Source organism: Leisingera sp. ABD4_442 (assembly GCF_056160905.1).
Window position 1 is genome coordinate 110055 of sequence record NZ_JBSWYB010000006.1, and the last position, 55108, is coordinate 165162.

The 55108-nt window shown below is 59.1% G+C and carries 59 protein-coding genes and 1 tRNA gene (2 of these 60 only partly in view); 27 read left to right on the forward strand and 33 right to left on the reverse strand.

The genetic code is table 11. The features are described 5' to 3' along the window. The 5 genes from galE to ACXAHG_RS07330 all read left to right on the forward strand — a co-directional run. Positions 1-788, forward strand: partial view of a UDP-glucose 4-epimerase GalE gene (gene galE / locus ACXAHG_RS07310; RefSeq protein ID WP_475040187.1) — the 3' portion only. Its footprint begins 196 nt before the window's first position; 788 of the gene's 984 nt are visible here — the last part of the coding sequence; the start codon falls outside the window, past its left edge; its stop codon occupies positions 786-788. Between the two features lie 2 nt (positions 789-790). Further along, complete coding sequence (locus ACXAHG_RS07315) at positions 791-1831, forward strand: glycosyltransferase family 2 protein (RefSeq protein ID WP_475056588.1); 1041 nt, start codon at positions 791-793, stop codon at positions 1829-1831. A 206-nt stretch (positions 1832-2037) separates the two neighbouring features. Continuing rightward, entirely contained in the window at positions 2038-3024 is a 987-nt protein-coding gene (locus tag ACXAHG_RS07320; protein ID WP_475056647.1) for a glycosyltransferase family 2 protein, read from the forward strand. Continuing rightward, complete coding sequence (locus ACXAHG_RS07325; protein WP_475040189.1) at positions 3021-4721, forward strand: DUF5927 domain-containing protein; 1701 nt, start codon at positions 3021-3023, stop codon at positions 4719-4721. Before ACXAHG_RS07320 ends, ACXAHG_RS07325 begins: the two co-directional genes overlap by 4 nt. 6 nt (positions 4722-4727) lie before the next feature. After that, the gene (locus tag ACXAHG_RS07330; protein ID WP_475056589.1) at positions 4728-6164 is read left to right on the forward strand and encodes a sulfotransferase family 2 domain-containing protein; all 1437 of its coding nucleotides are present in this window, start codon (positions 4728-4730) and stop codon (positions 6162-6164) included. A gap of 92 nt (positions 6165-6256) precedes the next feature. On the opposite strand, the gene ACXAHG_RS07335 is transcribed toward ACXAHG_RS07330, so the two are convergent. From ACXAHG_RS07335 to ACXAHG_RS07370, 8 genes are all read right to left on the reverse strand, one after another. Further along, on the reverse strand, positions 6257-6721 hold the full coding sequence (locus tag ACXAHG_RS07335) for a PTS sugar transporter subunit IIA (RefSeq protein WP_475040191.1): 465 nt from the start codon (positions 6719-6721) through the stop codon (positions 6257-6259). A gap of 52 nt (positions 6722-6773) precedes the next feature. Next, positions 6774-7331, reverse strand: coding sequence for a ribosome hibernation-promoting factor, HPF/YfiA family (gene hpf, locus ACXAHG_RS07340; RefSeq protein WP_475040192.1), 558 nt, complete (start codon positions 7329-7331; stop codon positions 6774-6776). A gap of 272 nt (positions 7332-7603) precedes the next feature. After that, complete coding sequence (gene lptB, locus ACXAHG_RS07345; RefSeq protein WP_475040193.1) at positions 7604-8362, reverse strand: LPS export ABC transporter ATP-binding protein; 759 nt, start codon at positions 8360-8362, stop codon at positions 7604-7606. Further along, positions 8362-8874: a lipopolysaccharide transport periplasmic protein LptA gene (gene lptA / locus ACXAHG_RS07350; RefSeq protein ID WP_475040194.1), complete on the reverse strand. Its 513-nt coding sequence runs from the start codon at positions 8872-8874 to the stop codon at positions 8362-8364. Before lptA ends, lptB begins: the two co-directional genes overlap by 1 nt. 3 nt (positions 8875-8877) lie before the next feature. After that, positions 8878-9477 carry an LPS export ABC transporter periplasmic protein LptC gene (lptC, locus tag ACXAHG_RS07355; protein WP_475040195.1) on the reverse strand — a complete coding sequence of 200 codons (600 nt, stop codon included), beginning with the start codon at positions 9475-9477 and terminating at the stop codon, positions 8878-8880. Between the two features lie 23 nt (positions 9478-9500). Continuing rightward, positions 9501-10469 (reverse strand): KpsF/GutQ family sugar-phosphate isomerase, encoded by a 969-nt coding sequence (locus ACXAHG_RS07360; protein WP_475056590.1) that lies wholly within the window; start codon positions 10467-10469, stop codon positions 9501-9503. Continuing rightward, the gene (locus tag ACXAHG_RS07365; protein WP_475056591.1) at positions 10466-11080 is read right to left on the reverse strand and encodes a ribonuclease D; all 615 of its coding nucleotides are present in this window, start codon (positions 11078-11080) and stop codon (positions 10466-10468) included. Before ACXAHG_RS07365 ends, ACXAHG_RS07360 begins: the two co-directional genes overlap by 4 nt. A gap of 160 nt (positions 11081-11240) precedes the next feature. Further along, positions 11241-11327, reverse strand: a tRNA-Leu gene (locus tag ACXAHG_RS07370). Positions 11328-11544: 217 nt separating this feature from the next. Between ACXAHG_RS07370 and hemN the strand changes: the two genes are divergently transcribed. Then, entirely contained in the window at positions 11545-12900 is a 1356-nt protein-coding gene (gene hemN, locus ACXAHG_RS07375; protein ID WP_475040198.1) for an oxygen-independent coproporphyrinogen III oxidase, read from the forward strand. 336 nt (positions 12901-13236) lie between these two features. Here the strand turns inward: hemN and ACXAHG_RS07380 are convergent, their stop codons facing one another. Together ACXAHG_RS07380 and nirK are read right to left on the reverse strand one after the other, a co-directional pair. Then, on the reverse strand, positions 13237-14031 hold the full coding sequence (locus tag ACXAHG_RS07380) for an SUMF1/EgtB/PvdO family nonheme iron enzyme (RefSeq protein ID WP_475056593.1): 795 nt from the start codon (positions 14029-14031) through the stop codon (positions 13237-13239). A gap of 75 nt (positions 14032-14106) precedes the next feature. After that, complete coding sequence (gene nirK / locus ACXAHG_RS07385; RefSeq protein WP_475040200.1) at positions 14107-15231, reverse strand: copper-containing nitrite reductase; 1125 nt, start codon at positions 15229-15231, stop codon at positions 14107-14109. 279 nt (positions 15232-15510) lie between these two features. Between nirK and ACXAHG_RS07390 the strand changes: the two genes are divergently transcribed. The 5 genes from ACXAHG_RS07390 to ACXAHG_RS07410 all read left to right on the forward strand — a co-directional run bounded on the left by ACXAHG_RS07390 (position 15511) and on the right by ACXAHG_RS07410 (position 21384). Next, on the forward strand, positions 15511-16347 hold the full coding sequence (locus ACXAHG_RS07390; protein ID WP_475056594.1) for a flagellar motor protein MotB: 837 nt from the start codon (positions 15511-15513) through the stop codon (positions 16345-16347). A gap of 123 nt (positions 16348-16470) precedes the next feature. Then, complete coding sequence (locus ACXAHG_RS07395; RefSeq protein ID WP_475056596.1) at positions 16471-17775, forward strand: flagellar hook protein FlgE; 1305 nt, start codon at positions 16471-16473, stop codon at positions 17773-17775. 46 nt (positions 17776-17821) lie between these two features. Further along, a complete protein-coding gene (gene flgK / locus ACXAHG_RS07400) occupies positions 17822-19270 on the forward strand; it encodes a flagellar hook-associated protein FlgK (protein ID WP_475056597.1) in 1449 nt (482 codons plus the stop codon). Between the two features lie 3 nt (positions 19271-19273). Continuing rightward, the gene (locus ACXAHG_RS07405) at positions 19274-20278 is read left to right on the forward strand and encodes a flagellin (RefSeq protein WP_475056599.1); all 1005 of its coding nucleotides are present in this window, start codon (positions 19274-19276) and stop codon (positions 20276-20278) included. Continuing rightward, entirely contained in the window at positions 20278-21384 is a 1107-nt protein-coding gene (locus tag ACXAHG_RS07410) for a flagellar basal body P-ring protein FlgI (protein ID WP_475056600.1), read from the forward strand. Before ACXAHG_RS07405 ends, ACXAHG_RS07410 begins: the two co-directional genes overlap by 1 nt. 428 nt (positions 21385-21812) lie before the next feature. Here the strand turns inward: ACXAHG_RS07410 and fliP are convergent, their stop codons facing one another. Genes fliP through fliF form a run of 4 tightly spaced genes read right to left on the reverse strand, consistent with a single transcriptional unit; the run spans position 21813 to position 25111 of the window. Further along, positions 21813-22556: a flagellar type III secretion system pore protein FliP gene (gene fliP, locus ACXAHG_RS07415; protein WP_475040204.1), complete on the reverse strand. Its 744-nt coding sequence runs from the start codon at positions 22554-22556 to the stop codon at positions 21813-21815. Continuing rightward, positions 22553-22849, reverse strand: a complete 297-nt coding sequence (locus tag ACXAHG_RS07420) for a FliM/FliN family flagellar motor switch protein (protein WP_475040205.1) — start codon at positions 22847-22849, stop codon at positions 22553-22555. Before ACXAHG_RS07420 ends, fliP begins: the two co-directional genes overlap by 4 nt. Beyond that, positions 22842-23441: a FliH/SctL family protein gene (locus ACXAHG_RS07425; protein WP_475056601.1), complete on the reverse strand. Its 600-nt coding sequence runs from the start codon at positions 23439-23441 to the stop codon at positions 22842-22844. Before ACXAHG_RS07425 ends, ACXAHG_RS07420 begins: the two co-directional genes overlap by 8 nt. Next, on the reverse strand, positions 23441-25111 hold the full coding sequence (gene fliF, locus ACXAHG_RS07430; RefSeq protein WP_475056602.1) for a flagellar basal-body MS-ring/collar protein FliF: 1671 nt from the start codon (positions 25109-25111) through the stop codon (positions 23441-23443). Before fliF ends, ACXAHG_RS07425 begins: the two co-directional genes overlap by 1 nt. 118 nt (positions 25112-25229) lie before the next feature. Here fliF and ACXAHG_RS07435 point away from each other — a divergent pair, with 118 nt between their 5' ends. From ACXAHG_RS07435 to ACXAHG_RS07475, 9 genes are all read left to right on the forward strand, one after another. Then, on the forward strand, positions 25230-25754 hold the full coding sequence (locus ACXAHG_RS07435) for a flagellar basal body-associated FliL family protein (RefSeq protein WP_475040208.1): 525 nt from the start codon (positions 25230-25232) through the stop codon (positions 25752-25754). Positions 25755-25763: 9 nt separating this feature from the next. Beyond that, on the forward strand, positions 25764-26201 hold the full coding sequence (locus tag ACXAHG_RS07440; protein WP_475040209.1) for a hypothetical protein: 438 nt from the start codon (positions 25764-25766) through the stop codon (positions 26199-26201). Then, entirely contained in the window at positions 26201-26815 is a 615-nt protein-coding gene (locus tag ACXAHG_RS07445) for a MotE family protein (protein ID WP_475040210.1), read from the forward strand. Before ACXAHG_RS07440 ends, ACXAHG_RS07445 begins: the two co-directional genes overlap by 1 nt. A 78-nt stretch (positions 26816-26893) precedes the next feature. After that, positions 26894-27763 carry a flagellar motor stator protein MotA gene (gene motA, locus ACXAHG_RS07450; protein WP_475040211.1) on the forward strand — a complete coding sequence of 290 codons (870 nt, stop codon included), beginning with the start codon at positions 26894-26896 and terminating at the stop codon, positions 27761-27763. Then, positions 27760-30210: a hypothetical protein gene (locus tag ACXAHG_RS07455; RefSeq protein ID WP_475056604.1), complete on the forward strand. Its 2451-nt coding sequence runs from the start codon at positions 27760-27762 to the stop codon at positions 30208-30210. Before motA ends, ACXAHG_RS07455 begins: the two co-directional genes overlap by 4 nt. A gap of 352 nt (positions 30211-30562) precedes the next feature. After that, positions 30563-32656 carry a flagellar biosynthesis protein FlhA gene (gene flhA, locus ACXAHG_RS07460; protein WP_475040213.1) on the forward strand — a complete coding sequence of 698 codons (2094 nt, stop codon included), beginning with the start codon at positions 30563-30565 and terminating at the stop codon, positions 32654-32656. Beyond that, positions 32653-33432: a flagellar biosynthetic protein FliR gene (locus ACXAHG_RS07465; protein ID WP_475056606.1), complete on the forward strand. Its 780-nt coding sequence runs from the start codon at positions 32653-32655 to the stop codon at positions 33430-33432. Before flhA ends, ACXAHG_RS07465 begins: the two co-directional genes overlap by 4 nt. Then, on the forward strand, positions 33429-34517 hold the full coding sequence (gene flhB / locus ACXAHG_RS07470) for a flagellar type III secretion system protein FlhB (RefSeq protein ID WP_475056607.1): 1089 nt from the start codon (positions 33429-33431) through the stop codon (positions 34515-34517). Before ACXAHG_RS07465 ends, flhB begins: the two co-directional genes overlap by 4 nt. Further along, positions 34514-34912 carry a hypothetical protein gene (locus ACXAHG_RS07475; protein WP_475040216.1) on the forward strand — a complete coding sequence of 133 codons (399 nt, stop codon included), beginning with the start codon at positions 34514-34516 and terminating at the stop codon, positions 34910-34912. The genes flhB and ACXAHG_RS07475 overlap by 4 nt, the downstream gene beginning before the upstream one ends. A gap of 82 nt (positions 34913-34994) precedes the next feature. Here ACXAHG_RS07475 and ACXAHG_RS07480 read toward each other — a convergent pair whose 3' ends face one another. From ACXAHG_RS07480 to ACXAHG_RS07520, 9 genes are read right to left on the reverse strand one after another with little or no spacing between them, the layout of a single operon-like run. Continuing rightward, positions 34995-35489 carry a flagellar basal body-associated FliL family protein gene (locus ACXAHG_RS07480; RefSeq protein ID WP_475040217.1) on the reverse strand — a complete coding sequence of 165 codons (495 nt, stop codon included), beginning with the start codon at positions 35487-35489 and terminating at the stop codon, positions 34995-34997. A gap of 8 nt (positions 35490-35497) precedes the next feature. Beyond that, positions 35498-36238, reverse strand: a complete 741-nt coding sequence (gene flgH, locus ACXAHG_RS07485) for a flagellar basal body L-ring protein FlgH (protein WP_475040218.1) — start codon at positions 36236-36238, stop codon at positions 35498-35500. After that, positions 36238-36660 carry a flagellar basal body P-ring formation chaperone FlgA gene (flgA, locus tag ACXAHG_RS07490; protein ID WP_475040219.1) on the reverse strand — a complete coding sequence of 141 codons (423 nt, stop codon included), beginning with the start codon at positions 36658-36660 and terminating at the stop codon, positions 36238-36240. The genes flgH and flgA overlap by 1 nt, the downstream gene beginning before the upstream one ends. Then, positions 36660-37445 carry a flagellar basal-body rod protein FlgG gene (flgG, locus tag ACXAHG_RS07495; protein WP_475040220.1) on the reverse strand — a complete coding sequence of 262 codons (786 nt, stop codon included), beginning with the start codon at positions 37443-37445 and terminating at the stop codon, positions 36660-36662. Before flgG ends, flgA begins: the two co-directional genes overlap by 1 nt. Before the next feature lie 10 nt (positions 37446-37455). Beyond that, positions 37456-38172 carry a flagellar hook-basal body complex protein gene (locus ACXAHG_RS07500; RefSeq protein ID WP_475056608.1) on the reverse strand — a complete coding sequence of 239 codons (717 nt, stop codon included), beginning with the start codon at positions 38170-38172 and terminating at the stop codon, positions 37456-37458. Next, a complete protein-coding gene (locus ACXAHG_RS07505) occupies positions 38172-38444 on the reverse strand; it encodes a flagellar biosynthetic protein FliQ (protein WP_475040222.1) in 273 nt (90 codons plus the stop codon). The genes ACXAHG_RS07500 and ACXAHG_RS07505 overlap by 1 nt, the downstream gene beginning before the upstream one ends. A 3-nt stretch (positions 38445-38447) precedes the next feature. Continuing rightward, a complete protein-coding gene (fliE, locus tag ACXAHG_RS07510) occupies positions 38448-38744 on the reverse strand; it encodes a flagellar hook-basal body complex protein FliE (protein WP_475040223.1) in 297 nt (98 codons plus the stop codon). Positions 38745-38766: 22 nt separating this feature from the next. Further along, positions 38767-39159 carry a flagellar basal body rod protein FlgC gene (gene flgC, locus ACXAHG_RS07515; protein WP_475040224.1) on the reverse strand — a complete coding sequence of 131 codons (393 nt, stop codon included), beginning with the start codon at positions 39157-39159 and terminating at the stop codon, positions 38767-38769. Between the two features lie 11 nt (positions 39160-39170). Continuing rightward, positions 39171-39560 carry a FlgB family protein gene (locus ACXAHG_RS07520; RefSeq protein ID WP_475045190.1) on the reverse strand — a complete coding sequence of 130 codons (390 nt, stop codon included), beginning with the start codon at positions 39558-39560 and terminating at the stop codon, positions 39171-39173. 88 nt (positions 39561-39648) lie between these two features. Here ACXAHG_RS07520 and ACXAHG_RS07525 point away from each other — a divergent pair, with 88 nt between their 5' ends. Beyond that, positions 39649-40977: a FliI/YscN family ATPase gene (locus ACXAHG_RS07525; protein ID WP_475045192.1), complete on the forward strand. Its 1329-nt coding sequence runs from the start codon at positions 39649-39651 to the stop codon at positions 40975-40977. Between the two features lie 449 nt (positions 40978-41426). Beyond that, the gene (locus ACXAHG_RS07530; RefSeq protein WP_475040225.1) at positions 41427-41669 is read left to right on the forward strand and encodes a hypothetical protein; all 243 of its coding nucleotides are present in this window, start codon (positions 41427-41429) and stop codon (positions 41667-41669) included. Positions 41670-41831: 162 nt separating this feature from the next. Here ACXAHG_RS07530 and flbT read toward each other — a convergent pair whose 3' ends face one another. From flbT to ACXAHG_RS07555, 5 genes are all read right to left on the reverse strand, one after another. Further along, a complete protein-coding gene (flbT, locus tag ACXAHG_RS07535) occupies positions 41832-42236 on the reverse strand; it encodes a flagellar biosynthesis repressor FlbT (RefSeq protein WP_475056610.1) in 405 nt (134 codons plus the stop codon). 2 nt (positions 42237-42238) lie between these two features. After that, positions 42239-42610, reverse strand: a complete 372-nt coding sequence (gene flaF / locus ACXAHG_RS07540; RefSeq protein WP_475056611.1) for a flagellar biosynthesis regulator FlaF — start codon at positions 42608-42610, stop codon at positions 42239-42241. 78 nt (positions 42611-42688) lie between these two features. Further along, positions 42689-43513, reverse strand: coding sequence for a flagellin (locus tag ACXAHG_RS07545; RefSeq protein WP_475040228.1), 825 nt, complete (start codon positions 43511-43513; stop codon positions 42689-42691). Between the two features lie 202 nt (positions 43514-43715). Beyond that, on the reverse strand, positions 43716-44075 hold the full coding sequence (locus ACXAHG_RS07550) for a flagellar biosynthesis protein FlgN (protein WP_475040229.1): 360 nt from the start codon (positions 44073-44075) through the stop codon (positions 43716-43718). Then, positions 44068-44361, reverse strand: a complete 294-nt coding sequence (locus tag ACXAHG_RS07555; RefSeq protein ID WP_475040230.1) for a rod-binding protein — start codon at positions 44359-44361, stop codon at positions 44068-44070. The genes ACXAHG_RS07550 and ACXAHG_RS07555 overlap by 8 nt, the downstream gene beginning before the upstream one ends. A 128-nt stretch (positions 44362-44489) precedes the next feature. On the opposite strand from ACXAHG_RS07555, the gene fliK reads away from it, so the two are divergent. From fliK to ACXAHG_RS07570, 3 genes are read left to right on the forward strand one after another with little or no spacing between them, the layout of a single operon-like run. Then, positions 44490-46451 carry a flagellar hook-length control protein FliK gene (gene fliK / locus ACXAHG_RS07560; RefSeq protein ID WP_475056612.1) on the forward strand — a complete coding sequence of 654 codons (1962 nt, stop codon included), beginning with the start codon at positions 44490-44492 and terminating at the stop codon, positions 46449-46451. Positions 46452-46455: 4 nt separating this feature from the next. Beyond that, positions 46456-47133: a FlgD immunoglobulin-like domain containing protein gene (locus ACXAHG_RS07565; RefSeq protein ID WP_475040232.1), complete on the forward strand. Its 678-nt coding sequence runs from the start codon at positions 46456-46458 to the stop codon at positions 47131-47133. Positions 47134-47185: 52 nt separating this feature from the next. Then, positions 47186-48058 carry a phosphotransferase family protein gene (locus tag ACXAHG_RS07570; protein WP_475056614.1) on the forward strand — a complete coding sequence of 291 codons (873 nt, stop codon included), beginning with the start codon at positions 47186-47188 and terminating at the stop codon, positions 48056-48058. On the opposite strand, the gene ACXAHG_RS07575 is transcribed toward ACXAHG_RS07570, so the two are convergent. The 5 genes from ACXAHG_RS07575 to ACXAHG_RS07595 all read right to left on the reverse strand — a co-directional run bounded on the left by ACXAHG_RS07575 (position 48031) and on the right by ACXAHG_RS07595 (position 53376). Then, positions 48031-49350: an NAD(P)/FAD-dependent oxidoreductase gene (locus tag ACXAHG_RS07575; RefSeq protein ID WP_475040234.1), complete on the reverse strand. Its 1320-nt coding sequence runs from the start codon at positions 49348-49350 to the stop codon at positions 48031-48033. The two genes, ACXAHG_RS07570 and ACXAHG_RS07575, sit on opposite strands and share 28 nt — an antisense overlap. Further along, on the reverse strand, positions 49350-50165 hold the full coding sequence (locus ACXAHG_RS07580) for an ABC transporter permease (protein ID WP_475056615.1): 816 nt from the start codon (positions 50163-50165) through the stop codon (positions 49350-49352). The genes ACXAHG_RS07575 and ACXAHG_RS07580 overlap by 1 nt, the downstream gene beginning before the upstream one ends. Next, positions 50162-51043: an ABC transporter permease subunit gene (locus tag ACXAHG_RS07585; RefSeq protein ID WP_475056616.1), complete on the reverse strand. Its 882-nt coding sequence runs from the start codon at positions 51041-51043 to the stop codon at positions 50162-50164. Before ACXAHG_RS07585 ends, ACXAHG_RS07580 begins: the two co-directional genes overlap by 4 nt. Continuing rightward, positions 51043-52170 (reverse strand): ABC transporter ATP-binding protein, encoded by a 1128-nt coding sequence (locus tag ACXAHG_RS07590; RefSeq protein ID WP_475056618.1) that lies wholly within the window; start codon positions 52168-52170, stop codon positions 51043-51045. The genes ACXAHG_RS07585 and ACXAHG_RS07590 overlap by 1 nt, the downstream gene beginning before the upstream one ends. A gap of 117 nt (positions 52171-52287) precedes the next feature. Continuing rightward, a complete protein-coding gene (locus ACXAHG_RS07595; protein ID WP_475056619.1) occupies positions 52288-53376 on the reverse strand; it encodes a polyamine ABC transporter substrate-binding protein in 1089 nt (362 codons plus the stop codon). 142 nt (positions 53377-53518) lie between these two features. Here ACXAHG_RS07595 and ACXAHG_RS07600 point away from each other — a divergent pair, with 142 nt between their 5' ends. After that, positions 53519-54205 (forward strand): GntR family transcriptional regulator, encoded by a 687-nt coding sequence (locus ACXAHG_RS07600; RefSeq protein WP_475056621.1) that lies wholly within the window; start codon positions 53519-53521, stop codon positions 54203-54205. A 66-nt stretch (positions 54206-54271) separates the two neighbouring features. Further along, positions 54272-55108, forward strand: partial view of an aspartate aminotransferase family protein gene (locus tag ACXAHG_RS07605; protein WP_475056622.1) — the 5' portion only. It continues 558 nt past the right edge of the window; only the first 837 of its 1395 coding nucleotides appear in the window; the start codon lies at positions 54272-54274; its stop codon lies off the right edge, out of view.

Genomic DNA, 55108 nt, shown 5'->3' on the forward strand with positions numbered 1-55108 from the left:
AGCCGGCCGCGGTGATGCATTTTGCAGCAATCAGCCAGGTTGGCGAGGCGATGACAATGCCCGGGCGCTACTGGGCCAATAACACTGGCGGGTCGCTGAACCTGATTGAGGCTGCAGTGGCGGCGGGCTGCCTGGACTTTGTGTTCTCCTCGACCTGCGCCACCTACGGCGAGCATGACAATGTGGTTCTGGATGAAAATACGCCGCAGCAGCCGCTGAACGCCTATGGCGCCTCCAAACGCGCGGTTGAGGATATCCTGAAGGATTTCGGCGCTGCGCATGGGCTGCGGTCGGTGATCTTCCGCTATTTCAACGTCGCGGGTGCCGATCCCGAGGCCGAGGTGGGCGAGTTCCACCGTCCCGAGACCCATCTGGTGCCGCTTGTGCTGGATGCGATTGCAGGCAAGCGCGATGCGCTGACCATCTTCGGGACGGATTATGACACGCCGGATGGCACCTGCATCCGCGACTATGTGCATGTCTGCGACCTGGTGGATGCACATGTGCTGGGGCTGAAATGGTTGCAGGACGGCAAAGGCAGCCAGGTTTTCAATCTGGGCACGGGGTCCGGGTTTTCGGTGCGCGAGGTAATGGACAAGGCCGAGGCCGTGACCGGGCAAAAAGTGCCCTGCAACACCGGTGAACGGCGGGAAGGGGATTGTACCAAACTGGTCTCAGGCTCGACGCGTGCCATTACTGATCTTGGCTGGAAGCCGCAGCGATCCACACTCGAAGTTATGATTGCTGATGCTTGGAAATGGCATAAGACCGGCCACTACGAGGCCTGATCATGTCCCGCGCCGCCGTTCCTGATCTGCCGCCGCCGGGTTTGACCGGTGCCTACAGGATGCGGTGGAAACGGCGGCGGATACTGTGGCGCGCCCTGCGGGCCAGGCGGCAGATGGCCAAGCTGGCAGACCGGACAGCGCATATTCCGGGGCAGGGTGTGCTGGTGTTCCTTGTTCTGCGCAACGAAGCCAGCCGTTTGCCCTATTTCCTGGACCATTACCGCCGCCTGGGTGCGGTGCATTTTCTGGCCGTGGACAACACGAGCGATGATGGCAGCGCCGAGCTGCTGGCGGAACAGCCCGATGTGTCGCTGTGGCAGACCGGTGGCAGCTACCGAGAGGCCCGGTTCGGCCTGGATTGGCTGGGCTGGCTCCTGATCCGCTATGGCCATGGGCGGTGGTGTCTGACCGTGGATGCGGATGAGCTGCTTGTTTACTCGGGCATGGATGAGCACGGCCTCGATCAGCTGACGCACAAGCTGGAGCAGCGCGGGCAGGACGGCCTTGGCACCCTGATGCTGGAACTCTTTCCCAAGGGGCCGCTGGGCACGCAAAGCTATTTTCCGGGGCAAGACCCCCGTGAGGTGCTGCCATGGTTTGATGCCGGCCCTTACAGAGCGCAGAGACAGCAGCCGGCGGGCAATCTGTGGGTGCAGGGGGGGGTCAGGGAAAGGGTCTTTTTCGCCAGCGCGCCAGAGCGGTCGCCGACCCTCAACAAGATCCCGCTGATCAGGTGGAACCGCCGTTTCGCCTATTTAAATTCGACGCACTCCCTGCTTCCGCCGCGGCTGAATGCGCTGTACAGCGGTCCGGGTGGCAGCGAGCTTTCCGGGGTGCTGCTTCATACGAAGTTCCTGCCGGAAATTGTTTCCAAGTCGGAAACGGAAAAGAGCAGGCGGCAGCACTTCCATACGCCGGAACAGTTTGACGGCTACTATGACCGGATTTCTGAAACCCCGGACTTGTGGCGCCCGGAAGCGGTCCGGTACCGTGATCATGAGCAATTGGCTGAGCTGGGGCTGATGCAGCCTATCGTTTGGTAATAGGGTCCTGACCCTAGGCGCCGAACGCGAGGAAATTGTTGCAGCCAGGCCGCCAGGCCGCGTAACTGTTTCTAAATTCATTGTTAATAGAATTGCGCCGTGACATATTGCGCGGAAGCTTGAGGCAGGCATTAAAACCTGGGCAGGTGAGCGCGCTCCCTGGAAAATGATTTGGAGTGAACGTGGGGCTTTGGGATTCTTACCGGATGCGGTTGCGGCGCAAGCGGCGCCTGATCCGTGCAGTGCGAAAATCCGGAGAGCTTACCCCCGTTCAGGATAACACGGCGGCGATTCGCCCAGGGGATATCCTGCTTGTGTGCACCATGCGCAATGAGCAGATCCGGCTGCCTTATTTTCTGCAATACTACCGCGGCCTGGGGGTCAATCATTTCCTGTTCGTTGACAATGGCTCAACGGATGGCAGTGCGGACTACCTGCGCGGGATGCAGGATGTTTCCCTGTGGCATACCACGGCCAGCTACAAGCGGGCAGGCTTTGGGATCGACTGGATGAACTACCTCAAGCGCAAATATGCGCATGACCATTGGGTGCTGGTGGTCGATCCGGATGAGTTCTTTATCTACCCGTTCTGCGACACGCGGCCGATCCGGGCGTTGACCGACTGGCTGGACAATTCGGCAATCCGAAGCTTCTCGGCGATGCTGATCGACGTTTACCCCAAGGGCCGCATTGGCGAGGTGCCGTATCAGGCCGGGCAAAACCCGCTGGACATTGCCCATTGGTTCGACAGCGGCAACTACACGATTACCCGCAATCAGGAATATGGAAACCTGTGGATCCAAGGGGGGCCGCGGGCCCGTGTGTTCTTTGCCGATCAGCCCAATAAGGCCCCGGCACTGAACAAGATCCCGCTGGTGAAATGGCACCGCCGCTATGCTTATGCCAGTTCAACCCATGCGCTGCTGCCGCGCGGTCTCAACCAGGTTTACGAAAGCGATGGCGGCGAAAAGGCAAGCGGCGCGCTGCTGCATACCAAGTTTCTGGATACGTTTGGCGCAAAGGCGCAAGAGGAGCTGGTGCGCGGCCAGCACTATGCCAGGTCCGCCGAGTACAAGGCCTATGCCGGCAAGCTGGCGGAGCAGCCGGAGCTGTGGTGCAAATGGAGCGAAAAATACATCAACTGGCGCCAGCTTGAAATTCTCGGCCTGATGTCCAAGGGAAACTGGGCATGAGCACGGTCGGGGTTGTCATGCTGGTGCATACGGCGCTGGAGCGCGCGGCGCAGGTGGTGCGCCATTGGACCGCCAGCGGCTGCCCGGTGGTGCTGCATGTGGACCGCAATGTCGGCAGCGAGGTTTTCAAGCGGTTCCAGGAGGCGCTGGCAGATGATCCGCTGGTGAGGTTTTCGGCACGCCACCGCTGCGAATGGGGCACCTGGGGCATTGTGGCGGCGTCGCAATCAGCGACCGAGGTAATGCTGGCGGAGTTCCCGGAGGTGCGCCATGTCTACCTTGCCTCCGGGTCCTGTTTGCCGCTGCGGCCTGTTCAGGAGCTGATTGACTATCTGGCGGCGCGCCCGCGCACCGATTTCATCGAAAGCGCGACAACGGCGGATGTGCCCTGGATCGTCGGCGGGTTGAGCCATGAGCGGTTCACGCTGCGGTTCCCGTTTTCGTGGAAACGGCGCCGCTATCTGTTTGACCGTTATGTGGATCTGCAGCGCAAGCTGCGTTTCAAGCGCCGGATTCCGCCTGGTCTGGTGCCGCATATGGGCAGCCAATGGTGGTGCCTGACCCGGCAGACCCTGTCGGCCATTCTGCAGGATCCGGAGCGGCCGGTTTATGACGCGTATTTCCGCAAGGTCTGGATTCCCGATGAAAGCTATTTCCAGACCTTGGTGCGGCAATATTCCAGCAGCATCGAAAGCCGCTCCTTGACGCTGAGCAAGTTCGATTTTCAGGGCAAGCCGCATATCTTCTACGACGACCACCTGCAGCTTTTGCGCCGGTCAGACTGTTTCGTGGCGCGCAAGATCTGGCCCCATGCGGAGCGGCTGTATCAAGCCTTTCTGACGGATCAGGCCGGGGCGATGAAGAAGACAGAGCCAAACCCCGGCAAGATCGACCGGATCTTTGCCAAGGCGGTTGAACGGCGCACCCGCGGCCGCCCCGGCCTTTATATGCAGAGCCGGTTTCCCGGGCACGGATCAGAGAACGGGATCACCTCCAGCCCCTATTCGGTGTTTCAGGGGTTTTCCGAACTGTTTGACGACTTTGAAACCTGGCTGGCCAAAACAACGGGGTCCCGGGTGCACGGGCATATCTTTGCACCGGAAGGCGCCGAGTTTTCGGAAGGCCAAAGCTTGATCAACGGCTGCTTGAACGGCAATGCCAAAGCCCGCGACTACAATCCGGAAAGTTTCCTCACCAGCCTGATTTGGAACACTCGCGGCGAACGCCAGTGCTTTCAATTCGGCCCGCGCGACAATCAGGCAGTGAACTGGCTGGTTGCCCGGGATTCCAATGCGCAGATTTCTGTCATCAGCGGCGCCTGGGCGGTGCCGCTGTTCAAGTCCAACCGCAACTTTGCAGAGCTGAGGCAGGAAGCTGCCAAGCTCCAGCAGGTCGAGGCTGAACAGTTGCAGGTCCTGCGCTCCCAGTGGACCAAGGCGAGGGTGCGGATCTGGACCATGGCGGAATTTGTTGAGGCCCCGATGGAGCCGATGCAGACCATCGTTGACGAGATTGGCCCGCTGGCAGCCAGGCATCTGAGCGAAGCGCCGAAAATGACGGACCTGGATGGCTTTGGCCAGTTCCTGCAGAATCTCAAGAACCAGGGCATGCACCCCTATCTCATGGGGGATTTCCCGGTGGGGCAAAGCCCGGTCAATCACACCAAGCCACAGCGCAAACCCTATCTGGTAAGATAAACTCCGATGTCTCGTTCGTCCTTCGACTACTTTACAGTCTTTGCTGAAATGCGCACTGGTTCCAATTTTCTGGAAACCAATTTGAATGCCTTTGACGGGATCGCCTGCCACGGCGAAGCCTTTAACCCGCATTTTATCGGCTATCCGAACAAAACGGATGTCCTGGGCATGACCCGGTCCATGCGGGAGGCTGATCCGGCACGGCTGATCCGTAAGATCAAAGAGGATCCCAGCGTGCTGGGAGGGTTTCGCTACTTTCATGACCATGATCCGCGGGTTCTGGACCAAATCCTGGAGGACCCGCGCTGCGCCAAGATTATCCTGACCCGCAATCCGCTGGACAGCTATGTGTCCTGGAAGATCGCCAAGGAAACCGGGCAATGGAAGCTGACCAATGTAAAACGGCGCAAGGATGCCAAGGCGCGGTTTGAGGCGGCGGAGTTTGCCGCCCATGTGGAAGCGCTTCAGGATTTCCAGGTCACATTGCTGAACCGTCTTCAGGCGCTGGGGCAGACGGCCTTTTATGTGGCATACGAGGATTTGCAGAGCCTGGAGGTCATGAACGGGCTGGCCAGCTGGCTGGGCTGTACCCAGCAGCTGGAGGCGCTGGATGACAGTCTCAAGCGCCAGAACCCGGCACCGGTTTTGGCGAAGGTCGCCAATCCGGATGAAATGCAGGAAGCGCTTTCGGGACTGGACAGATTCAACCTGACCCGCACCCCGAATTTCGAGCCGCGCCGCGGGCCGGCCGTGCCTGGCTATGTGGCCGGGGTGGTGACACCATTGCTGTACCTGCCTCTGAAAGGCGGCCCCGAAGCGGAGGTCACGGCGTGGATGGCCGGGCTGGACCGCGTGCAGCCGGAGGGGCTGATCCAGGGCATGAACCAGAAGCAGCTGCGCCAGTGGAAGCGCGGCAACAAGGGGTTTCGGAGTTTCACCGTTTTGCGCCATCCGGCGGCGCGGGTGCATTCGGTCTTCTGCCGCCGCATTCTCAACGCAGGTGAAGGCAGCTACCGGGCCATTCGCAGCACTTTGCAGCGCCAGTTCGGCCTGGCATTGCCGGAAAACGGCCCCGGCGAGGGGTACTCCAAGGCACAGCACAGGGAGGCTTTTGCCGGCTTTCTGTCGTTCCTTAAGGCCAATCTTGCGGGGCAGACCTCAATCCGGGTTGATGCCGAATGGGCCAGCCAGAGTCAGGCGTTGGCAGGGTTTTCCGAATTGGCGACCCCGGATCTGTTGATCCGGGAGGCGGAGATGTCCGAAGATCTCCCGGCTTTGGCCAAGAAGCTGGGGCGGATGGAGCCAGGCCCGGTTGCGGCCGCGGCACCGGACGTTCCGTTTTCCTTGGCGGATATCTATGACGCAGAGCTGGAGGCGCTGATCGCGCAGATCTATCAGCGCGATTATCTGGCCTTTGGATTTGGGCCCTGGCAAGACGTTTGATCCAGCGGTCAGGCAGCCGGAGGCCCAGCTGCAGGCGTCAGCAGGGAGCGGCGGCGTCTAAGGCAGCTGGCAGCCGCGAGGCCGGCAGCTTCTTAAGCGGCTTGGACCGATTGGTCCTCTGTCAGGATGGTATAAAGGGTGGCCGGGTCGTGGTTGGCACGCAGCTTGGTGCAAAAACTTTGCTCTCGCAGGGTGCGGGACACCAGTGCCAGTGCCTTCAGGTGCTCCACCCCGGCGTCCTCTGGTGCAAAGAGTGCAAAGGCGATATCCACGGGCTGGCGGTCCACTGCGCCGAAGTCCAGCGGCTTTTCCAGAACGAGAAAGACACCGCTGACCTGGCTGATACTGTCCAGCCGGGCATGCGGCAGCGCAACACCGTGCCCCACGCCCGTCGGGCCGAGGCTTTCACGGTCCAAGAGCGCCTCGACGGTGGCTTGGGCGTCCAGCCCATAGGCGGATTGAGCGATATCCGAGATTTCCTGAAACAAGCGCTTCTTGCTTGAGGCCGCACCGATAACCCGGACGGCCTCTGGCTTGAGGATGCTGGAAATCTGCATTTCTTCTGCTCCGTTCCGGCGCCCCCTGGGGGCGCCGATGCCTTAGTTGTGTTTACGGATCGATCCAGCCGATGTTGCCGTCGTCGCGGCGGTAGACCACATTCAATCCGTCTTTGCCTTCATTGCGGAAGACCAGAACCGGTGCGCCTGCCAGCTCCATCTGCATCACCGCCTCGCCAACTGAGAGGGACGGGATGCGGGTCTCCATTTCGGCGACGATGATCGGCTGCAGCGAGTCTGGTTCGGTTTCCGCTTCCTCAGAGGCGAGGATATACGAGTTGGCGCCCAGATGTTCAACCGGCTCGCTGCGGTCCTTGTGATGGTCCTTCAGGCGGCGCTTGTAGCGGCGCAGCTGCTTTTCCATCTTTTCGCAGCAGCCCTCAAACGCGGCGTAAATCTCCGTTGCGTGCGCCTTGGCCTGGGCGGTCAGCCCGGTGGACAGGTGCACGGTGGTTTCACACACATATTCATGCGCCGAACGGGAAAAGACCACGGCAGCGTCGGTCGGTCGTTCGGCATATTTTTGAACAACCGAACCCAGCTCAGTCTGCACATGTGTTTGCAGAGCTTCGCCGATGTCGATCTGTTTACCGCTGATTTTGTAACGCATGTGATCTCCTTCACGAATTATTGCGGCCGGGCTTGCTGCCAAGGCAATCCTTGGCAGTGTCACGTCAAGTCCGGATCCGGGGGGCAGGCAAAGCATCCGGTTGCATCCGTCCGGCCCTTGTCACCAAGGCTGCTAAGCGGAATGCATCGGTCTGCGCGTATGCCATGGGTCAATTCCACGGCAAGTGGGCGGGAGAGTCAATGCATAACCCTGAAAAAAGAATCATGCGTTTCAGGCAGATTTTTCCGGTCTCAGGCGAGCGGCAGACGGGGTCAGGAAATGCGGAAATTATCGCCCAGGTAGACCCGGCGCACGTTTTCGTTTTCCACCACTTCCTCGGGGCTGCCGGACATCAGGACCTGGCCGTCGTGCAGGATATAGGCGCGGTCAACAATCTCGAGCGTTTCGCGCACATTGTGGTCGGTGATCAGCACCCCGATGCCGCGTTTTTTGAGGTCCGCCACCAGGTGGCGGATATCGCCGACCGAAATCGGGTCGACGCCTGCGAAAGGTTCGTCCAGCAGCAGGTATTTCGGATCGGCGGCCAGGCAGCGGGCGATTTCGACCCGGCGGCGTTCGCCGCCTGACAGCGCCAGGGCGGGGGCGCGGCGCAGGTGTTCGATCGAGAAATCGGACAGCAGCTCTTCCAGCCGTTCGCGGCGTTTGTGCTCGTGTTTTTGCGAGATATCCAGAACGGCAGAGATGTTGTCCTCGACCGACAGGCCGCGGAAAATCGACATTTCCTGCGGCAGGTAGCCGATTCCCAGCCGTGCGCGGCGGTACATAGGCAGGCCTGTTACATTCTGGCCGTCGATGCTGACGGTGCCGGCCTCGGGAAACACCAGGCCCGCAATGGCGTAAAAGCTGGTGGTCTTGCCAGAGCCGTTCGGACCCAGCAGCGCCACCACCTCGCCGCGGTTCAGCGACATGGAGACGTCCCGGATCACAACCCGCTTGCGGTAGGACTTGCGCAGCCTTTCGATATGCAGCCCGGAGGAGCCTTCGGTCACTGTCAGATTGGGTTTCGCCATCAGTTGCCGCCGCCGCTGGGGTTCAGAATGGTTTTCACCCGGCCTGCCATTTTGGCGGTGCCGGAGGTCAGGTTCACTTCCAGCCGGTTGGAGGCCAAGGTGCCGCTTTCCTGATTGAGCAGCACGTTGCCGGTCATCACGATGGTGCCCTGATCGATGGTGTATTCAGCGCGCTGCGCTTCGGCGGCGTCAGGACCGCTGACCAGCACGACATTTCCAGTGGCTTCCAGCCGCTCAATGCCTGCTTTGGCGTTATCCTCTGCTGCGGTCTTGTAGATCACCAGAACCTTGTCTGCCGACAGGCGCATTATTCCCTGCACGATCAGCACATTGCCGGTGAATTCAGCAGATCCGTCTGCCTGGTTCACAGCCAGGTTGTCGGCTGTCACCTCAACCGGCTGGCTGGGATCCGCCTTCACTGCACCAAAGGCAACGGATGCTGTCTGCGATGCCGCCAAGCCGGGAAACACGGCCAGCGGCAGGCAAAAAATCAATGCGCGCAAATAAGACACAGGTTATCTTTCTGGTTTCTGGGGATCATATAGCAGCTTCACCCCGTTTTTGAACAGCATATGGACCGGCCCGCCTTCGGTTTTTGCTCCGATCCGCATATTACCAGCGGTCAGCTCGCCGATTGCGCCGGTTGCGCGCACGGGACCCGGACTGTCGGCTTCCAGCCCGCTGAGTTCGGTGTTCAGCTCGTCGGTTTCGACGACCAGCCCGTCTGAAGAGGTGATGGTCACATTGCCGGTGAATTGCGCAGTGTTCCTGCCGGGGCGGATCGAGCCGGTTTCCGAGGCAAGTGTGATCCGGCCGCCTTGGGCCAGTCTGATCTCAGCGGACAGGCTGGTCGCCACCGCTGGCGCACCGTCGCCCCCGGGACGGGCAAGTTCGGCCGTGACCATGATTTCGTCCCCCTGCGCATTGGTGCCGGAAAAGAAGGGCGCGGTAACCTGCTGGCCTTTCATCCGGTCCTCGATTTCCTTCTGCGCGAAAGGGATAACCGCTTCGGTGTTTACGCCGCGGGAAATCAGGAACAGGGTCGACAGCAAAACGAGGGCCGCCAAAGGCAGCAAAACCTTGAGGTAGGCGACGGCTCTGGAGTAGCTGTCCATGCTTTGCTCCTGCCAGACGGTTGTCAGCCCAGGCCTGCGCGCAGGCAATCGTGGATGTGCAGCAAGCCCTCGGCTTTCCGCCCGTTTTGCGGATCGACCACAAACAAACAGGTGATCTTGCGCTGGTTCATTATGGCAACGGCCTCCTGCGCCATGGCGCCAGGAGCGATGGTAGCCGGGCTTGCGGTCATCACTTCGGCCGCGGCTTTGTCCAGAAGGCCGTCCATGTGGCGGCGCAGATCGCCGTCGGTGATGATGCCGGCCAGGGAGCCGTCCGCGGCGGCAACACCTGCGACGCCGAAACCCTTTTGGCTGATTTCGATCAGAGCGTCGGCCATTGGCGTGGCTTCGGAGACCAGCGGCAGGGCATCGTCGGCATGCATCAGGTCGCGCACCTTGCTAAGCTGGGCGCCCAGCTTGCCGCCTGGGTGGAAGTCGCGGAAGTTCTCCGGGCGGAAATCGCGGTGTTTCATCAGCGCAATCGCCAGCGCGTCGCCCATCGCCAGCGTCAGCGTGGTGGAGATCGACGGCACCATGCCAAAGCCGCAGGCCTCACCCATCGCGGGGATCTGCAGATGCACGTCGGCCTGTTTCATCAGCGTGCTGTCCATCTTGCTGGACAGCCCGATCAGCGGGATGGCAAAGCGGCGGGTGAAGGCCAGCAGATTGGCCAGTTCCGGCGCCTCGCCCGAGTTGGAGATCGCCAGCACCACGTCGCCCTCAGACAGCATGCCAAGGTCGCCGTGGCTGGCCTCGGCCGGGTGCACGAAATAGGCCGGCGTGCCGGTGGAGGCCAGCGTCGCAGCGATCTTGTGGCCGATATGGCCGGATTTGCCGATGCCGCTGACGATGATGCGGCCCTTGGCCTGCAGGATCAGCTGCACGGCTTCGGCGAAACGCTCATCCAGCCCTGCGGCCAGAGCTTCCAGTGCCTTGGCCTCATCGGTGATCACCTGCCGGGCGGTGACGAGGAATTTTTCAGTATCGGTCATGAGTGGGCAAAGATGTCCGTTTCGGGCCAGCCGGCCAGGTCCAGCTTGGCGCGCGTGGGGAGGAAATCAAAACAGGCCTGGGCCATTTCGGTGCGGCCCTCGCGGGCAAGGCGTTTATCCAGTGCGTCGCGCAGCTTGTGCAAGTGCAAGACGTCAGAAGCCGCGTAGTCGAGCTGCGCGTCGGTCAGTTCTTCGGCGCCCCAGTCGCTCATCTGCTGCTGCTTGGAGATGTCGATGCCCAAGAGTTCCTGAGTCAGGTTCTTGAGGCCGTGGCGGTCGGTATAGGTGCGCACCAGGCGGCTGGCGATCTTGGTGCAGTAGACCGGCGCGGCCAGGCTGCCAAAGGCGTGGTGCATCGCGGCGATGTCAAAGCGGCCGAAATGGAAGATCTTCAGCACATTGGGGTCTTCCAGCATCCGGCAAAGGTTGGGTGCTGCAGTCTGGCCCTTTTCCACCTGCACGATATGGGCATTGCCGTCACCGCCCGACATCTGAATCACGCAGAGCCGGTCGCGGTGCGGATTCAGTCCCATGGTTTCGCAGTCGATGGCAACAATGGGCCCAAGGTCCAGCCCGTCAGGCAGGTCGTTCTTATACAGATGGTTTGCCACAGGAGTTCCCTTTTGATGATCACCGCGCCGGCAGGTGCTGGAGTGGAAATAGGGGCTTTGGCAGCCAAACTCAACTGCAGCAGGGGATGCTGGTTTACAAACCGCATTTCCTGGGCCCCGCCATTAGCGAAGCATCCCTGTTTTTTGCAATCTTGAGGAATGGTGCCCAGGAGAGGACTCGAACCTCCACGTCCATACGGACACTAGCACCTGAAGCTAGCGCGTCTACCAATTCCGCCACCTGGGCAGGTGTCGTGAGACCGGCGTATAAGCGGAGTCGCAGGCAGCGTCAAATGGAAAATATGGGTCTTGGGCGATTTTCTGAGCAACCGCCCGGGGGACGGTTTTCCATTGTAAATCCAGCGTGTTGACGGAAGTACCGTGATTTTTGCGATTCCAGATTTCAGTGCGCTGGTTTGATCCTGCGCAAAGTGGAGATTTTGCAAAAGGGGCATAGGAAAGTCATGAAACAGATTGACCGCCTCCAAGCCCTTGGGCTGTTCGACAGCCGGGTGCCCCGCTATACCTCTTATCCGACCGCGCCGGTATTTTCCGCAGCCGTTGGCGCTGCGGAACAGGCCCGCGAGCTGCAGGCGCTGGATCCGGATGTGCCGGTCTCCGTCTACCTGCACATCCCGTTCTGCGAGCGGCTGTGCTGGTTCTGCGCCTGCCGCACGCAAGGCACCCAGACGCTGAGCCCGGTAGAGAGTTATATCGGCACGCTGGAGCAGGAGCTGAAGCTGGTGGCGCCGCTGTTGCCCAAAGGCTTGCGGATGGGGCGGATGCATTGGGGCGGCGGTACCCCGACCATCCTGCCGCCCGCATTGATCCACCGGCTGGCCCAGGCTGTAAAGGCTGTGTTCCCGCATACGCAGGACTGGGAGTTCTCGGTAGAGATCGACCCGACCATGGTGGACCGGGACAAGATTGCGGCACTGGCGGCAGAAGGTATGAACCGGGCCAGTATCGGTATTCAGGATTTCGATCCGCTGGTGCAGCAGGCGATCGGCCGGGCGCAGCCGTTTGATGTGACGAAGGCCTGTGTAGAGGACTTGCGGGCAGCGGGGATCAACTCTTTGAACGCTGATCTGGTCTATGGGCTGCCGCATCAGACACAGGCGCGGATGGCGGACACAGTGGCGAAAGTGCTGAGCCTGGAGCCTGACCGGCTGGCGCTGTTCGGCTATGCACATGTGCCCTGGGTCGCCAAGCGGCAGAAGCTGATCAAGGAAGAGACGCTGCCTGACGATCTGGCCCGCTATCATCTGGCCGGGCTGGCGGCAGAGAAATTCGCCGAGGCGGGGTTTGCGGCTATTGGTATCGACCATTTCGCCAAACCCGGTGACGGGCTGGAGGTGGCGGCCCGCACTGGCCATCTGCGCCGGAACTTCCAGGGTTACACGGACGACACCTGCCCGGCCCTGATCGGCTTTGGCGCTTCTTCGATCTCCAGGTTTGCCGGAGGCTACATCCAGAACGCCGCCGCAACACCCGCCTATGTGCAGCGGGTCGAGGCCGGGCAGCTGGCTGGCGCACGCGGCCATGTGATGAGCCAGGAAGACCTGTTGCGCAGCCGTGCCATCGAAATGCTGATGTGCGGGTTCCGGCTCGACAGGGCTGAGCTGCAGCGGCGTTTTGGCGGATTGGCGGCAACATTGGATGCGGATCTGGCGCAGATTGCGGCCCGCTTCGGCGATCTGGTGCGCCTGGATGCAGAGGCGCTGACGATTTTGCCCGGAGGCCGTCCGCTGACCCGGATCATCGCCAGCTGCTTTGACGCGCATGTGCCCGAGGGCGTGCGCTACAGCCGGGCGTCCTGATCCGGTAACAAGGTGCTCCCAACTGAAAAGGGCCTCCTGAGGGAGGCCCTTTTCAGTTGGGCGCGGCGCTGTGCTGATGCACAGCGCGGCCGCCGCCCGTATCACCGGATCCCGCTCGCGGGCACCGGGGCCGGACCCAGGGGTGCAGCGGCGGCCGGGTGAGGTTTGCATTCGAGGCGGGGAAGGCAGGCCAAAGGGCTGAAGGGCTGTTTCAGGCAGGCTTCGTTCAATGTCATAGACGGGACAGGCAGCGCAGCTGCCGGGCCCAAGGCCGCCAAGGGGCGCCGGCGCAGCCGGAGCCCCTGCGGGCGCGGGAGTGCTCCGGCCGCGGTTTTGTCAGCCGTCCTTCACCAGCCTGAACCCCAGGTAATCCGGAGGCAGTCCGACGGCACAGCCGCCAACGCTGGCGTCGCGGATAAAGTCGATCACCACTGCTCTGTGCCGGCCGCCAGTGATGCGGGCGCTGCAATAGGGGTCGCCAAGCGCAAGGCTGCCGTCCTTCTGCACCTCGCCGTTTTGCATACAGCCGCCGGTCCACTCCCAGATGTTGCCGCCAAGCCCGGTAAGGCCGTTGCTGTTGGCGCCGGGCTCGCTTTTGGGATCCTGTGCGGGTCCTGGCAAGCCGCGCAGGGTGACACCCCGGGCGTATTGGCGCAGCCAGCGCTGAGCGGGATCGCCGTTATCTGCTTCGACCGCCTCATCGCCAAAGATTTCTGCTGCAGCGAGTTGCCATTCTGCTTCGTCCGGCAGCCGCCAGCTATGCCCTGTCTCCTTGGAATACCACTGAGCGTAGGCGGTGGCATCGTGCCAGCTTACGTGGGTTTGCGGCAGGCTGCTTTCTGCTGGGGTGCGGTCTGCCTGCTTGCAAGCCCCCGCTGCCACACAAGCGGAGTAATCTGCAGCGGAGACCTGATGCTTCATGATCTCAAAGCTGGCGACATGGCGTTGCTGTTCCGGCGGCACCACGGTTTTGCCATTGCGGTGAAAGTTCCCGATCGGACGGTAGGGAATAGTGTCTGCTGCTACGAATACGGTGGCGGCCAGTGGTGCCGGATCCTTGACCGTAGAAAACCATAGGCCCGGAATGCCAATGGCGGCGGCCAGCCCGGCGGCAATCAGTTCCACTTTCATTTCAGCATCCCTTCATGGCAAAACGGGCGGCCGCAGTATGCAGCCGCCCTGTCCAGTTTCTGCTCCGGCTGAAGATCAGGAGCCGGAGTATTCGGTCGGGGCGACCACCTGTTCCATCAGGTCGTTATTCCACTCGCCTTCGACCACCACGTGCGCGGTTGCGCCGAGGTTGACCGCTTCGATCAGGTTGTGGTTCACGTAGGCATAGACGCCCGGCTGCAGGAACTCATAGAGCGCTGCCCCGGCAGAGCCGCCGCGGATGAACCAGGTTTCCAGATCGCGGTCCGGCACGTTGTTGAATTTGCCGGCTTCCCAGACCAGGTCGCCGTGGCCGCCGATCAGGTGCGGGCGGCTGTCGCGGTTGGCCTGGCTGTGGACAAACAGCACTTTCTCGCCCTGCTTTGCCTTCATGGCGTTTTCACCAGTGAGAGCACCCACTGCGCCGTTGAATACCACATGGCTGGGGATCAGGCCGTTCATGACTTCCAGTGTGTCCGGATAGCTTTCGCCGACGTCTTCATAGCGGATGTAGTCGCCGTTTTCGTCCTTTGGAATGTAGAACTCGTTTTCGCCGATGTAGTAGACGCGGTCGTATTTCACCGGATCGCCATTGTGGTCCGACAACCCTTCGCGCGGCAGCACCATGATGGTGCCGGCCATGCCCGAGGCGACGTGCCAGGGGATCATGGGGCCGCCCGGCGCGCAGTGGTAGACAAAGGTGCCGGGGCGGGTTGCTTTGAAACGCAGCACCGTTTTTTCGCCCGGGTTCACCAGGGTCAGCGCGCCGCCGCCCAAGGCGCCGGTTGCAGCGTGGAAGTCGATATTGTGCTGCAGCATGTTTTCCGGCGGGTTGATCAGGGTCAGTTCGACATAGTCGCCCTCATGCACCACCATCATCGGCCCGGGAATGGAGCCGTCAAAGGTCATGCCCTGCAGGTAAGCGCCCTGATCGACCTCGATTTCCTTTTCGACGATCTTCATTTCGAATTCGACGATCCGGGGTTCCCCCGGTGCCACCTGTTCGTGCTCATGCACGAAGGGCGGGGCGACCAGCTCGCGCTTGATGCGCTGCAGGCTCGACAGGTCCACTGGCGCAGCGGATTCGTGAACGGTGGTGCTTTCGGCCTTGGCGGCTTTGGCAAGCACAGGCAGCGCTGCTACGCCGGCTGCCCCCATCAGTGCGGCTCTGCGGGTCAGCATGATATTCTCCTTTCGGTGTCTCAAATGCTGTGTTGCCCGGACTTTAGACGCACCACCGGCACCGGATATTGCACTTGATCAACCTTCGGATAGGTTTCTCGATGTCGAGATAAGAGGTTTTTCAAATGCAGGATTTGGGGTTGAGGCCATGAGACGCGCGGCAGGTTCTGCCTGAAACCTGGGTGCCGGGCGGCGGAACTGCCGGCAAATTTAATTGTTAAGCCCGGCTTAACGCGCCGGCTGCTATCCCGGTAGCGGGTGAAAATAGTGGTGGTGGATATGAGCGCACAGAGCAATGTGGCGCCCATTATCATCAAGAAGAAAAAGTCAGGTGGTGGCCATGGCCACCACGGCGGTGCATGGAAGGTGGCGTATGCCGACTTCGTGACTGCGATGATGGCCTTCTTTATGCTGATGTGGCTGCTGAACGCGACAACGGAAAAGCAACGTAAAGGGCTGGCGGATTACTTTTCGCCGTCAATTCCCCTTAGCCGGGTTTCCGGCGGAGGCAATGGCGCCTTCCAAGGTGACAGCATGTTCACTGAGGAAATCAAGCCGCAATCCGGAACCGGTGCAACAGACATCAATCCGATGGATGCGCAGCAAGCGCAGGGGGAAACCGGTGTTGATGCAGATGAAAAGCGCGAGGAGGAGGACTCCAAATTCCGTGCCATCGAAGAGCAGCTGTCCGGCCGCGGCGGTGAAAGCATGGTTTCGGTGGCTATGGCGCGCCATATCGTGACCAGGGTCACGGATGAGGGGCTGATTATTGAGCTCTTCGCGACCGAGGATACGCCGCTGTTCAAAGACGGCACTTCTGAGCCGGCGCCGCTGTTCCGTGATCTGGTCAGAATGATTGCACGGGTTTCCGAAAGTGTGACAAGCAATGTTGCCATTGGCGGGCATATCCGTTCGCATCCGGTTGTCCTGGCCAAGAACCCCGTTTGGGAACTGTCCCATGCCCGCGCTGACAAAACCCGCATGCTGCTCGAATCGGGGGGGCTGGATTCGGTGCGTGTTCACCGCGTGACGGGCCACGCAGACCGTAAGCTGGCGGTTGGAAACCCGATGGCGGCGCGGAACAACCGCATCGAAATCATTCTTTTGCGCGAATAAGCCGCTGAAATTGCTGAAACTGGCGGCTGGCAGATAGGTCATATTTTATCTGTTAGCCGCCCGTTAATCGCTGCTGCGCTAGCTGTTGCATCAGAATGATTAGATGCAGCAGAAAGGCGTGCTATGACCATTTCTTCGTCGCTGAACGCGGGCGTTTCAGGATTGAGCGCCAACGCCAGCCGGTTGGCTTCCATTTCCGATAACATCGCCAACTCCTCAACCCGTGGTTACAAGCGGGTTCAAACGGATTTCCATTCGATGGTTTTGTCCGGTTCGGGCGGCACGTATTCCGCGGGCGGTGTGCGCGCGACCAATGTCCGGCTGATTGACGAGCGCGGGCCGCTGGTCTCCACCAACAACGCGACCGATCTGGCGGTACGCGGCCGCGGCATGCTGCCGGTGGCGTCGATTACCGAGGTGGAATCGGGGGCAAACCCGTCGATGATGCTGACTGGCACGGGATCCTTCCGCACCGATTCCAGCGGGTATCTGACAACAGAATCGGGTCTGGTTCTGATGGGATGGCCGGCAAATGCAGACGGCACCATACCCGACCTGCCGCGTGACACTGCCAGCGGGCTGGAACCGATTCACGTGGATCTTAACCGCCCATCGGCAAGTCCGACCACAGAAATCAGCCTGGGTGCCAACCTGCCGGCGTCGGCCACGGACGTGGGCGCATCAGGGGATACGCTGACGCAGCCGGTGCAGTATTTTGACACCATGGGGCGCGAGGAAGAGCTGACCATCACCTACGCGCCAACTGTGGCAACGCCGCCGGCGACCACAGGCACCAATGAATGGACGATGACAATTGTCGATTCCGCGTCTGGCACGACAATTGGCGATTATACCCTGACCTTTGATGATGCCACCAACACAGCGGGCACGCTTCAAAGCGTGGTAACAAACACTGGCGGAGCCTATGACGCAACTGAAGGTTCGGTGACGATCACTGTTGCCGGCGGACCCATCGAGCTCAATATCGGTATTCTTGGCGAGCAGAACGGGCTGAGCCAGCTGGGCGAGGACTATGTTCCCGGCGCGCCTGACAAAGACGGGAATGCGGTGGGCACCTTCGTTGCCGTGGAGATCAATGAGGCCGGAGAAGTCATCGCTGAATACGATTCGGGTGATACCAAGGTCATTTACAAGGTGCCTCTGGCTGATGTTTCCAACATCAATGGCATGCGGGCATTGGACTCCCAGACCTATATGCCGACAGACGAATCCGGTGACTTCTACCTATGGGATGCCGGCGATGGCCCCACCGGTGAAATTCTGGGCTACGCTCAGGAAGAGTCTGCCGTCGACGTGGCCACAGAACTGACGGACATGATTCAGACACAGCGGGCCTATTCGTCTAACGCCAAAGTCATTCAGACTGTCGACGAAATGCTTCAGGAAACCACCAACATCAAGCGCTAAGGCGCTTGATCCCCTTTGACATTGGCTTCACGAAAGCAGGCTGAATATGTCTATTTACTCCGCCCTTAACAGCGCGATGAGCGGTCTGACTGCGGCCAGCCGGTCCTCGCAAGTGGTCTCTGAAAACCTGGCCAATGCACTAACGCCCGGCTATTCGCGCCGGGTTCTGGAACTGAACAGCCCGGGCGCCGGTGTCCCGGGTGTCCGGGTCGGGCATGTGCAGCGCATCAATGATCCGGTTCTGATTTCCAACCGCAGGGTTGCCGAAGCGGACTATGGCGCGGCCAAGGTGCAGTCCGATTTCTTCGACCGGATGTCCGATCTGGTTGGCACCGTGGATGATGAAATGTCATTGGCTTCGCAGCTTTCGGATTTCGAAGCGTCCCTGATCGAAGTTGTATCCCGGCCTGATTCTCAGCCGCGCTTGAACGATTTGTCGGTAAAGGCAAACTCCCTGGCCGACTCGATCTCACGAACGGCCGAAGGACTGCGGGATCTGCGTATCAATGCTGATAGTGCTATCGGTGCCCAGGTTGAGACCGTGAACCAGGCGCTGAAGGAAATCGAGAAGCTGAACGCACGGATCATGGTGGTGGAGGCTGGCGGAATGGATGCCGTCTCCATGCATGACCAGCGGGAGCAATTGATTGATCAGATCAATGAAATCATTCCGGTCAATGTTGTGCGGCGGGACAATGGGCAAGTGACCCTCTACTCCACCGGCGGCGTGATGCTGCTGGATGGCAGGGCGTCTGAGCTGAGCTTTACCCCTTCGCGCGATATCATGCCCCACATGACCCTTGGAAACGGCATGATTTCGGGGTTGGAGATTGATGGCAAGGTGATCGACACCGGCCCGAACGGACCGCTGAGGGGCGGAACTCTGACTGCGCAGTTCCAAGTGCGCGACATCACGGCGGTAGAAGCCCAGGAAGATTTGGATGCAATGGCCGCGGATTTGATCGAGCGGTTTCAGGATCCGGCCCTGGATGGCACAATCGGCGTCGCTGATGCCGGAATATTCACTGACGATGGCGGGTTTTATGACCCGGCAAACATTGTCGGTATTTCCAACCGTATCGAGCTGAATAATGTGGTTGCTTTGGACGGTGCCGGCGAAACATGGCGTTTCCGTGATGGTCTTTATGCCGCAGCGCCGGGGGATCCCGGGGATTCCAGCCTGCTGCAGGGGTATACCGACGCGTTGAGCACGTCCCGGCCGGTCTCTTCCGTCGGCCTGGGCACCGCAAACATGACCGCGGCGACGCTAAGCGCGAACCTGTTGTCGCGCTTTGCCCAGGACAATGAGACAGCCTCCCGCGCAGCGACTTTTGCCGCAACCAGTTTCAACGAATTGAGCCAGGCGGAACTGGCCTTGGGCGTTGATACTGATGCTGAGCTGCAAAACTTGATGCTGGTGGAAAAATTCTACGCTGCAAATGCCCGGATGATCACCGTGGTTGATGAGCTTATGGACACATTGCTGAGGATCTGACGCATGATTTTGAACTCTTACGGCGATTTGGCGCAGCACCTCTTTCTCCGCAGCCGGAATACCGAACTGCAGCAGAACATCACGACGCTGTCCGAAGAATTTGCAACTGGAAAGACGTCCAACCTGACCGAGCGTTTGGGCGGCGATTTCACCTATCTTGCCGATCTTGAAAACAACCTGAACCGGCTCGACAGCTACATGGTTGCCAATGGAGAAGTGCAGCTCTTTGCAACCACGACCCAGGGCAGCCTGGACAAGGTTCAAAGCCAGGTTCAGGAGATGCGGAACGACATTATGACTTTGTACTCTGCCTTGGACGTGGAAAACGCAGAGCAATTCGGCAGCCAGGCAAAAACGCGGATGTCCGGTGCTATTAACCTTCTGAACGCATCCGTTGGCGGGCGGACAATTTTTGCGGGCACGGCGACAGATACGAAACCGCTGGAAGACTCCGGGATTTTAATCGCTTCTGTCCTGACCGAGGTGTCTGGCCTGACCACAAGCAACGATATCATTCAGGCGGTGAAGGACTGGTTTGCTGATCCGGCAGGATTCGATGCGGTAATGTACAGGGGCTCCACGACGTCCCTGCAGCCTGTGAGTGTTGGAGAGGGAGAACAGGTAACGCTGGGTATCCGCGCAGATGATGAAAACATCAAACACGCGCTTCAAAGCTATGCCATCGCTGCTTTGGCTGACGAACCTGGCCTGGGGCTGGCGGATAGCGTCAAAATCGAGCTTGTGCAGGAAGCCAGCTCTGAGCTGATTGAAAGTAATGACCGGCTGATCCAGCTGCAAGCTGATGTCGGATTTATCGAGGGGCAGCTTGAAGCCATCAATACGCGCAATGAAGCCTCAAAAACCAGCCTGAGCATTGTCAAGAACAACCTGGTTTCAGCTGATCCCTATGAAACCTATACGCGGCTGGAAGAAGCGCAGACGCAGCTTGAAGGCCTTTACACGATAACCGCCCGCAGCTCGCAACTCTCACTGTTGAATTATCTCTGATGCCAGTATTTCTCCGCCTTCTCATCACATGCCTGTTCTTGCTGCCTTCAGTCTTGCAGGCAAATACCATCCGGCTGAAAGACCTGGTTGAATTTGACGGTGTCCGCGGCAACGATCTGGTTGGCTACGGGCTGGTTGTTGGCCTTGACGGGACAGGGGACGGCCTTCGAAACTCCCCTTTCACCGAAGAGATCATGTCCAATATTCTGGAACGTCTCGGCGTGAATGTCACGGGTGAACAATTCCGCCCCAAGAATGTGGCAGCGGTCTTTGTGACCGCCACGCTGCCGCCTTTTGCCAGGGTCGGCAGCACCATTGATGTCACCGTTTCAGCTATTGGCGATTCAAAGAGCCTGCTGGGCGGCACGCTGATCATGACGCCGCTCAATGCAGCTGACGGGCAAATCTATGCTGTCGCCCAGGGGACAATCCTGGCCGGCGGGGCCGTCGCCGAGGGGCAGGCTGCCACAGTCACCCAAGGGGTTCCGACCGCAGGGGTCATTCCGTCCGGTGCCCGGGTGGAGCGTGAAATCGACTTTGACTTAGCGTCACTCAATTCCATGCGTCTGGCCCTGCGGGAGCCTGACTTTACCACAGCTGGACGGATTGAACGGGCTATCAACGATGAGTTTGGCCGGAATGTTGCCTTGATGCGGGATTCAGGCACGGTCGAGGTCGATATCCAGCGCACAAATGCGCGTTCAACTGCGCATGCCGTGGGCCGGATCGAGAACATACTGGTTGAGCCGCAACGGAAGGCACGGGTTGTTGTGGATCAGCGCTCCGGCACCATAGTGATGGGCAGCGATGTGCGGATTTCACGTGTTGCTGTCGCTCAGGGCAATTTGACGTTGCGAATTGAGGAAACTCCGCTGGTGGTGCAGCCAAATCCCTTTGCCAATGGTGAATCTGTTGTTGTGCCGCGCACCGGTGCGGCTATCGAGGAAGAAGAGGGCGTGCAGCTGGCGGAAGTGCCGGAAACAACCTCTTTGTCCGAAGTCGTGGCTGGCTTGAACGCATTGGGTGTATCCCCGCGTGACATGATTGATATTCTCAAAAGCCTCAAAGCGGCCGGTGCTTTGCACGCAGAGTTTGTTGTCCGATAACGAATGCTGAAAATGATTGGCTGCGCCCTGGCCCTGCTTGCAGAGGCCGGGGCTTTTGCATTCCGAGACGGGATCCAGTTAAAGGACTCGTGAGTGCGTGCCCTGGCCTCAGCGATAAGGCATCTGTAACACGTGCAGGCCTTTGAACCGTTGCAACGTGATTAGCAGGCCGGTGCCCTTTTCTGAAACCCTCAGTCTGGGCATCATGGCAGCCAGGCTGGGCCGCCGTCCCGGCTGCAGGAGGGCGAGCAATTTTACCTTGAACTGTGCCGGGTATTGAGCGCCGTATTGGTTCCGCCTTGGTCCCGCAAGCGTTCAGGTCAGCGGATGTTGGCGGAGCAAGGCCGTTTACGATGGACAGCTGGACCCACCATAGCAAAAAAGGCCCGGGCAAACTTGCCCGGGCCTATGAAAGTGGTGGCGGGTTTTCAGGGGTAGTAGCTGCGTACCAAGGCAGTCGCGATCAGGCTCCAGCCGTCGGCAACGACAAAAAACGCCAGCTTGAAGGGAAGCGATACAATGGCTGGGGGCACCATCATCATACCCATCGACATCAGGATGGCTGCCACGACAAGATCGATGACCAGGAAGGGCAGAAAGATCAGGAAGCCGATCTGGAACGCCCGGGCAATCTCCGACAGCAGGAAACTGGGGACCAGTGCAGAGAGCGGCGCTTCAGGAACCGGGTCCATGCCTTGGGTTTCAGGGCGCAGATCGGCAATGGCGTAAAACGTGTCGGGATCAAGACGGTTTGCCATGAAGGCCCGGAACGGTTCCAGGCCGCGCGTAATCGCTTCACCAGGTTCCAGCCGCTCTTCAAGCAGGGGATTGATTCCGGTGCTCCAAGCTTCGGTAAATACCGGCTCCATTACGAAGTAGGTCAGAAACAGTGCCAGGCTGATAATCAGCATATTGGGCGGCGCCTGCTGCAAACCGATGCCTTGCCGCAGGATCGACAGAACAGTTACCAGGAATGGAAAACAGGTGATCATTATCAGCAGGCCGGGCGCCAGGCTGAGCACGGTAATCAGAAGAATCAGCTGGATTGAACGGGCCGAAATCGACTCTCCGTCCGCCAGGGAAAGGCTCAATTCTTGAGCCAGGGCGGTGTGCGGCAGGGCCAGCAGGACTGCTGCAGCCAGAGCCGCCCGCACAAAGGTCTTGTGTGTCATCCCAAACCGCTTTGCAGATCGGCAATTTCCGTCAGACGCACGGCCAGCTGGCCGGCTTGGTCCCCTTCCAGCTCTTCGAGCTGGCCGCGGGCAACCAGGCGGTCGCCGACATAAAGGTCGACAGGATCCTCGACCCGCTTATCCAAGGTCAGAATTGCGTTTTCACCGAGGCCGACCAGATCCCGGATCAGCGGGCGGGCTTTGCCGACCGAGACAACCACTTCAACGGGAACTGAGACAAACGGATTGCTCGCATCAGCGGATTTCATGTTCAGATCTGCAGCGTCATCCATACTGGCTGTCCTCTTTCGCGTGATATGTGAAGGCCTCAATCGAGTCATGGATCGACTCAAGCAGGGCGTCGCAGTTGATTTCGCATTCAGTGCTGCCGATCCCCAGATAAGCCTGGCCGGACGACAGTGTACCGTCCTCCCGGACCGTGACCGGAACCGAGAATTTTTCCGGCAGCAGGCTACGCACGGGCGCAGCCTCGCCTGGCGAGACCACAATCTGCATCGGCTGGTCGGTTTGGCCTTTGGCCATCTCAGCAAGCTGATCGACAATGTGATGACCAAAGGAGGCTGCCATCGCATCCGGCAGCACAGCACTGGTCAGAACTTTGAACATCGGGTCCAGCGAATCGAGCAGCTGAGTTTGCGCTTCGTGGTAGGTAAAGCTCAAGTCTTCCAGAGAATTTGCAAGCTCAGCGGAGATCCGGGTGGTTTCCTGGTCCTTTGCTGTCACAGCGTCGTCCCAGCCGGCGCTGTACCCCTTTTCAAAGGACACCAGCCGCTGCTCTTCCATAGCTTCTTCGGAAACTGAAGGGACTGCTGGTTCGACAACAGTATCGATGCCAAAGTCTTCAAGCAAATGTGCAATCGTCATTAAGCTTGCTCCTTATTCTCTTCCAGCCAGCCGCGCAGAATTTGGACGGTTTCCTCCTGCCGATCTCCGATCAGGCTGCGCAGGCGGTCAACGGGATCGTCCATGCCGCCGCCCAATGCGGGCAGGCCTGCTGCACCCATCATGTCGCCGGTGCCCATGGCCGGCAGGCCGCCCATCGGTTCGAACTGGCCGGTGTCGCTGTTTTCGATTTCACCATCCAAAGCGAGGCCTGCACCAAGATCAGGGGCAGTCATGAAACCGTCACCGCCCACTCCGGGCAGGCCTGGAAGACCGTTTTCTTCCGGGCCGGGCAGGGCCGCCACTGGTGCCGCTTGATTCGAGAGGATTGGGCGCACCACGAACAGGCCCAGGATCAAGCTGACAATTGCCAATGCAGCAATCTGGATCAGCGACATGGCGTCAAAGTAGAGGTTGTCCATGAAGGATGCTTTTGCCACGGTGCCTTGCGGTTCCACTGCGGGCAGCTCCATCGACTTGAGTGTGATGACGTCGCCGCGGTCCGCGTCAAAGCCGACGGCGGCGGAAATCAGTTCCCGCATAGCGGCCAGTTCGTCTTCGGGACGGGGCTGGAAAACGGTCTCTCCTGCCTCATTGGTGACCGCGGTGCCGTTCACCAGCACAGCTACGGTCAGGCGCTTGATTGCGCCGGGGCCGCGAAGGATTTCCTTCTCGGTTTCCGAGATCTCATAGTTGATTCGCTCCCGGGTGGCGCTGGTGTTAGCCTTTGAACCCTGACCAGAGGCCGCGTCGCCGTCGGGAATATTGGAGGCCACAGTGACCTCACCCGATTGGTTCGTGGAAGAATCGGCACGTTCTTCGACATCAGTGCTGACCGCGACGCGGCTTTTGGGATCGACACGCTTCTCACGGATGGATTCGGTGTCGGTGACGGTCTCGACACTTACCTCAACAACAGCATTGCCCTGGCCGACGCGGGCCTCGACAAGCCGCATCACCCGTTCCCGGAGCGTTTGCGAGCGGTCATCTGTGCCGGCGCCGGCGGCTGCTGTGGCATCCGAGGACCCGATCAATGCGCCATTGGCGTCAATCACGGCTACATTCTCGACTGCCAGGCCAGTAACCGCGGAGGAAACCAGGAAACGGATAGCATTGGCTTGGGCCGGCGTAATCGGCGATCCCATTGGCACGATCGAGACCGATGCAGTTGGTTCCACGGTGCGCTGAAAGGGATTCGAGCCAGTATTGGCGATATGCACCCGTGCTTGGCTCACATGCGGGCTGGCAACAATGGTGCGCGCCAGTTCGCCCTCTTTTGCACGCCAGTAGGCGGCATCAAACATTTGCGAAGTGGTGCCGAAGCCGCTGAGCGAATCGAGTAGTTCGTACCCTTTGCCGCCATTTGCGGGCAGGCCTTCGCTGGCCAGCGTCATCCGCAGTTCGTCGCGCTGGGTGGACGGCACGTATATTGAGCCGCCGCGCACCTCATATTGAGTGCCGCGCTGTTCCAGCGCGCGCACCACATCTCCGGCCGAGCCGCTTTCCAGCCCGGCATAGAGCAGTGTCATTGTTGGCTTGCTTGCTACATGGGACATCGCAATGACGCTGAGAATCATAATCACCGTGGCTCCCACGGCAATCAGACGCTTCCGCATGTCCATTTCTGCCCAGACATTCTTGATCTGCTGCACATTAACCTCCGTCGCACCGGCGTTCTCTCCGGCATGCAACCGTTTTGACGGATCGGCCTTAACATTCGGTTAGTCCCTGACAGGTTATGAAGAGGAGCACGACGTTTTAGGGATAGCCATGACAGACGCTGCAGTAGATACAGAAGCAGAAGCCCCGGCCAAGAAAAGCAAACTGCCCCTGATCATTGGGGTGGTGCTGGCACTGGCCGGCGGCGGCGGCGGATTCTTTGCCGTTCAGTCAGGCCTTCTTCCCTTTGGTCAGAAAGCTGCGCCAGAACCGGCGCCAGCGGCCGAAGCGGCGCCAGAAGGCGTGGACAATGGTGAGACGGCGGAGGATATCGCCAATCTTGCCTTTATCGAAATGGACCCGATTGTGATTACCCTGCGCAAAGCCAGCGGTATCAAGCATTTGCGGTTCCGCGCGCAACTTGAGGTCGATCTTGCCCATCAGGCAGAGGTCGAAAAAATCCTCCCGCGGGTTATCGATGTCCTGAACAGCTACCTGAGAGCACTGGAGCTTGAGGATCTGACCGATCCGATGGCTCTGCCGAAACTGAGAGCGCAGATGCTGCGGCGGATCAATATTGCAACCGGCCAGGGCCGGGTGCGGGATCTGCTGATCATGGATTTCGTACTGAACTAGGAGGACAGGATGGACATTATTGCTGATATCCTGCTTGCGGCCGGAGCGCTGGGCGCCGGATTCTATTGCCTGGTGCTGTCGCGCCGGCTGAAACGCTTCAATGACCTTGAAAAGGGCGTGGGCGGTGCGGTTGCCGTTCTGTCTGCTCAAGTAGATGATCTCAACAAGTCGCTGCAGGCGGCGCAGCAGGTGTCAGATGGCTCCAGCAAGGCGTTGCAGCAGCTTACCGGCCGTGCCGAATCGGTGGCACAGCGGCTGGAGCTGATGATGGCGTCCATGCATGACATGCCGGAGGCCGGGGCCGCAGCGCCTGCAGATCCGGAAGATGAATCAATGGCCGCAGCTTACGAGGCCGACGCGCAGCCCGGCTCAGCGGAGCAGGACGAAACCAAACCGTCCGGCCTGATGTTCGTCCGCCACAACCGCAGCCAGAATCGGGTGGCGTGATGGCAAAAGCGGCAAAGAAAAACCGGAGGTTCAGGCGCGGCGGCACCTTGATGATGCTTGCGGTGCTGCTGATGGGTTCTGCGGCGGTGCGCCTTGGCCTGGAGGCAGGCCCGGCGATCGCGCGCGAGGTGGCGAGTTTGCAGAAACCTGGCAGCGAACAGGCGGATCACAAGGGGGAGCCGCAGCGCGAATCGATGCCGACGTCGGCGGAGCTTCAGACAATGCTGGCTGCCTTCCAGGAAAGAGAACAGGCGCTGGCTGCCCGCGAAGCGGAGATTCAGGACCGGATGAAGGCACTGGAAATCGCTGACCAGGCAATCGACAAGAAACTGGCAGCGCTGGAGCAGGCCGAGGAAAACCTGAAGGCAACTCTTGCGTTGGCCGATGGCGCCACCGAAGCAGATGTGACGCGCCTTACGACGGTTTACGAGCAGATGAAGCCCAAGGAGGCCTCAGCTTTGTTTGAAGAGATGGATCCTGCGTTTGCAGCCGGTTTCCTGGCCCGGATGCAGCCCGAGGCGGCAGCGGGCATCATGGCAGGCCTAAGTCCTGAGGCGGCGTATACCATCAGCGTTGTTTTGGCCGGGCGCAACGGCTCCGTGCCCAAGGAATAGTTGGGGCGCGGCGGCTTAGTCTTTCCTTAGGACGACTCGCCTAATCTTATTAAAACCAATAGAAACTGGAGTGGACCTATGATCGGGATTGTAGGCATTGTGGTGATCTTTGCCATGGTGTTCGGCGGCTACCTTCTGGCCGGCGGCAAACTGGCGATCATTATCAAGGCACTGCCATTTGAAATGATGATGATTGGCGGGGCTGCTGTTGGCACCTTCCTGATCAGTAACGACATGGGCGGCATCAAGCACACGCTCAAGGATGTCGGCAAGGTGTTCAAGGGCCCCAAGTGGAAGCCGGATGACTACCGTGACTTGCTGTGTCTGCTTTTTGCACTGATCCGGATTGCGCGCGCGAACCCGGTTGAAGTTGAACAGCACATCGAGGATCCGGAAAATTCCTCTGTTTTCAACAAATATCCCAAGATCCTGGGAGACAAAGAAGCAGTGAACCTGATCTGCGACACCATGCGTTCGGCGTCGATGAACTATGACGATCCGCATCAGGTGGAAGAGGTGCTTGAAAAGCGGATTGAGGCGAATCATCACCATGCCATGCACGGCAGCCATGCATTGCAGACCCTGGCTGATGGTCTTCCCGCGCTTGGGATCGTTGCCGCGGTTCTCGGTGTGATCAAGACCATGGGATCAATCGACCAGCCGCCAGAGGTTCTTGGCAAGATGATCGGCGGCGCTCTTGTGGGGACCTTCCTAGGTATCTTCCTAGCTTACTGTCTGGCGGCGCCCTTTGCCGGCAAGGTGAAGACTGTGGTCGAAGAAGACGCGCATTTCTACCAGCTGATCCGTGAGGTGCTGGTTGCGAATCTGCACAACCACGCGGCCGCGATCTGCATCGAGGTCGGCCGCCAGAATACGCCCTCTCACTTCCGTCCCGGTTTCTCGGAGCTTGAAGAAGCCCTTAAATCGGTGAAACAGGACGCAGCATGATCTGGCGAGCATTTGCCACCGCGGCCGTTGTTTTGGCGGCAGGCGCAGTCCAAGCGCAGACGATTGTGACCCGCTCTGGGGAACATGGCAGCTTTACCCGGCTGGTGATGCGCCTGCCAGATGGAGCGGACTGGTCTCTGACACAAAGCGGCTTGACGGCGACTGTGAATATTGATGCCCCTGAAGCGGTTTTTGACACGTCGCGGGTTTTCAATCTGATTCCGCGCACCCGTCTTAAAGCAGTGGCGCAAAACGGCCCGGGCCAGCCGCTGAGGCTTGAACTGGGATGTGATTGCACGGTGACATCCTATGTTCAGGAGAACGGCTATCTGGTGGTTGATGTCCGGGATGGCGGGTTGCCCCCGCGGCCGGAGCGGAACACGGCGGCAACCGGCATTCTTCCGCTGACCCTGCCTTCTCAGAATGGCTACAGGTTCAGTTTTTCCGAATCGGCGGCTGCAGATGCGCGGATGGCGCTTGAGTTGGCTGCCGCTGCAGCCGGGCAAGCTGATCCGGCTCAAGCCATAAGGCCTCAGGACGCGCTCGAAATGCCGGATCCCGCTGTGCCCGGCGACGCGGCAGATCAGCCGGAGGAAGTTGTTCACGTTGAGCTGCCGCTTGATGGCAGTGCGCCTGGGGATGAGCCAGAATCACTTGGGCAAGAAGCAGGCACGCGGCTGCCGGAAGCCGGCCTGTTGCTCAACATGGAAGAAACTGAACGGGCGGCTGTTGTTAAGGATTCAGAGCAGCGGCTGCTTCAGCAAATCGGCCGGGCTGCAAACCAAGGTCTTCTTAGCGCCGCTGCAGATGGGCTTGCAGGTGCTGAAAACAGTGCTCTGGATCCTCTCGGCCGGTCTGACAGGCCTTTGAATCCTCTGGACCACATTTCTGTTACCTCGGCTATCGACCGTGAAACCGGGTTGATGGCGACGCTGGCAGACGGGAACAAAGAAGCCGCGCATTGCATTCAGGACAAGCAAGTAGCGATCCATGCCTGGGGGGATGACAGCCCCTTTGCCGACCAGCTGGCACCAGTGCGAAGCGCCTTGGTCCGGGAATTTGACGATGTAAATCCAACAAGTGTTTTGTCTCTTGCGCGGACCTATCTCTTTTTCGGGTTTGGAGCTGAAGCCCGGTCGATCCTGACCATGCTTCCTCCCGATGAGCATAACGACCCCGCCTTTGCCCAGCTGGAGGCAATGGCGCTGCTTTTGGACGGGACGGTTCTGCCGGTAAATCATGCCTTCTCGGGGCAGCAAAGCTGCGAAGGTTACAGTACTTTGTGGGGCGCTTTGGCAGACGGAGTGGTCAAAAAAAGCGCTAACACGGATGCAATTCAGCAGGCATTTTCCAAGCTGCCGACCCACTTGCGGGTGCATCTGGGGCCGCGCGTTAGTAAGATGTTTGCTGAGGCAGGTGACAACCATATCGCCGAAGCGATTCTGAGAGCCGTCGACCGCACGGGGGTTGAAGACGTCCCGGAGATCAATCTGGCCGAGGCGGCAATTGCCGAACTGGAAGGTGACACAGAAAAAGTTGCCGAGGAGCTCACCAGCGAAGTTGCTGAGCGGACTGGAAATGCCCCTGCCGCGCTGATTGATCTGCTTGCGCTGAGTGTGAAAGAACGCAAAGCGCTTTCACCGGACGTTCCTGATCTGATCGCGTCGTATGAGCTGGAAAACAGGGATACAGAGCTTGGGCCGGACTTGCGCCGGGCCCAAGTTGCCGCGCTCGCGCTCATGGGGCAATTCCACGAGGCATTCCAGGAACTCGACAGATTGACAAAACGCGACGGGCCCAACGCGCGCAGTACCGCGTTGGAGCCGCTGATGCTGCTTCTTTCGGAGCGTGCAGATGATGTGACCTTTCTGCAGTATGCACTGGTTTTTTCAGCGCAAGCCAGCGCTGCGGAGGCGGCGCCGGTGGCCAAGGAGGTTGCCCGCCGGCTGCTGGACCTCGGATTTGCTGAACAAGCTCAAAGCCTGCTGGCCAAGCTTGCGCTGGAGCCGGAGAATGAGATCCGCCGCTTGATGATGGCAGAAGCCGCGCTGGTTCTGGACAAGCCTCACAGGGCGCTGGTTGAGCTGATGGGGCTCGAGGGCTCTGAAGCAAACCGGATGCGGGCCGAAGCTTTGTGGCGTAATGGCGAGTATGCCCGCGCAGGCGAATACCTTCTTGCAGAAGACGAAACAAACGCCGCGGCGCGCGGGTTCTGGCACTCCGAGGACCTGGACGCGATTGAAGCGATTGGCACGAATGGGGATGCACAATTCGGTGCGGTTGCCTCTGTTACAACGCAAATCGGTGAAACAGCGCAAGATCCGGAGGGTTTGACACCCTTGGCTCACGCACGCGCGCTGGTCGAAAGCAGCCAGGGCACACGCGGCGGTATTTCGGATTTGCTGGGTAGAGTGGGAACTAATTTGGAAGCTTCCGCAGAGAATTAATAAACACCACAGCCTATGTGAATAAATGCCGCCCTGCTGAGCAGGGCGGCATTTGCGTGACGCTGATAACACTTTGTCAACCGGCCGCCGGTAACGTGACTAACGGGTGAATCCTGATTTGGAACGGGCAGAATGCCGGAAAATTTTTCAATGCGTTGCCTGTACAGGCATGGCCACTGCGTGAGAAACGCAGAACTCAGTGCTGAGACGGGATCAGCACTTCAGCAGATTAGTGCAGTGATCCAGCTCCTGGCTGTGCCGGGTTTGGGCCGTGGGAGGCTCCCAGAGCCGATTCCGGCAATGACCTTTGCCTGCAACTCTTTCCTCAAAACAGAAATGCGGGGCCGGAACTGTGCCTAAGCTGACAACGGAACAACTCTTCAGTCCGACCGTTCTCCTTGCGCTTGCCTTGATGGCGATCATTGTCATGATGATTCTGCCGATGCCGGCCTGGGTTTTGGATGTCGGTCTGGCGGCCTCATTCGCATTGGCGATCCTGATTTTTACCATAACGCTGTTTATTGAGCGGCCGCTGGATTTTTCGTCCTTTCCGACGGTTCTCCTGGCCTCCCTCATGCTGCGTCTTTCGCTGAACGTGTCCTCAACCAAACTGATTATCGGCCAAGGCCATTCCGGGACGGATGCGGCAGGAAATGTGATCGAAGGGTTTGCCCAGTTTGTTATGGGCGGGAGTGTTTTCCTGGGTCTTGTGGTGTTTGGCGTCCTGCTGATCGTCAATTTTATGGTCATAACCAAAGGCGCTGCCCGGATGGCTGAAGTCGGCGCACGTTTTGCGCTTGACGGTATGCCTGGCAAACAGCTGGCGATCGACGCGGATATGTCAGCAGGGGCCATTGATCACCAGACGGCAAAGGAACGCCGTGAACGCGAACAGCAGGAAACCACATTCTTCGGTTCGCTGGACGGTGCGTCTAAATTCGTCAAAGGCGATGCGATTGCAGGTCTTTTGATCACGCTGCTGAACCTGGTGATGGGCCTGATCATGGGGGTTCTGGTTCATGGCATGCCGGTTGGCAGCGCGTTTGAAACTTATGCCATCCTGACAGTCGGTGATGGTCTTGTTTCCCAAATTCCGTCCGTCATTATCTCCATAGCCGCTGCTCTGCTTTTGGCCCGCGGTGGTGCCACGGGTGCAACAGATACGGCTCTGTTTGACCAATTTGGGCGCCATCCCGCTGCCCTGACCACAGTGGCTGTGCTGATGGTGCTTTTTGCGTTGGTGCCGGGCCTGCCTTTCCTGCCCTTTGTGATTGGAGGCGGGGTGCTGGGTTACGCGGCATTCCGGATGTCCAAGAAAAAGATGGATGATGAAGAGGCTGAGATCGAGGAGAAGATCGAAGAGGCGAAGGACCCTTCGGCCTCACGGCCGCTTGGCGATATTCTCGACTTGGACGATCTGCACTTGGAGTTCGCACCGGATCTGGTCAGCATGGTGCTGGATGCCGGAACCGGCCTGGACGCGCGGATTGCGAATATGCGGTCGCATATCGCCACGACCTTTGGTTTGATCCTGCCGGAAATCCGTCTGACCGACCAGCATGAACTGGAGCGCGGCACCTATGTGATCAAGGTCCAGGGTGTTGAACAGGTACGCGGCACTCTGCACCCTGATATGGTACTGGCGCTTATGCCGGAAAATCATGACGCGCTGCCACCGGGCACAGATGTAACGGAACCGGTTTATGGTGCGCCTGCCCGCTGGATATCCGCCAAGTCGCAAGAACAGGCTGCCTTGTCAGGGGCCACCGTGGTTTCACCGCCGGAAATCCTGGCAACCCATCTGCTGGAGATCATCAAACAGAACTTTGCCCGCCTGCTGACTTTGAAATCGCTGCGCCGCCTGCTGGATGAGATGACGCAATTGTCCGATGGTTTCCGGGCTGAGGCAAACCGCAAGCTGCTGGATGCGCTGGTGCCTGAAAAGGTTCCAATGGATACCTTGCACGCGGTTCTTCGCCTCTTGCTGGAGGAACGGGTGTCAATCCGCAACATGCCGCTGATACTTGAATCCATCGCTGAGGCACGGCTTCACACCAATCAGCCGGAGCTGATCTGCGAACATGTGCGCCAGCGCTTAGGGTTCCAGCTGGTGGCAGAGATGAAACGCGATGACGGTACGATTCCGCTGATCCAGCTGGCGCCGGAATGGGAAGACAAGTTTTCGACCTACCAGGTTGATGCTCAGGGTGCGGGGCTGGATATCGCCCTGCCGCCGGATTTGTTCAACCGGCTTGCTGACGGGCTGACAGAGAAGCTGTCCGCTATTACGGACCAGGGTGTTTTTGCGGCTGTTGTGACCTCTACCCGCCGGCGGCGCTACCTGAAGACTATTCTGAAGTCCCGCGGCGTCACCAATCCGGTCCTGTCGTTTGAGGAAATTGGCCTGGAGGCACGGCCGGCGCTGGTTGGAATGGTGCAGGCATGAACCTGAATTTTCTGCCGCCTGAGCTGGTTTTGCTGTTGGGGGCAGGGTTTTGGCACGCGGCGATCGTGTTCCTAAGAGTGGCCGCCATGGTGTCTGTTTTGCCAGCTGTCGGAGAACTATATGTCCCGGCTAGGGTGAAGCTTGCGGTCGCGGCGGCTTTCACTCTGGTGGTAGCGCCAGCTCTGCCTGCCTTTCCTGAGCCGGACAGCGTTCTGCAGTACGCCCGCTTTGCCGTAACTGAGGCAATCATTGGCCTTGCCTTGGGTATCGGGATCAGGATCTTTGTGCTGGCCTTGCAAACTGCAGGCACAATCGCGGCACAGAGCACTTCTCTATCGCAGATTTTAGGCGGGATCGGTGCAGAGCCGATGCCGGCGCTTGGCGCTGTCCTAATGATTTCAGGTGTGACGCTGGCGGTCATGATGGGTCTGCACATCCGTGTGGCGGAACTGCTGATCAGTTCTTATCAGATGTTTCCTGCGGGCCAGTTTCCTGCGGCGCCGGCTTTGACCGAATGGGGCGTGTACCGGGTATCGCAAAGTTTTTCCCTGGCATTCACTCTAGCAGCGCCCTTTGTCGTGACCGCGGTGATTTATAATCTGGCGCTTGGGGTGATCAACCGTGCAATGCCTCAGCTGATGGTGGCTATGGTCGGTGCTCCGGTTATCACCTTCTTTGGGCTGTTTATACTGATGGTCGGCAGCCCAATGATCCTGAATGTCTGGGTGCGCGCCCTAATGAGCTTCATTGCCGATCCGGGGGGCGGAATGCCATGAGCGGCCAGGACGACGACGCAGACAAGTCATTTGAGCCAACAGAACAGAAGCTTCGTAAAGCCCGTGAAAAAGGTGAAGTTGCCAAGTCAACGGATCTGTCGGTAGCAGCAGCCTACCTTGGTCTGCTGGTCGCCTTTTATGCCGCTGGCAGCAGCAGTGTTGAGGGGATCGGGACCGCGCTGATGTCATTCCTGGATCAGCCGGACCGGCTGGCTCCCCTGTTTTTCGAGGGGCCGTCAGCGGCGCCTGTCGGCGGGTTTATCGGCAGTGCATTCCGCCCTGTGCTGCCTTGGTTTCTGGTACCCTTTGCACTTGTGCTGCTGTCCATCGTCGGTCAGCGGGCCTTGGTCTTTGCTCCCAGCAAACTGGAGCCTAAGCTGTCGCGCATTTCTCCGGTCCAAGGGGCCAAGAACAAGTTCGGACGGGCAGGGCTGTTTGAGTTCCTCAAGAGCTTTGTGAAGCTTTTGCTCTACTCGGTGTGTCTGAGCGTTTACCTGAACTACCGGCTGCCGGAAATGATTGCGTCCTCCGGGACTGGCCCGCAGACTGTCGTCATGATGCTGGCCCAGCTGGCAATGGAATTCCTGTTTCTGGCGCTGATCATTGCCCTGGCCATCGGTGTTGTGGATGCAGCTTTTCAGCATGCCGAACACCACCGCAAAAACATGATGTCGCGCAAGGAAATCCAGGATGAGATGAAAGAGGCCGAAGGCGACCCCCATATGAAGGGCCAGCGCCGTCAGCGCGGCCAGCAGATTGCCATGGGGCAGATGCTTGCCGATGTGCCCAAGGCCGACGTTATAATCGTCAACCCGACACACTACGCAGTTGCGCTGGAATGGAGCCGTGAACCCGGTACGGCTCCGGTTTGTGTGGCCAAAGGGGTTGATGAGATCGCGGCTGCTATCCGGCGTGTGGCCAATGAAAACGGGGTTCCGATTCACAGCGATCCGCCAACAGCGCGCGCCCTGCATGCAGCGGTGGAAATTGGAGATGAAATTCTGGAAGAGCATTACGCTCCGGTAGCGGCGGCCATCCGGTTTGCCGAGGAAATGCGCCAGCGTGCCAAAGGAAGAATCACATGAAGCAGAAAATGCTGGACCAAATGGCGGCGGTAACAGCTGCCCAATACATGCAGGAACATGCCAAGATACAGCCAGCGCTGGCGCGGGAAGCGCAGCTGCGCGGACAATTGGCCAAGCTGAACGTTCAGGTTCAAGCCGCGCGGGAGCAGGCCAATGGCGACCATACGATGAAAGCGTTGGGTGCGGATCTCCTTTGGCAGGGCTGGCACACGCGCACTCGCCGTGAGCTCAACCAGGAGCTTGCCAAGGCGACGGCCCAGAAACTGCGTATGATGGATCAGCTGCGCAAGGCCTTCGGGCGCAAGCACGCGGTTGAAACCATGGCCGAAGCTGAACGCAAGCGGCACAAGGCTGAACAGGCAAAGGCGATGATGAACAGGCTTCTGGAAGGCTGAAGCCCGCAAGCAACTTTGAACAAGCAAAGGCCGGCCCTTTTGGACCGGCCTTTGCTGTATTGCCGGAATGGCAGCGGGCAGTTCAGACGTCTTGCCGTGAAATCTCCATGATCAGGACGTCATAAACACCTTTGCCAACATATTTTTGCGCGGCCTCGCGCAGAGCAGTGCGTAGCGGATCCAGAACGTCCGAGCGGGTAAACGCGCCCCGGAATCCGCCCATATTGGCATGGTCAAACAATACCTGCAGAAAGACATCGCGCAGCTTGGGCTCCAGCATATGCACTTTTTCTGTTGTGCCTTTCTTGGCTTCAAGGCTGAGGGAAACCACAACCAAAGAGGTCAGCTCGTCGCGCTCAACGACCGGAACCACAAACTGGTTTGCGATCTTGATGTATTCCCGCTGGTTTTCTTCACTTTCTTCCGCGGCTTCTTCGGCCGGTTCTTCAGCGGGTTTGGCCGCGTCTTCTTGCGCAGCAGGTTCTTCTTCGGGCGGGGGCGCCAGCATGATGCCGGCGCCAATACCGCCGCCTGTGCCGATGATCAGCAGGATTACAGGAAGGAGTTTAGACAGCATGGCAATCCTCAGAACGGCAGGACGACATCCAGCAGCTGCTGGCCGTAGCGCGGCTGCTGAACGTCCGTGATCTGGCCTCGGCCGCCATAGGAAACCCGGGCCTGAGCGATCTTGTCATAGGTGATTTCATTCTGCCGGCTGATGTCCTCGGGCCGGACGTATCCGGTCACCAGAAGCTCACGCAGTTCGAAATTCACCCGTAGTTCCTGGGTGCCGCTGATCGCCAGCACCCCGTTGGGCAGGACATCGACAACCGTTGCCGCAATGCGCAGCTCCAGCTTTTCGCTCCGCTTGACCGAGCCCTTGCCGCCGGATGCGCTGGAGCTGCCGAGCTCGACAGCATCTGCCGACGTGGCCCCTTCGGGCAGCTTCCGGTCCAGGCGTTGCGGCAGGCCCAGCAGATGCGGCATGTTCAAGCTTTCCGATCCGGAGCGCGACCGCTGGGTATCGTTGGAAATTTCCGCTTCCTCGTCAATTTCGATCACCACGGTCATGATGTCGCCGCGCTTCATGGCACGACGGTCGCCCAGCAGAGATTGCTGCGACCCGCTCCATAGCGAAGAGCCGTCGACCGTGCGCCGTGTCTGGGTTTGGGATGGCAGCCCTTGGTACAGCATCGCGACATGCTCAGGCGTTTCATTGGCAGGGGTGAAGGAAGGCGGTTTGCCTAAATGATCCATACGGCCGCAAGCGCCGAGCATGGCCAGGCCGAACAGCAGCGGTTTGACGGGAGAGTATTTCGTTTTCATCAGTTTACCTCAACGGAGCCGTCTTCCGCGATCCGGCCGGTGACCGTGGTGCGGGAAGAGAGATTCATTACGCGGATTGCTTCGCCGGCTGCCCCGCGGCCAAGCGAGCGGCCTTCGGCAGCGATGGTCAGCCCGCCCTGGCGGAAAATAATCGTGACTAGGTCATTGCGTTCTATGATGGCTGGCGGGCCGATATCGCCTGCCCTCAGCGGCCGTCCGGCATAAAGGGCGACGCGCGCCTCCTGGCCGATCACTTCTGACGGATCCGTCAGCGCGCCGAGGATTTCGCCTTTCTTGAAGGCAAGGTCTTCTGCGTTGACGATCTGCTTTGCGCGTATGGTACGCAACGGGGTCAGATATTCCGCCCAGGAAGGCGGGGCGGAAAGTGCAAGGGCAGCAAGGCAGGCGAGGACAAGTTTCATCAGCGCACCTGTGTCGTCGCACCCATCATCTGGTCGACGGCCGATATGACCTTGGCGTTCATTTCATAGCCGCGCTGCGCTTCGATCAGTTCAGTCACTTCGCGGACCGCATCGACCGAGCTAGCCTCCAGATAGCCTTGGCGCAGGGTACCAAGCCCGTCCTCACCGGCTGTTGATACAGTTGCTGCACCCGAAGCCTCAGTTTCCGTGAACAGGTTGCTGCCGATCGCTTCCAGCCCTTTCGGGTTGGTAAAGCCGGCCAGAGTAAACTGCCCAAGCAGCTGACCTGCCGATGTCTCGTCGAAATACCCGTAAACCTCGCCTTCGGCATTGATCGAAATGCTGACGGCGTCGTCAGGAACGGTGATTTCCGGTGAGACTGGGAACCCGTCCGAGGTCACAATCAAGCCCTCAGCGGACCGTTTCAGCGCACCGTCACGGGTATAGGCAGATTGGCCGGATGGCAGTGTCACCTCTAGATAGCCTTTGCCGTCAATTGCAAGATCCAGGTCGTTATTGGTCTGTTGCAGGGCCCCCTGCGACAGATGCACCGAGACCGCTGCCGGCCGGACGCCAAGACCCACTTGCACGCCGGTGGGCAAAACGGTGCCATCGGACGCGTTCACCGTGCCCGCACGGGAGATCTGCTGGTAATGCAGGTCTGCAAATTCGGCCCGCCGCGCGTTGTAGGCGGTGGTGTTCATATTGGCGAGGTTGTTGGAGATGGTCTCCACACGCAATTGCTGGGCGCTCATGCCGGTCGCCGCGATCTTCAAGGCACGCATCTGGATTCTCCTAGGTCTTGATCAGGTTTTTGATGGCATTGCGGATCCGCTCGTCTTCCGACTGCAGAAAGCTCTGGCCCATTTCATAGGCGCGCTGGACTTCGATCATCCGGGTGACCTCGGAAACCGCATTCACGTTGGAGCCTTCGAGGAACCCTTGCAGCACCTTCGATTCAAAGCTGTCCTCAATGTCGCCTTCGACCCGGAACATGACGCCGTCCTCTCGCACGAGAGTGTGCTGTTCCACGGGTTTAAACAAACCCAGCTGACCCAGTAGGCGCCCGTTCGCACTGAGAGAGCCGTCAGAGCCGACTTCGATCTTGCCTGCATCAGGCGGCACAAAGACAGGTGCGCGGCCAGCATCCAGAACCCGGTACCCGTCCATGGTGACAAGATCCCCGTCGGCATTCGGAGAGAAGGCCCCGGAGCGGGTCAGCCGCTCACCCTGCGGCGTTTCCACCATAAAGAATGCGTCGCCTTCTATAGCGAAGTCGAAGGTGCCGCCGGTCTTGGTAAGCTGGCCCTGTTCCATAGAGGTATTGAAGATATTCGCACGCGACATCGACAGCGATTGCTGGCCGGGTGAGGATTGCACGAATTCCGAGAAAATCAGACCTTCCTGACGGTAGCCTGTCGTGGCTGAGTTTGCGATATTGTTGGCAATGACGCGCATTTCCCGCATCAGGCCGGATTGCCGCGACAGCGTGGCGTATCCTGCGTTTTCCATTACGAACCTCCGGCAATCATCGGAACGACATGGCCATTGAAAAAGGCCACCAGCGTTTGTGTCATGAAGCCCATAGTCATCCAGAACACGACCATGATCGCGGCCAACTTTGGCACGAAGGTCAGGGTCATTTCCTGTACCGATGTCAGTGCTTGAAACAGGCCGATGGCCAGGCCGACGACCAGGGCAACAACCAGAATCGGCGTCGACATGGTAACAGCCGCCCATAGGGCCTGGCGCAACGTGTCATAGAAGAGGCTTTCGCTCATCATGGCTTACACCGGCATCCTCAGGATTTCCTGGTATGCCTCTACGACCTTGTTTCGCACAGTCACCGCGGTTTCGACGGCCAATTCGGTTTGCGCCAGCGCTTGCACAAGGGCATGAGGGTCTGCGTCAGACGTCATGGCCTGTACCGAAATTTGCTCGCTCTTTTGCAGGGTCGCTGCAAAATTTTCAAAGCTTTCCTTCAGGCGGGGGCCGGCCCCTGTTGCGGCATGTTCCGGATCTGCTTTGGTCGCGGGGCGGGCGGCGGCATAGCCGCTGGCGGCGGAAAGGCTGCGAATATCCATTCTGGATCTCCAAATATTTTTGTTAACGTCTCAAAAGGTCCATCAGCGAGGCTGACATGGAGCGGGTTTGCTCGAACATTTTCAGGTTTGCCTCGTAGCTGCGCTGAGCTTCGCGGGCATCGGCGATCTCGATCATCAGATCGACGTTGGACCCTTCATAATGTCCGCTGTCGTCTGCCAGCGGATGAGACGGGTCGTAGATCTCTTCCAAGTCGCGCCGGTCCAAAGTGACCCGGCCTGTACGGACATGCTCCACGTCTGTTTGCAGCTCACGCACGGCTTCAAACGGAATGGTTTTGCGCCGGTAGCCAGGGGTGTCGGCGTTGGAAATGTTCTCGGACACATGGCGCAGACGCGCTGCCTGGGCTTTGAGGCCGCTGGCGGTGACGGAAAGTGCGCGCGAAAATTCACTCATCGCTCAGCTCCTCAGTTCTTGCCGAGGCTGGCGCGCAGCACGTTCATGGAAGACTTGTAGATGCTCATGGCCCGCTTGTGCTGGCGGGCGGTCTCAACGCCCTTCAGCAATTCGGTTTCCACCGTCACCGTGTTGTCGTTGGGGTCGCCGCCCGCGTCATTGGAAAGGACGGCCCAATCCATGCTATCGCTGGAGGTGCCATTCAAATGGCTGCCACGGGTGGCGATCATGCTGCTCGGGCGTGCGCCGGCGGCAAAGACCTCTTTGAAAGGCTTGATATCCTTGGCGTGGTAACCTGGCGTATCGGCGTTGGCGATATTCTGCGATACCAACGCCTGGCGCTTGCCGGCGTGGGCGGCCATGGAATAGGCAATTTTGAATACGTTCAGTTCTGTGAACACCAGGGCTTCTCCCTTGATCGATTTCAATCAAGGCTTAACCCCGATTCCTTTAGAAATTGTTTTCAGGACATCAATGGAGGCCGCTTCGATGAAAGCAGAGCTGCACGCACTGACCCGTCAAATCGCCGGAACCAGGCTGACGACCCAGATGGGCAGGGTTACCGGAATCGCGGGTGGAGAGATCGAAGTCGGCGGGCTGGCCTCTGCTGCCCGGATCGGGGACCGGCTGGTTCTGCGCCGTGGCCCACGAGATGAGCTTCATGGTGAAGTTTTGAAGATTAGTGGTAGCAATATCAGCATGTTACCAGATAGGGCGCCTGATGGAGCGGCAATCGGCGATCCGGTTCTCCTGCACCCGTCACCTGAGTTCGCTCCAGGAGACCATTGGATTGGGCGGGTTATTGATCCTTTTGGCGAACCTCTGGACGGACGCCCGATGCTGCCTGGCCCGGAGCCGCGTGATTTGATGGCTGCACCGCCCAAAGCCGCGGCCCGTCGGGCGATGGGGGAACGGCTGGCCACCGGGCAGGCCGTGCTAAACACGATTCTTCCGATTGTTCAGGGGCAAAGGGTGGGCCTTTTTGCAGGTTCCGGGGTCGGGAAGTCTTCGTTGCTGGCGAAATTGGCTCAGAGCATGGAGGCTGATGTTGTTGTGATGGCACTGATCGGCGAACGCGGCCGGGAGGTCAGCCATTTTGTCGAGCAGGTGCTGGGGCCTGAGGGCATGCGGCGCGCAGTTGTTGTTGCTGCAACATCCGATCAGTCCGCATTGGTGCGCCGCCGCTGTGCCTGGTCTGCCATGACAGTGGCGGAACATTTCCGGGATCAAGGCAAAAACGTGCTGTTTCTTGCCGACTCGGTTACCCGTTTTGCAGAGGCGCACCGTGAGATTTCTGCGGCGTCCGGAGAAGCTCCGGCACTGCGCGGATACCCGCCTTCGGTCACGCCTTTGATCACTGGCCTTTGCGAAAGGGCCGGTCCGGGCGGCGAAGGGCAGGGTGACATTACTGCTGTCTTCAGTGTCCTGGTAGCGGGTTCCGATATGGATGAGCCGATAGCCGATATCCTGCGTGGGGTTCTGGACGGGCATATTGTTCTGAACCGCGAGATTGCGGAACGCGGGCGTTTCCCGGCAATCGATGTCTCCAGATCCGTGTCGCGCAGCCTGCCGGCCGCAGCGACCGCGGATGAAAATGCAGCAATCCAAGAGGTGCGCAAGTATCTGGGGGCCTACGAGCAATCTGAAGTAATGATTCGAGCGGGTCTTTATGCAGAAGGAAATGATGCCGTGCTGGACCAGGCCGTGAAACTCTGGCCGGAACTGGATGCCTTTTTCGGCCGAGAGGATCCTGAAGGGATTACCAGCAGCTTCAACCGCTTGCTGCTGCTACTGCGCCGCGCCAAGGCCGGCCGCTAATACCGTGGCCGGCGTTTTGATGGATAGTAAAATAGCATGGCTGTGCCAGATGCGGCCAGCGCCGCCACAATGCCAAGGACCTGAATTCACAACGCGGCTGGCAATCCCTTCGGTGGGTTGCATAAGGAGCAAGCTATCGTTGCCGCGATGCGCAAAAAACTGGAATTGGCGCATTGAAAATCACTGACGCCTGCTGCCAGCGGGCGTCGTTATTTCATTTGGCTGAGAGGTCCGGTACTGCAGCCTATTCCTGAGGTTTTCGCGCTGCATGCAGTTCAACCGGCTCTGAAACTACTAAGCTGTCCCCGAATCCCGGCCACCGGCATAAGCTACGATTGCAGATCTTCAGATCTTCGACGAAAAGGAGATCAATAAAGCCGAAACCAAGCAGCACGCACCCGGGTTCAAGGCGAAGGCTGCGCTTTAGGTGCTGAAGGGGGAGGAGACCGGTGCTGTTTCGAATTTTTCAGGACCGTGTCGTCTCGCGCCGCGCCGCGTTTCTTCCAGTCATAGAAGATCCCGCTGCTGATGCCGAAGTACCGGCAGGCCTTGGCGGCATTTCCGATTTCCTCAGCAAAGGAAAATACACGCTTGCTGCGTGCAACGCCCCTCAGAACTGCTTTGATCCCGCTGGTCGCTACTTCGGCTGCCAGACAGATAAAATCGTTCAGCCGAACTCGGGAGCTTCATAAATAAAGATTTGGAGAAGCGGGATTGTCCGCCTTTGCAAACAGCTGTCTTTGAAGGACAGCTGTTTATCGTCTTCATTGCCAAACCGCGAGTTTTGATCTGTCTGCAGTCTGGTGGCATCAACCCGCAATCCCATCAGCCGCCGGGGATTGCAGGATGGTGTGTTACGAGGGTCTGACAGCAAACAAGCGGTCTTCCCGCGGCAACAAGGTGCGTAGCGCCTTCAAGCAGCGGTAGTGATTGTTGCTGATTAAGGCATCTGTTGCTTCGGCGATGGATGCCCGGCTGTCCGGATCGGTAAAGACCTGGCTCAATTCCTCAATCCGGCGCAGCATCGGCAGACGCTCCTCTTCAGGGTCTGCATCACCGGACAGGATCAATTGCGCTGCGTAGCAGACCCTGCGCACAGGTGTGTTTGCCTCTTCCGGGTGGATTGCATCGCGCAGGCGCAAAATGTTTGCGTCAGGGGTGACAATGGACAGGCGGCTGCGGCGGTCGCCGTTTTCAATCACCGCGCCATTCACAAGGACACGCTCCTTGGGGGCAAGTTTCAGGACAAGTCCGCTCATATTCAGGTAGCTCCGCTGCGGAGGCCACGCATGATGGCCGTATTGATTTCCACCAGGGGCCGGATATCGGCCTCGCGCTGAAGCACTTTGGTGGTGTGCTGTCTCGTGAATTCTGCCAACTCAAAAAGGCTCTGCTTCAGCTCATCTGGCAAGGGGTTGCCTTTGGAAGCGAGATCAGCGGTAAAAATGGACCAGAGCTTGCGGTTGTCGTTCAAAGCTGCTGCAAGATCAGCAAACCCATCGCGGCCTTTCTGCGCCGCCGTAATCAGGCGGCGTGTTACGCGCGCGATAACTTCGTATTCAAAATTCTTTGCTGTCCGGGTCGGGGCCTTTGCCGCCGAATAGGCACTCTTCGCCTTCAGAAGGGCATTCACGTGTTTTCCTAACGTATTGTTCTTCAGGTTCTCTGAGAGGGGAAGACCGGGGCGCCATCAGCGCCCCGGTAAGGGCTGTTAACGGAACAGCTGCTGCAGCGTGGACGGCGATTGGTTCGCAATGGTCAGCGACTGCACCGCCAGCTGCTGCTGGGTCTGCAGCGCCTTCAGGCGGGCAGATGCCTCTTCCATGTTGGTGTCGGTCATGGTGCTGACGCCGGACTTCAGGGAGTCAGTCAGTTTCGACACGAATTCCTGCTGGTCGCTCAGGCGGTTGCTTGCTGCACCAAAGGCTGCCGCATGGTCGATTGCACTGGACAGAGCATTTTCGATATCAGTCAGAACGGCATCCGCATTGGTCGAATCCAGCGGAACATTGTTTGCCAGAACTTGGGAAATGTCCGCGTCCGCGTCAACATGGGCGATGCTGATGATATCGCCGGTGCCGGCAGTGGAGTCCAAGCCGCCGAGAACATCAAAGTTGGTCGCGCCGGAGGTGTCCAGCAGGTTGGCACCATTGAACGATGCCGACTTGATGATAGAGGCGATAGTTGCGGTCTTTTCAGTCAGGTCATCATTGATCTTGTCGTGGTCGACGTTCTGCGAAACACCGGCAACCACCAGTTCACGCATGTCTTTCAGCGTTTCCACGATCTGTTCCATGCCCGAGGAAGCAACAGCGACGGTGGCTTCACCAAAGTCCAGAGAATCTTGGACGGACTCGTAAGCCCCGATGTCCGATTCCATCGACTTGGAGATGGCCCAGACAGCGGAGTTGTCTTTCGCCATGCCGACCTCTTTACCGGTCGAGATCTGGTTCTGGGTTTCTTCCAGGCTGTTGTTCACAGACTTCAGGGTCTGCAGAGCAACCATTGCGCCGTTGTTGGTCAGAATGCTGGTCATAGCTTTTTCCTTTAGCTGCGGGGCGCTTTGGCCCCATTATTCGTTGCCCCGAAGGGCGCTGTGTGACGTCTTTCTGACTGTGCGTTCCGCCGTCCGGCTTCCGCGCCACCCCTCATGAGGTGCAAGGCGACATTGGCGCATCAGTTGCTAAAGGAGTGCTAATGCCGGGATTTGGTTTTTTAGAATTTTCCCAAAATTGCATTCAGGCCCGCTTCTCCAATTTGCTGCTCAGCCGGGTGCCATAGCGGGTCCTGCGGCCGGCCTGGTCATAGACGTCCAGTCCCTTGCGGATTCGGCGCAATTCGGCCATGCGGGCAGCCACTGCGCGGATGCCGTCCATGGCGCCGCCCAGCAGCTCTTGATTGCGGGATATTTTACTTTGCACTTGGGCAAGCGGCTCGCGCTCCAGTTCGGTCACAGAATTCAGCTTGCCGATGATCTTTTCTTTCTTCGCCAAAAGCGCCTCGAGTTTTGCGAGATCTCCGGCCATCAGGGCTTTGCGCTCGCGGTCGAGAATCTGATCAAGCTCGTCGATCAGCTGCTGGGGTTTGGGGTCACTCACCTTGGGTCTCCTTCAATGCGTGATAAAGTGATTCTGCCAAACCGATGCCGCCAGAGCGGGCGATCTGAGTGGCTTGTTCGCGGATAAGAAAGCTGGAGAACTGCTCCTCTCCGGCACCGCCGCCGAATCCCTCGCGTGATTCGCCGAGGCCGGCGGATTTCAGCATTTGGGCTAAAAAGGAGGCTTCCAGCTCAATCGCGGCTTCGCGCAGCGGATCAGCTGCCACGGGCCGTACGGGCGCTGACGCGCGCGGTAATTGGGCGGGGGTCGTCTGGATTTCTGGCATCTCCGGTTCTCCGGTTGAAAGTCGAGTTTCTTCGATTTTTCCGAGATTGCGCAGGAACCGGTTAAAATTGCCGTAACCGCTTTCGGGTAAGCCTGTCTGTGTCGAGATAGAATATCCGGAAGACGAAAATGAACATGAACTCGGTCATTGGCTTAGATGCCGCCACTGCTGGAAAGGCGCCGTTTGCCCCTTCCGGAAGTCAAGAAAAATCAAGCAAAAACAGTAGTTTTTCAGAATTCATGGGGGGCCGGGAAAGCGGGGTTGAGGCGGGTAATAACGCTTCTTCCAGCCTGCCTGGTGAAGCAGTGGCCGAATCTGAAACAGGTGCGGCCGGCAAAGCGGGTGATTCCAGCACCGAGCAGTCTGCGGTGTCAGCGGGCACTCAAAAAACCGATGTTTCAGAGGGTAGTTTTGAAGTTTCGAAACCTGTGGCTGAGGAGGCCGAGGTCTTTGAACTGGAGACAGATACAGTCCCGGCAGGCAGCGCTTCTGTACCGGAGAGTGCTGTTGCGGTTTCGGAACCGGAGGCTGAGGAAGCTGAAGTCCTTGATCAGGACGCAGACATAGAGCTGTCAGGCAATGCTTCCGTGGAAACGGAAGAGAACGCCTGGCAAGAAGCGGTGCAAACGCCCGGGCATGACAGGCCGCAAACCGAGGCAAAAGCGCAGGGTGGCCTGTCTGAAACTGTAGAGCTGCCCCCGCGCGCTGCAGCGCATGTTGAAGACAATTCGCAAACAAGTCTCCCTGGTCGGAAAACGGCTGGAAATTCAGTTTCTGAGGGTTCGGAAAGGAACGTTTCAGCCGGCGCGGGTTCGCCAGAAACAAGAGAAAATGCAGAACCAAGCCAGCTTGAGAAACCTAAAAGCAATGCACAGCTTGCTGCCGGGCTGGACGCCAGCGGAACAACCGGCCCAAAGACGCGCGGGGAAGCCTCGCAGGGCGAGCGTAGGTCTGAATTTGCTTCGGCAGAATTGGCGAGTACCAAGCACTCTCTTGCGGCAAATGCTGACAAAACCGTCGCGTCTGGCGGCGAAAAAACAGTTCAATCAGAATCGCGCGCAACTCCTGAAGCGGCTTCACAGGCTGCCGGCCGGATGGCTGTGCAACCGGAAACAAGCAGGAAGCAACCAGCAGAGGTGCAGCGTTCAAGCACACCGGAGAAGTTGGCTGGCCTGGGTACTGATCCTGTTCCTGCCGCCTCCTCCGACCGCGGGTCGGGTGTGCAACAGTTGAATCCGTTGCGCGGTGATGTTCCGCCCTCAAGCTCACTGTCTTCACAGGGGCTGACCCAGGCAACCGCGTCTGGAGGCCTGGCTCTAGCGAATAGCACACTGGTACAAGGAAAGACCCCGCCGCCTAACAAGGTTGCTGTCTTGGGCCCCTCAGAGGGGAGGCTTGAAACGCATGAAACCGGATCGGGCGCGCTCGTTTCACGGCAACTTGCTGACAGCGAATTCCGAATGGCCTCGGTACAGGCTGCACCAACGGCCCCTCCGCTGGCCGTCTCCTTGCCGCAGCCTGTTGCAGCGGCAGGTATCACAGCAGCAAAGGTGAATGCAGAACTGTCTTTAGCTGCGGATGAAACGGCGGCAACTGCCTTGAGTTTGTTTTCTGAGGCACCCGGCCTGACACAGCTATTGGCGGAAGCGTCTATTGGGGCTCATGGGACTCACCGCCCTGAAGCGCCACGGATGATCGCAGCGCAGCTGGCTGAAGCCTTCGCGGCCAAAGGCGAGCAGAAAGTCGAAGTGAGCCTGAACCCGCAAGAGCTGGGCCAAGTGAAAATGCGCGTGATCACGAGCGAGACCGGGATCACTATGATTATCCAGACTGAACGGCCGGAGACTGGAGATTTGATGCGCCGCCACATTCATGAATTGGCGGAGGAATTCCGGCGCATGGGCTATGAAGATATTTCGTTTGAATTCAGTGGAGGTGCTGCAGGAGGCGGCGGCTCTGACGAAGGTGCGGGCACCGGGGCCGGAACGTCCCGTGCTCCGGCAGACACAGGCGGGCAGAATACGCAGCCTGCTGAATCCGTAACACAGAATCTCCGGCTGGGAGCCGCCGGTGTGGACATGAGGGTCTGATCATATGACAACAGCAATCAATTCCGCAGGCGCCAGCGCCGGACAAACCCCAACGCTGGCACCATCGTCCCAGCAGACCGCGGGCCTCACCTCAGATTTTGAAACCTTTGTGAAAATGCTGACGGCTCAGGCGCGGTACCAGGACCCCTTGGAACCGATTGATTCAACGGAATATGCTGCGCAATTGGCCCAATTCTCCATGGTCGAGCAGCAAACCAAGAGCAATACGCTGCTGGAAGGCTTGCAGTCGCAGCTGGGCCTGGCCAACATGGCGGCGTTGTCCGGCTGGGTCGGGATGGAAGCCAGGGCGGTCGCGCCAGGCTATTTTGATGGCAGCAACCAGGTCACTATTGCGCCTAATCCAGCTGCTGCCGCTGACGCCGTAACCCTGGTTGTTAAAGACGCAAACGGCACCGAAGTTCAGCGGATCAGCCTTCCTGTTTCAGCTGAACCGTATCAGTGGAACGGCTTGGACGAGGACGGAAACCCGCTGGAAGCGGGCGAATATGCCTTTGTTGTGGAAAGCCGGAAAGGCGACGATCTGCTGCTCGAAGAATATGCTGAGATCTATTTCAAAGTAAACGAAACCCGGATGCAGGGCGGGGAAGTCGGCCTGATTACTGAAGGCGGCTCTGTTGTGCTGGCATCCTCTGTCAGCGCGCTGCGGGATCCTAGCAGCTGATCCTGAGGTTTGCGGGCAGGAAAAACTTGTCTAGAAGCAGGGCGGATGAGATTTGGAGGCCGTCCTGCTGCCACTGCCTGAACAGTTTGAAGCCCGCTTCTTTGCGTATTTAAGCAAAACGGGTTTATATGTGCCCGCTCCCCGGCGCTTGGCGGGGGGGCGTTCAAATCATGTCTGGCGGGCGGGCGGATTGGTGGTCAAACTTTACGCCCAAGATGGTGCAAACCCGCTTTTTGCCAATGATCCGGAGCGCGAGATTGCAGTTCTGACTGCTCTGTCGGGAACCGGGATGGTGCCGTCTCTTGTGCAAACAGGCAAATTTGAGGGCCACTATTGGCTGAGCTATGCTCATGTGAACGGCAATCCCTGGCGGGAAGATACCGGGCATGTGGCGCAGCTTTTAGGCCGGTTGCACGATCTGGCTGCGCCAGCAGGCTTGCCGACCGGGGCAAATGGCAGCGCTGCTTTGGAACAGCAAACGCTGGGGATCCTTGCTGTATGCAAACAGCCGAACGAACTGAAGGCGTTGCGGCCCTTGGGCAGGATTCCTGCCTTGCCGCAGACCGTTCTCATTCATGGCGACCCTGTTCCTGGAAATCTGCTGGCCCATGACGGCACCTTGACGCTGATCGATTGGCAATGCCCGCAAATCGGTGACCCGGCTGAAGATCTGGCGTTGTTCCTGTCTCCGGCTATGCAATTAATGTACCGGGGGGCGCCGTTGTCATGTGCAGAAGAGGATGGTTTCCTGACAGCCTACCCAGACCGGAGGATTGCCGGCCGGACCTTGGCTCTCAGGCCGTGGTTTCACTGGCGCATGGCTGCCTATTGCCTGTGGCGGGCAGAACAGGGCGGGGATTTGGACTGGCAGGCTTATGACCTGGAACGCACGGCGCTTCAGTCCATCAGGCCCAGGAGTGAATAGGCTGGCGGCATCAGAATCCTTCGGGCACGCCCAAAAGGAAACCGCGGCATCTTTTGTACAACCGGCGAATAGGGCAGATCCGGCTGCACCCCGCGCACCAGATCACTAAGCAGGCGCCCGGCATAGGTACCCATGGCGACACCATTGCCGTGGTAGCAGAGGCCGGCATACATGCCCGGATGATTGGGCACCGCTCCGACAAAAGGCACCAGATTGCGTGAAAGGCAAACCATGCCGGACCAGCAATGGGTGGTTTCGACCTGATGCCATTCCGGAAACATCGCCTCGAAATCCTGCCTCAGTTTGCGCCGGATTCCCGCTTCTGCCCGAGGCGAAGACAGCAGCCCGCCTCGCATCCCGAACAGGAATCTGTTGTCCGGCATCAGGCGGAAGTAGTGCAGCAAGTTGCGGGTGTCATAGGCCATTTGATGTGAAAACCAGCCTTGGGCTTGCCGTTCGTCTTCTGCCAGAGGGCGGGTGACCATGACCGTGGATTGTGTCGGGATGTATCGTCCGGCCAGCCATTCTGGAAGGTCCTCCGAAGAGTATCCATTGGTGGCGATGACGACCTTGGATACCCTTAGGTGACCTTTATTGGTCGCTATTTCATATCCGCCACTTGTCTGGCTAACGGACTGCGCCGGGCTCTCTTGGTAGAGTAGGGCACCGGCGCTCCTGGCTGCGGCGGCCAGGCCGAACAGATACTTACGCGGGTTCAGGGCAAAGCCCAACGGTGTTGTCAGCGCAGCATAAAAGCTGCCGTTCAATCCATGATCCGCCAGTTGCTGGCGGGAAAGGAACTCTGGCTCTTCACCGGCCTTGCGCAGTTCTTCTGCATGGGCTGACAGACAGCGCGCGGCTTTCTCATTGTGCGCAAGCTGGGTTTCCCCGCGTGAGTGGATGTCGGCGCTAATGCCGTGTGTTTCCAGCAGTTGCTTTACAAGTTCCACAGCGGCCACTTCGCTGGCGTCATAGATGTCAGCGGGGGTCTTGCCGAAAAAACTGCGCATCGTGCTGCTGGACAGTTTCGATCCGCCAAGGCAGCAGAACCCACCATTGCGTCCGGAGGCACCCCAGCCGGGAGTTTCCGCTTCCAGCAGGGCTACTGAGAGGCCGTTTTCAGCCAGATGAAGAGCCGTTGAAACGCCGGTGAAACCGCCGCCAACGATTGCAACATCTGCGGTGACGTTTCCCTCGAGAACCGGCCAGACCGGCGCAGCGGCGGTCTCGTCCCACCAGCAGTTGCTGCGCGGGCCAGGACCATAGGCGTAGCTGGAAAAAATCCGGCGCATCAGGTGCGCACCGCTTCCATTTCCTCGCGCTTCTGCTTGGCCACTTGGTGTTTGGTCACCAGCGAAGCAGTGATGACACCGACAGTGACGATTGAAATCATGATCGTCGACAGCGCGTTGATTTCAGGGCTGACGCCCAGGCGCACGGCGGAGAAGATCTTGATTGGAAGGGTTGTGGCCGAAGGGCCGGAGGTGAATGAGGCAATCACCAGGTCGTCCAGCGACAGGGTAAAGGCCAGCAGCCAGCCGGAGATCACTGCAGGCGCGATGATCGGCAGTGTCACCAGGCGGAAGGCCTCGGACGGCGAACAGCCGAGGTCCAGCGCGGCTTCCTCCAGCGAGCGGTCGAAACTCACCAGCCGGGAGGAAACCACGACCGAGACATAGCACATCGCGAATGTGGTATGCGCCAGCACGATGGTGAACACACCGCGGTCCAGCCCGATGCCGATGAACAGCAGGAGCAGTGACAGGCCGGTGATCACTTCGGGCATTACCAGCGGCGCGTAGATCATGCCGGAAAACAGCGTCCGCCCCATGAACCGCCCGCCGCGTACCAGCACATAGGCCGCAATGGTGCCCAGAACGGTGGCCAGGGTGGAGGAGAACACCGCCACCTTGATGGTCACCCAGGCGGCATTCAGGAAAGCCTCGTTCTGCAGCAGCTCCCCATACCATTTGGTTGAGAACCCGGCCCATACGGTCACCAGCTTGCTTTCGTTGAAGCTGAAGATGATGAGAATGACCATCGGGATGTAGAGGAAGGCAAAGCCGAGGGTCAGCGATACGGCGTTAAACCAGCTCATACGGTTCATTTCTCTGCCTCCTGCTGTTTCTGCTGGTTGCGCTGGAACAGCACAATCGGGACGACAAGCAGCAGCAGCAAGACCACCGCTACCGCAGATGCCACCGGCCAGTCGCGGTTGGAGAAGAATTCTTCCCACAGCACCTTGCCGATCATCAGCGTGTCTGAGCCGCCCAAGAGCGAAGGGATCACAAACTCACCCAAAACAGGGATGAAGACCAGGAAGCTGCCGGCAATGATGCCATTTTTCGACAGCGGAACCGTTACCAGCCAGAAGGCCGACAGGCGCGAACAGCCCAAGTCCTCGGCGGCTTCGATCAGCGATCCATCCAGCCGTTCCAGTGCCGAGTAAACCGGCAGGATCATGAACGGCAGATAGGTATAGACGATACCGATATAGACCGCGGAATTGGTGTTGAGAATCGTCAGCGGTTCCGAAATTACCCCGGTCCACAGCAGGAACTGGTTGAGGAAGCCCTCGTTCGACAGGATCCCCATCCACGCATAGACGCGGATCAGGAAAGAGGTCCAGAACGGCAGGATCACCAGCATCATCAGCGTCGGTCGCCATTCTTCCGGGGCGCGGGCCATGCCATAGGCAATCGGATAGCCGGCCAGCAGGGTGAAGAATGTCGAGATGACCGCGATCTTCAGCGAACTGAGGTAGGCCTTCCAGTAGAGGTCATCCTCGGTCAGCCAGACGAAGTTCTCGAAATCCAGCTCGGCCAGGAAGGCCGCGATGCCTTCTGCCCAGTCGAATTGCGGGAAGTAAGGCGGGCGGGCAATGGCCGCGTCCGACAGGGCGATTTTCAGGACAATGGCAAATGGCACCAGAAACAGCGCCAGAAGCCAGACGTAGGGAATGGCGATCAGGAAATAACGGCGCATCAGTCAGCCAGCAGAACGCCTGCCGTGGCGGTCCAGGACAGCCAGACAGTGTCTTCCCAGGTAAAAGCGCGGCGGGCGATACGGCGGGTGTTGGCAGTCTGCGCCTTGATCACTGCGCCGGTTGGCAGTTCCACGTGGTAGGTGGAGATATTGCCGAGGTAGGCAATATCCAGGATGCGGCCTTGCACGGCGTTGTCCGCGGCCTCAGGCTTGTCAGCACTGATTGAGACCTTTTCGGGCCGGATCGCCAGATGGCATCTTTGCCCGTCGGAAAATCCGTTGGGCGACTGTACTGCCAGCGGTGCGTGGCCCTCGTGCCAGGACATTGCATAAACGTCGCTGCCATTGGGTTTGGCGGTGCCCTCGATCAGGTTCACGTCGCCAATGAAATCAGCCACATACACGGAATTAGGGGTCTCGTAAATCCGGTCCGGCGTGGCCACCTGGATGATCTTGCCGTGATCCATCACCGCCACGCGGGAGGCCACGGTCATCGCCTCTTCCTGGTCGTGGGTCACAATCACAAACGTGGTGCCGGTCTTCTCCTGGATGTCCATCAGCTCAAACTGGGTATCCTGGCGTAGCTTCTTGTCGAGAGCGCCTAGCGGTTCGTCCAGGAGCAGCAGCTTCGGCGCCTTGGCCAGCGACCGCGCCAGCGCCACCCGCTGCCGCTGACCGCCGGAAATCTGATGCGGTTTGCGGCGGGCGAATTTCTCCAGCCGGGTCAGCCGCAGCATTTCCTCGACCCGGTCATTGATATCATGTTTGGGCATGCCTTCGCGCTTTAGGCCAAAGGCGATGTTCTCCCAAATCGACAGATGCGGGAACAGCGCGTAGGACTGGAACATCATGTTCACTGCGCGCTTGTTCGGCGGCACCGGGGCAATATCCTGCCCGGCCAGGAAAATATTGCCTTCGGTCGGGGTTTCAAACCCGGCCAGCATCCGCATCAGCGTGGTCTTGCCGCAGCCCGACGGGCCCAGCAGCGCGTAGAACTCCCGCTCGTAGATGTCGATGGTCAGATTGTCGATGGCGGTGAACTCGCCATATCGTTTGGTGACGTTCTGGAAGTGGATCAAGGGCTTAGCCTCGGGATCATTCCAGGGTTCAAATACGGAAGCAGTCAAGCCGGGCCTCTTCTGCGAGTTGTCGCGCGGATGTATCGTTCAGCCGCGCGAGGAGAGACCAAGCGCGTCAGGAGTTGCGAGGCGTGTGAAACGCCTCGCGGGTCAGCATGCGGCAGCTCAAGTGCCGGATTTGACCTTAGTCCACATACGGGTGGCCTTGCGCTGAACCTTCGGCGGGTAGCCTTCCTTGATGTACAGGTTCTGGACGGTTTCCTCGTTCGGATAGATCGCAGGATCACCGATCACATCTTCTTCAAGAAATTCCTGGGACGCTTTGTTGCCGTTTGCGTAGTAGACGTAGTTGGATGCTGCCGCCATGTTCTGCGCATCCATGATGAAGTTCAGGAATTTGTGGGCGCCTTCCGGATTTGGAGCATCGACCGGAATGGTCATCTGGTCGAACCACATCAGCGCGCCTTCCTTGGGTGCGTTGTATTCTATTTCGACACCATTGCCTGCTTCGGCTGCGCGGTCGCGTGCCTGCAGAATGTCTCCGGACCAGCCGAAGGCCACGCAGATGTCGCCATTGGCCAGCGCGTTGATGTACTCAGAACTGTGGAACTTGGTGATGTAGGGGCGCACGGCCATCAGCACCGGCTCAGCCTTGGCGACTACATCCGCGTCCATGCTGTTGGGGTCTTCGCCGATGTACTTCAGCGCCGCCGGGATCATTTCATCCGGGGCGTCCAGGAAGTGAACACCGCAGCCGGCCAGTTTTTCCATGTTGGCCGGGTTAAAGACCAGCTCCAGCGAATTGACCGGAGCATCCTCGCCCAGGGCTTCCTTCACCTTGGCAACATTCACACCGATGCCAGTGGTGCCCCACATGTAGTTGATGGAATATTCATTGCCGGGATCATACAGCGCAGTGCGTTCCTTGATTGCATCCCACATGTTGCTGGCGTTCGACAGCTTTGACGGGTCCAGTTTCTGGAATGCGCCGGCCTGGATCTGGCGTGCCATGAAGGAGCCTGTCGGAACCACCACGTCATAGCCCGAGCCGCCGGCCAGCATCTTGGTTTCCAGAACCTCGTTGCTGTCAAAGACATCATAGATCAGGTCGATGCCAGTTTCCTGTTCAAACTTCTCCAGCAGGCCTTCGTCGATATAGTCCGACCAATTGTAGACGCGAACCTCTTCCGCCGCGGCGGCGGCAGCCGTGCCAAGAGCAACGACGGCGGTCATGGTCATCGTTTTAAGTGTCATGAAATTCTCCCTGTGCGTGCCGGCTTCCGGGTCCGGCTGTGACTGGATTTGATCAAGTTTTGTCGCATTCGGCAATACTCTTTATGTTTTCACTTGGCTCAGGATGGTGCAAGCTGGCCGAAATCGTGGAGGAAATCCCCAGGTGTCAGAGACCACTTCGCCCGCCGCTCCGGCGCAGGAAAACACGGCCAAACTGCCCGCGCATGAGATCGTTTATCAAAAGCTCAGGGCGCAGATACTTTTTGGTGAACTGGTGCCTGGCCAGGCGGTGACAATCCAGGGCCTGGTTGAGACCCTGGAGGCCGGCATGACGCCGGTGCGCGAGGCGATCCGGCGGCTGATCTCGGACGGGGCGCTGATGTTTCAGGGCAACCGCCGCGTGTCTGTGCCCCTGTTGGGGCCGCAGGACTTGGAGGAATTGATTTTTGCAAGAAAAACAATTGAGTGTGAGCTTGCACGCCGCGCGACGCCGCATATTGGCGCAGCGGACATCGAAGAGCTTGTGCGCATAGATAATGCGTTGGATAAGGCGATTGCCACTGGTGATGTGGCGGGATACCTGGTGCAAAACTATAGCTTTCACACGGCGCTCTATTCATACGCAAACGCGCCCATTCTCAGCGACATTGCCGACCGCCTGTGGCTGCGTTTCGGTCCCTCGCTGCGGGTGGTCAGCGGGCGGCTAGGAACCCAAAGCTTCCCGGACCGCCACAAGGACATCTTGGATGCGCTGCGTCGGCATGACCCGGAAATGGCTGCTTTGGCGATGGAACGGGACGTCTGTCAGGGCATGGAGCATGTGGTTGAGGGGCTGAAAGGCGCTAACTGATTCGATTGACTCCTGGAAATTTGATCATATTCTGATGCCAATCAGTCATTCTCAGGAGCGAGTCCCATGACCGTTATCACCAACCACATGCCGACAGCCGAGCTGCAGGCGCTGGACGCCGCCCACCACATGCACCCCTTCACTGCCAACGGCGAGCTGGCGCAGAAGGGCGCACGCATCATCACCCGCGCGGACGGCGTGCATCTGACCGACAGCGAGGGGCACCAGATCCTGGATGCGATGGCGGGCCTGTGGTGTGTCAACATCGGCTATGGCCGGGATGAACTGGCTGAGGTTGCCGCCCGCCAGATGCGCGAGCTGCCCTATTACAACACCTTCTTCCAGACCACCCACGTGCCGGCCATCGCGCTGGCTGCCAAGATTGCGGAGCTGGCACCGGGTGACCTGAACAATGTGTTCTTTGCCGGCTCCGGCTCTGAGGCGAACGACACCAACATCCGCATGGTGCGCCATTACTGGGCGCTGAAGGGCAAGCCGTCGAAATCCGTCATCATCAGCCGCAAGAATGCTTATCACGGCTCCTCCGTCGGCAGCGGCAGCTTGGGCGGCATGAGCGGCATGCATGCCCAGGGCGGCATGCCGATCCCGGATATTCATCACATCAACCAGCCCAACTGGTGGGCTGAGGGCGGCGACATGCCGGCAGAGGAATTCGGTCTGCAGCGCGCCCGCGAACTGGAAGAGGCGATCCTGGAACTGGGCGAAGACCGTGTTGCTGCCTTCATCGCCGAGCCGGTACAGGGCGCAGGTGGTGTGATTGTGCCGCCGGACAGCTACTGGCCGGAAATCCAGCGCATCTGCGACAAATACGAAATCCTGCTGATCGCCGACGAAGTTATTTGCGGCTTCGGGCGCACCGGCAACTGGTTCGGCAGCGAAACC

Bases quoted from the DNA above. Each gene is read 5' to 3' on its own strand.
- ACXAHG_RS07565 (WP_475040232.1), top strand. From the start codon at position 46,456: ATGACAACAGCAATCAATTCCGCAGGCGCCAGCGCCGGACAAACCCCA.
- ACXAHG_RS07525 (WP_475045192.1), top strand. From the start codon at position 39,649: ATGAAAGCAGAGCTGCACGCACTGACCCGTCAAATCGCCGGAACCAGG.
- ACXAHG_RS07455 (WP_475056604.1), top strand. From the start codon at position 27,760: ATGATCTGGCGAGCATTTGCCACCGCGGCCGTTGTTTTGGCGGCAGGC.
- ACXAHG_RS07360 (WP_475056590.1), bottom strand. From the start codon at position 10,469: ATGACCGATACTGAAAAATTCCTCGTCACCGCCCGGCAGGTGATCACC.
- ACXAHG_RS07580 (WP_475056615.1), bottom strand. From the start codon at position 50,165: ATGAACCGTATGAGCTGGTTTAACGCCGTATCGCTGACCCTCGGCTTT.
- ACXAHG_RS07390 (WP_475056594.1), top strand. From the start codon at position 15,511: ATGAGCGCACAGAGCAATGTGGCGCCCATTATCATCAAGAAGAAAAAG.
- ACXAHG_RS07575 (WP_475040234.1), bottom strand. From the start codon at position 49,350: ATGCGCCGGATTTTTTCCAGCTACGCCTATGGTCCTGGCCCGCGCAGC.
- fliK (WP_475056612.1), top strand. From the start codon at position 44,490: ATGAACATGAACTCGGTCATTGGCTTAGATGCCGCCACTGCTGGAAAG.
- hemN (WP_475040198.1), top strand. From the start codon at position 11,545: ATGAAACAGATTGACCGCCTCCAAGCCCTTGGGCTGTTCGACAGCCGG.
- fliE (WP_475040223.1), bottom strand. From the start codon at position 38,744: ATGGATATTCGCAGCCTTTCCGCCGCCAGCGGCTATGCCGCCGCCCGC.
- ACXAHG_RS07595 (WP_475056619.1), bottom strand. From the start codon at position 53,376: ATGACACTTAAAACGATGACCATGACCGCCGTCGTTGCTCTTGGCACG.
- ACXAHG_RS07555 (WP_475040230.1), bottom strand. From the start codon at position 44,361: ATGCCAGAAATCCAGACGACCCCCGCCCAATTACCGCGCGCGTCAGCG.
- ACXAHG_RS07315 (WP_475056588.1), top strand. From the start codon at position 791: ATGTCCCGCGCCGCCGTTCCTGATCTGCCGCCGCCGGGTTTGACCGGT.
- ACXAHG_RS07435 (WP_475040208.1), top strand. From the start codon at position 25,230: ATGACAGACGCTGCAGTAGATACAGAAGCAGAAGCCCCGGCCAAGAAA.
- ACXAHG_RS07335 (WP_475040191.1), bottom strand. From the start codon at position 6,721: ATGCAGATTTCCAGCATCCTCAAGCCAGAGGCCGTCCGGGTTATCGGT.
- ACXAHG_RS07475 (WP_475040216.1), top strand. From the start codon at position 34,514: ATGAAGCAGAAAATGCTGGACCAAATGGCGGCGGTAACAGCTGCCCAA.
- ACXAHG_RS07320 (WP_475056647.1), top strand. From the start codon at position 2,038: ATGCGGTTGCGGCGCAAGCGGCGCCTGATCCGTGCAGTGCGAAAATCC.
- ACXAHG_RS07480 (WP_475040217.1), bottom strand. From the start codon at position 35,489: ATGCTGTCTAAACTCCTTCCTGTAATCCTGCTGATCATCGGCACAGGC.
- lptB (WP_475040193.1), bottom strand. From the start codon at position 8,362: ATGGCGAAACCCAATCTGACAGTGACCGAAGGCTCCTCCGGGCTGCAT.
- ACXAHG_RS07395 (WP_475056596.1), top strand. From the start codon at position 16,471: ATGACCATTTCTTCGTCGCTGAACGCGGGCGTTTCAGGATTGAGCGCC.
- lptC (WP_475040195.1), bottom strand. From the start codon at position 9,477: ATGGACAGCTACTCCAGAGCCGTCGCCTACCTCAAGGTTTTGCTGCCT.
- flgG (WP_475040220.1), bottom strand. From the start codon at position 37,445: ATGCGTGCCTTGAAGATCGCGGCGACCGGCATGAGCGCCCAGCAATTG.
- motA (WP_475040211.1), top strand. From the start codon at position 26,894: ATGATCGGGATTGTAGGCATTGTGGTGATCTTTGCCATGGTGTTCGGC.
- flbT (WP_475056610.1), bottom strand. From the start codon at position 42,236: ATGAGCGGACTTGTCCTGAAACTTGCCCCCAAGGAGCGTGTCCTTGTG.
- ACXAHG_RS07380 (WP_475056593.1), bottom strand. From the start codon at position 14,031: ATGAAAGTGGAACTGATTGCCGCCGGGCTGGCCGCCGCCATTGGCATT.
- ACXAHG_RS07425 (WP_475056601.1), bottom strand. From the start codon at position 23,441: ATGACGATTGCACATTTGCTTGAAGACTTTGGCATCGATACTGTTGTC.
- ACXAHG_RS07410 (WP_475056600.1), top strand. From the start codon at position 20,278: ATGCCAGTATTTCTCCGCCTTCTCATCACATGCCTGTTCTTGCTGCCT.
- ACXAHG_RS07445 (WP_475040210.1), top strand. From the start codon at position 26,201: ATGGCAAAAGCGGCAAAGAAAAACCGGAGGTTCAGGCGCGGCGGCACC.
- flgH (WP_475040218.1), bottom strand. From the start codon at position 36,238: ATGAAAACGAAATACTCTCCCGTCAAACCGCTGCTGTTCGGCCTGGCC.
- ACXAHG_RS07505 (WP_475040222.1), bottom strand. From the start codon at position 38,444: ATGATGAGCGAAAGCCTCTTCTATGACACGTTGCGCCAGGCCCTATGG.
- flgK (WP_475056597.1), top strand. From the start codon at position 17,822: ATGTCTATTTACTCCGCCCTTAACAGCGCGATGAGCGGTCTGACTGCG.
- ACXAHG_RS07325 (WP_475040189.1), top strand. From the start codon at position 3,021: ATGAGCACGGTCGGGGTTGTCATGCTGGTGCATACGGCGCTGGAGCGC.
- fliP (WP_475040204.1), bottom strand. From the start codon at position 22,556: ATGACACACAAGACCTTTGTGCGGGCGGCTCTGGCTGCAGCAGTCCTG.
- ACXAHG_RS07465 (WP_475056606.1), top strand. From the start codon at position 32,653: ATGAACCTGAATTTTCTGCCGCCTGAGCTGGTTTTGCTGTTGGGGGCA.
- flgC (WP_475040224.1), bottom strand. From the start codon at position 39,159: ATGAGTGAATTTTCGCGCGCACTTTCCGTCACCGCCAGCGGCCTCAAA.
- ACXAHG_RS07545 (WP_475040228.1), bottom strand. From the start codon at position 43,513: ATGACCAGCATTCTGACCAACAACGGCGCAATGGTTGCTCTGCAGACC.
- ACXAHG_RS07440 (WP_475040209.1), top strand. From the start codon at position 25,764: ATGGACATTATTGCTGATATCCTGCTTGCGGCCGGAGCGCTGGGCGCC.
- ACXAHG_RS07500 (WP_475056608.1), bottom strand. From the start codon at position 38,172: ATGGAAAACGCAGGATACGCCACGCTGTCGCGGCAATCCGGCCTGATG.
- ACXAHG_RS07420 (WP_475040205.1), bottom strand. From the start codon at position 22,849: ATGGATGACGCTGCAGATCTGAACATGAAATCCGCTGATGCGAGCAAT.
- flgA (WP_475040219.1), bottom strand. From the start codon at position 36,660: ATGAAACTTGTCCTCGCCTGCCTTGCTGCCCTTGCACTTTCCGCCCCG.
- flhB (WP_475056607.1), top strand. From the start codon at position 33,429: ATGAGCGGCCAGGACGACGACGCAGACAAGTCATTTGAGCCAACAGAA.
- nirK (WP_475040200.1), bottom strand. From the start codon at position 15,231: ATGCTGACCCGCAGAGCCGCACTGATGGGGGCAGCCGGCGTAGCAGCG.
- ACXAHG_RS07330 (WP_475056589.1), top strand. From the start codon at position 4,728: ATGTCTCGTTCGTCCTTCGACTACTTTACAGTCTTTGCTGAAATGCGC.
- hpf (WP_475040192.1), bottom strand. From the start codon at position 7,331: ATGCGTTACAAAATCAGCGGTAAACAGATCGACATCGGCGAAGCTCTG.
- ACXAHG_RS07585 (WP_475056616.1), bottom strand. From the start codon at position 51,043: ATGCGCCGTTATTTCCTGATCGCCATTCCCTACGTCTGGCTTCTGGCG.
- ACXAHG_RS07405 (WP_475056599.1), top strand. From the start codon at position 19,274: ATGATTTTGAACTCTTACGGCGATTTGGCGCAGCACCTCTTTCTCCGC.